The organism is Allobosea sp. AAP35, assembly GCF_001295925.1.
Classification (GTDB): domain Bacteria; phylum Pseudomonadota; class Alphaproteobacteria; order Rhizobiales; family Beijerinckiaceae; genus Allobosea.
The window spans coordinates 1-47,289 of the sequence record NZ_LJHQ01000027.1; the positions used below are offsets into that span (position 1 = coordinate 1).

Below are 47,289 nucleotides of genomic sequence, written 5' to 3' on the forward strand. Positions count from 1 at the left end.
GAGGGGCGGTCGCGGGAGCCGGGGCGCGAGGCGTCTCGACCCCGGGCGCGCTGGGTGCGCCGGGCGCACGCGGCACGCCTGGGGCGCGCTCGCGGCGCGGCCGGCCCGGCTCGTCATCGGCTGCGGGCGGCGCCTGCGCCAGTTCGAAGGTCAGGGGCAGCGTGGTCACGGGAGCGGCGAAGCCGGCCTGCGCCATTGCGACGGCGGGCAGGATGGTTCCGACCAGAAGCCAGTTTTTGGTGCGCGTCATGAATTCCGTTTTCCAGTTCATCGGACAACAGGAACGCACCGCCGGCGCTGAACCCGTCCTGAACCGAAAACGGCGAAAATCTGGCCTTGTTCCACCGAAAGGTATCGGGAGTGTTCGTCGGCAGCCGCTGCGCGCGGCGCAGCCGGCCGATTTACCAGCGCAACAGGCGCGGCGCGACAAGCGCGCCGAGGCCCGCCGCGATCACCATGGCGAGCGGATACCAGGTGGCGATGAAGGGCAGCCCGTCCTCCGGGCAGTGCAGCGCATAGGCGACCGTGGCCAGACCCGCAGCGCCCACCCCGGCCGCGATGCCGGAAAGCCGGGGCCGTACGGGTGCGCCATGCCGGGCCAGGGCGAGCAGCGCAGCGAAGGGGAGCATGGCGTAAAGCGTCACGGAGACCAGGCAGGCAGCCCAGCTCCGGCCCAGCACGAGCCGCGCCCAGTCGCTGGGGGCGCTGCCTGCCACGGTCGCGAGCGCCCAGGCGAATATGGCGGCCAGCGGCACAAGCACCAGCGCAAGCGCGCCCGAGGCCGCGCGGCCGGGCCGCAGGCTGCGCTGGAAGGCGACCAGCGCGAAGCCGGCGACGGAGCCACCGAGCGCGAATTTCGCGAGCACGGGCGGCGTCATCCAGACCCCGGCGAAATCGGCCCGCAGCCCGAGCATCAGCACGAGGACCACCGCCGTCAGCACCAGCCCCGCGAGCGCGACCAGACCCGTGGCGCGAGTCAGACGGGCGGTATCGACGGGCCTGGCATCGGTCGCCAGCACGGCGACGAGATCATCGGTTTTCATGGCAGGCTCGAACGGACAGGGGCGGTGGACATGATGAGGAGTTCGAAACAGGGCCGCAAAAGGTTACGCGGCTTATCGTGGCGGCTGTCAGGGCGGCCGCGTGCCGCGCCGGGTGAGGATCTTCGCCATGGCCTTGAGGCCGCGATGCAGCGCGACCTTCGCCGCCGTCTCGGTCATGCCCGCCGCCTGCGCCGCCTCGGCGAGGCTGCCGCCCTGAAGCTTGACGCGGTCGATCAGGCTGCGCGTCCGCTCGGGCAAACCCGCGAGCGCGCGCTCGATGTCGAGCTTGGCGTCGATCGCCGGCCCGGCCGGCGCGACCGGAATCGGCGCCTCTTCGTCGATTTGGAGATGCCCGCGATGGCGGCCGGAGCGGCGCATATGGTCGATCAGCTTGTAGCGCGCGATCGCATGCGCCCAGGCCGAAACGGGAATCGCCGGGTCGTAGCTGTGGCGCGACAGGTGCAGCGCCAGCAAGGTTTCCTGCAGCACGTCCTCGGCCTCATCGGCACTGGCGAGGCCGGCCCGTGCCAGATGTCCACGCAGATAGCCGCGCAGCCGCCCGCCGATCAGGTCGAGGAAGCGGCGATAGGCTTGCGCATCGCCCTCCAGCGCGGCGAGGAAGGCGGGGCGCAACACGGCTTCGAGATCGTCGAGCGACAAGGGACGCAGCTTCCCGCGAGTCAGGGTTCAAGCCCTCTGGCATGGCTTCCCGCCGCTCACAAGCCGGCGAGCGCGTCTCGCAGGGACAGGCGAACGCGGCTAGCCTTCGCACACTGGCGAGAACGCACCCAGCGAAGAACGCAACGGCAGGGGATGGCCGATATGGTCGGTTCGATGATGCGGCTTGTGGTGACGGCTCTGCTGCTCGCGGTCTGGCCGCCGGGGGCGGGGGCAAAGCCGCGCGACGTCTGCCCGCCGCCGCAGGGCTGCGTGGTCGCAGACGGCCGCTACCGCCTGGTCCTGCCCGATCCGCGTCCGGGCGAGGACGGCAGGCACGGCGCGATCATGTTCTTTCATGGCTGGCAGGGCTCGGCCGATGAGACGGTGGACGATGCCGGGCTGCAGGCGCTGGCCTCGCGCCTCGGCGTCGCGCTGATCGCGCCCGACGGCGCCGGCAAGACCTGGTCCTATCCCGGATCGCCCGGCCGCCACCGCGACGAATTCGTCTTCGTTGCGCAGGTCCTCGACGATGTCGCGCGGCGTTTCCCGGTCGATTCCGCGCGCATCATGGCCAGCGGCTTCTCGCAGGGGGGCTCGATGGTCTGGTATCTCGCCTGCCGCATGCCGCAGCGGTTCAAGGCTTTTGCCCCGGTCGCGGGTGCGTTCTGGGAGCCACTGCCGGCCGCCTGCGCCTCGCCACGTCCCCCGCTCGTCCATATGCATGGCACGGCCGACATGACCGTGCCGCTCGCCGGCCGCGCCCTGCGCGGGGGCTTCCGCCAGGGCGACGTCTTCAGAAGCATCGCCATCCTCGCGCCGACGGCTCCGGCCGTGACGGTGGCCGACATCCCGACGGTGACATCGGGCCTCGCCTGCCGCACGCTCGCCGCGCCCGGCGAAGCCCCGCTCGAACTCTGCCTGCACGAGGGCGGGCATGGGGTCGATCCGGCCTGGATCGAGCGGGCCTGGCTGCGGACGATGGGGCAGGCGCGACCGGCAACGGATCACCTTTCCGTGAAACGGTAACCTTTTGAGCCGGCGGCGCGATTGTCTTTGCCGAGGCTGCCGCGCCCGGCCACGGAGACCGCCTGCATGACTATCCAGACGCCCCTGCCAGCGAATCTCGTCGCAGAGCCCACCGGCGCCGACGTGATCGCGTCCCGGTTGAAGGTCGCGGGCGCGACCCATGCCTTCGGGATCCCCGGCGGCGAGGTCCTGGCACTGGTCGACGCGCTGGGCCGGGCCGGCATCCGCTTCGAGCTCGCCCGGCACGAGAACGCCGCCGGCTTCATGGCCGAAGGGCTCTGGCATGTCACCGGAGCCTTGCCCGTGCTGGTCGCGACGCTGGGCCCAGGCGTCAGCAATGCCGTGACGGCGGTTGCCCACGCCCAGCAGGATCGCGTGCCGCTCATCTTCATCACCGGCTGCGTCGATCAGGCTTTGGCCGAGAGCTATACCCATCAGGTCTTCGATCATCAGGCCCTGCTGCGCCCGATCGTGAAGGCGAGTTTCCGCGCGGCGCCCGGCACCGAGGCGCTCGTCATCGACAAGGCACTGGCCATCGCGCGGGCCGGCCGGCCGGGACCCGTCCATATCGATCTGCCGATCGCGGTCGCCGAGGGGCGTCGCGAGCCGGTCATGATGCCGATGGCCGCCGCTGTGGCGACGTCCCTGCCGGCTGATCTCGAGCGCGCCCGGGCCATGCTCACGGCTTCGCGCCGGCCGCTCGTCCTTGCGGGGCTCGATCTCGTGAACGAAGGCGCGGCCGATGCGCTCGAACGCTTCCTCGACTGCACCGGTGCGCCGCTGCTGACCACATACAAGGGCAAGGGTCTGATCCGCGAGGACGATCCCCGCGTCATCGGTGGCGTCGGCCTGTCGCCCAAGGCCGATGCGCTGGTACGCCCCCTGATCGAGGCCGCCGACCTGATCGTGCTCGCCGGCTATGACCCGATCGAGATGCGCCAGGGCTGGCGCCATCCCTGGCCGGCGGACAAGCCAGTGATCGACATCGTCGCGCAGGCTCTGCCGCACGGCATGCACCCTGCGACGCTGCTGCTCGAAAGCCATGTCGGCCTGACGCTGGAGCGTCTGGCGGAGGGCCTGGCACCGCCCGAGACCTGGCCGGATGGCGAGCCTGCGAAGGTTCGCGCTGCTCTGCGGGCCGCCTTCGCCGCGCCGACCGCCTGGGGCCCGCACGCCGTGTTCGAGACGCTGCGCATGGCCGCCCCGCCTGAAACCGTCGCCACAGCCGATTCCGGCGCGCATCGTATCTTGCTCTCGCAGATCTGGTCCTGCGACGGCCCGCGCCGCCTGCTGCAGTCCACGGGTCTGTGCACCATGGGCTGTGCCCTGCCGCTGGCGACCGGCGCGGCTTTGGGGAGCGGGCAGCCGACGCTCTGCTTCGTCGGCGATGCCGGCCTCGAAATGGTGCTCGGCGAACTGGCTACCCTGCGCGATCTCGCGCTGCCGGTGATCATCGTCGTCCTGGTCGATGAGAGCCTTGGGCTGATCGCACTCAAGCAGAAGCAGATGGGGCTGGCACGCGCCGGCGTCGATTTCGGCGCCAGCGATTTCGCGGCCGTGGCGCGGGCAATGGGTGGCCATGGCGCGACGATCGCGGACGCCGCGACGCTGGCGCAAGAGGCGAAGGGCGCCTTTGCACGGCCGGGTTACAGCGTGCTCGCCTGCCGCATCGATGCGGCCGCCTATGAAGGGGCGTTCTGATGGGCGAGCCGGCCCCGCAGGTGAAACGGCCGCGCGACGAGCGTCTCGACGTCTTTCGCGGGCTGACCATGCTGATCATCTTCATCGCGCATGTGCCGGCCAATAGCTGGAACGCCTGGATACCGGCGCGCTTTGGCTTCTCCTCGGGGGCCGAACTCTTCGTCTTCTGTTCGGGCTTCGCCAGCGCGCTCGCCTTTGGCAGCACCTTCGTCCGACGCGGCTGGTGGCTCGGCACGGCGCGAATCCTGTACCGGCTCTGGCAGGTCTACTGGGCCCATGTCGCGCTGGTCGTGGGGCTCGTGGCGCTGGCGGCGCTGATCGACGCCTTTTTGGGCCGCGCCGATCTGGCGGCGCAGTTCGGCCCCCTGATCGCCGATCCGGAGCGCGCCTTGCTTGGGTTGGTAACGCTGACCTGGCAGCCCGACTATCTCGACATCCTGCCGATGTATCTCGTCATCCTGGCGCTGATCCCGGTGGCATTGGCATTGCGCGCCCTGCACCCGGCGCTGCCCTTCCTGATGTCGGCGCTGCTCTATGCGCTCGTCTGGACGCAAGGGCTCAATCTCACGGGCAATCCCTGGAACGGCGCCGGCTGGTTTCTCAACCCCTTCGCCTGGCAGGTGATCTTCTTCATCGGCTTCTTCATCGCGATGAAATGGCTGCCGGTACCACCTTTGCGCGAGCGGCGGTTGGTTCTCACAGCGGCGCTTTTCGTCGCCATCAGCGTGCCGTTCACCTTTTGGGGGATCGTCGAGCACTGGCCGGCCGGGAAGGAGCTTCGCGATTTCGTCCTGCCGGGCGAGTGGGAAAAGAGCCAGCTCCACCCCTTGCGCATCCTGCACTTCCTGGCGCTGGCCTATCTTGTGCTGAGTGCGATCGAGCCCTGGCGAGCCAGGCTCGACAGCGGCCTCGGGCATCTCCTGATCCTGATCGGGCGCCAATCGCTGGCGACGTTCCTGGCGAGCATCGTCCTGTCGCGTCTCGCCGCGACGGCGGCGGACATGCTCGGGCGCGACGAGATCACGGTCGCCCTGCTGAATCTCGTCGGCTTTGCCGCGATCCTCGGCGTCGCCTGCGTCGTCGGCTGGTTCAAGCGGGCGCCATGGGCCGGCGCGCCTCCTGCGCCCTCGCGGGTCGAGGTCGAGCAACCTCTCGCCGCCAGATCACGGCTGCGTGAAGCGAGTTGAACGACGGTTGATCGCGCGCCTGCGAATTCCCTCAGGAGCGTCGGGAAGCCGATGCTGTCGACGACGAAACGGAGCGCCGCCCCATGTTCCACGATCTCTCCGGTGACAGGATCAGCGTCGCCAATGACGCGGCCAGGCTCGCCTGGAACGATACGCTCGAAGCCATGCTGGCCCATGCCGCTGCGACGCCCGAGCATCTCGCCCGCACGCTTGCCGCCGATCCCGGTTTCGCGCTGGCCCATGCCGCCAAGGGCCTGATGCTGCTCTCGCTGGCCCGTCCCGAACTGATCGCCGCCGCGCGCGACTGCCTCGCGCTGGCCAGGCGCGCGATCGCGGACCGCCCCATCACGCCGCGGGAGGAGAGCGTCGCCGAGGCGCTGGGCCTCTGGCTGGCAAACCACCCGCGTCAGGCGGCGCAGCGGCTCGAAACGTTGCTGATCGAGCATCCCCATGACGTGCTGGCGCTCAAGCTCTCGCACGGGATTCGCTTCATGCTGGGCGACCAGGGTGAGATGCTGTCCTGCCTGCGCCGCGTCATGCCGCGCTTTTCCGGCAGCCATCCGCTCGCCGGTTATGTCTCCGGCTGCTACGCCTTCGCGCTGGAGGAGCGCGGCTTCTACCCCGAGGCCGAAGCCGCCGGACGACGCGCCGTCGAGTTGGCGCCGCGCGATGCCTGGGGTCGGCATGCGGTCGCCCATGTGCTGGAGATGACGGGCCGCGTCGACGAGGGCGTCGCTTGGCTCGGCGATGGTCGCAACTGGGCCCATGCCAACAACTTCCGCTTTCACATCACCTGGCACCTGGCGCTGTTCCGGCTGGAGCGTGGCGAGACCGCCGAGGTGCTGCGGCTTTATGACGAAGGCATCCGCGCCGAACAGACCGACGACTACCGCGACATCGCCAATGGCGCGGCGCTGCTGGCGCGACTGGACTATGCCGGCGTCGAGGTCGGCACTCGCTGGGAGGAGCTTGCCGCCAAGGCGCAGGCGCGTGTCGGCGATGGCACGCTCGTCTTCGCCGATCTGCATTATGCGCTCGCGCTGCTCGGTGCGGGGCACGAGGGCGCCGCATCCGACATCGCCCGCAGCCTCGCCGACGACAGCCTGGGCCATGCCAGCAGCGAGCGGCGCGAGGCGGCCCGCAGCGGCTCGCTCGCCGCCTTCGGACTGATCGCCTTTCATGAGCGCGACTATGCGGAAGCCGCCCGCCTGCTCGGCGCCGCGCGCGGCGGGCTCGTCGCCATCGGTGGCAGCCACGCCCAGCGCGACCTGTTCGAACAGGCCTATATCGAGAGCCTGATCCGCTCGGGCGCGCATGATCGCGCCGCCCATGTGCTGCGCGAACGCCTGGCCCGGCGCGGCGGCCACAATCTCTTCGCCAGCCGCCGCCTCGCCCGGCTCGCCACGAGCCGCGCCGGCCTCACGGCTGCGCTCGCCATCGCTGCCACACCGCTTGCCATCGCCCACTGACCCTCCCGGAGTCCCCGCCATGACCACGCACACCATGTCGCGCGCCTTCGCGCTTCCCACCGGACGCACGGTCGCCCATCTCGTGCTGGGCGGACTGGCCGGGCTCGGCTTCTGGGAGCTGTTCGCGGCCGTGCCGACGGCCTGGTTTGCCGAATATCCGCTCGAGCCGCCGGAACTGGTGAAGTCGCTCTTCTCCCACCAGCTCGGAATCACGCTCTCGACGCCGGTGGCCAAGCTGCTGCATTTCGCCACCGGTTTCCTGTTCTACCCGCTCGGCTATTGGGTTTTGACGCGCTGGGTGAAGAGCTTCGGCATGCCCGCCGATGGCTGGATCTGGGGCGTGATCACCTATTTCATCGCGCTTGGCTTCTTCGCGCCGCTTGCCGGCCAGCACTTCCTGCTCAGCGACGTGCCGCGCCTCTCCCTGATGAGCCTCATCGGCCACGCCATTTACGGCTATATCGGCGCGCTGGTCTTCGAGCATCTCGAAGCGCGGGAGGCCGGACGATGATCGAGAGCCTGCTGTTCAGTCGTCGCGGCCTGTTCGCGCTTGTCGCGGCGGCCACCTTGTCAGACGCCGCCCTGGCGCAGGCTTCGGCCGGGAAGCCCGTCAACACGCTGGGTTCGCGCGAGGGCGTTGCGATCGGCGGCTATGACCCGGTCGCCTATTTTCGCGAAGGCGGGCCCCGCAAGGGCTCGCCCGATCACGCAGTGATGCAGGGCGGCGCAACGTGGCATTTCGCCAGCGCGCAGAACAAGGCGCTCTTTACGGCCGATCCGGAGCGCTACAAGCCGGCCTATGGCGGTTTTTGCGCTTACGGGACCTCGCGCGGCTATCTCGTCAAGATCGAGCCCGAGGCCTGGTCGATCGTCGATGGCAGGCTCTACCTCAACTACGATCTCGGCGTGCGGGAGACCTGGGCCCGCGACACGCCGAAATATCTCGCCCGGTCGGAAAAGAACTGGCCGCGGCTGACGGTGCGAGACATCCAGTAGCCGTCGATCAATCGGCGGTCAGGGCCTCGACGGCTCGTCGGATGAATGGCGCGGCGAAAACGACGACGGGCAGCATCATCGTCCAGGACAAGGCCCAGGCCGATAGCCAGCGCGACAACGCCGGCCCCGCATCAGGGCCTGCCAGAACGGCAACGCCTGAGGCGACGGCCGAGGTCAGCCCTGCCTGGATGACGCCAAAGGCGACATGAGAGTAACGCCGCGGGATGGCCAAGACTTGTGCGCTCCGGCTTGGATCTGCCGGATACAAGCCACTTCCGTGCCAACACGTCCGTGCCGAGCCGTTTTCGCCGAGCACCCTCGCGGTGCGAAGGTTCCGAGAGCTTCAGATCGACCGGGTGACGCCGCCATCGACGCGGATGTTCTGCCCGGTGATGTAGCCGGCATCGGGCGAGAGCAGGAAGGCGATCGTCCCGGCGATCTCGTCGCTGGTGCCGTAACGTTGCATCGGCACGCGCTGGCGACGCTCCTCGGTCGCCGGCAGGCTGTCGATCCAGCCCGGCTGGACATTGTTCATCCGGATGTTGTCAGGCGCGTACTTGTCGACGAAGATCTTGGTGAAGGCGGCGAGCCCTGCCCGCGCCATCGCCGAAGTCGGGAACATCGCGTCGGGCTCGAAGGCCCAGGCGGTCGAGATGTTGACGATGGCGCCTGATTTCTGCGCCTGCATGATCGGCGTCACCAGCCGGATCGCCCGCACCGCGCTCAGAAAATAAACGTCGAGCCCGCGATGCCAGTCCTCGTCGGGAATGTCGAGGATAGGCGCCCTGGGCCCATGGCCGGCGCTGTTGACCAGCGCATCGACGCGGCCCCAGCGCTCGACCGTCAGATCGACCAGCCGCTGGACGTCGTCGGCCGACAGGTTCGAGCCGGTGACGCCGAGCCCGCCAAGCTCCTTCGCCAGCGCCTCGCCCTTGCCGGATGAGGACAGGATCGCGACCTCATAGCCGTCCTTGGCGAGGCGTCGCGCGGTCGCCGCGCCCATGCCGCTGCCGCCGGCCGTCACGATCGCCACTTTCCTGGTCATGTCCTGCTCCCGCTGCGCGTCGATGTGCGTGCGTCTCTAGCGGCTCGCGGCAGCGACGGAAACCGGGCCCTGCGTCGCCCCCGCCGCGATCAACGCATCGATCAGCCGGTGGACCTTGAGCGCCTCCACGCCGGTGACGCGCGGAGGTCTGCCCTGGCGCACCGCCTCGACGAAATCCGCCATCACCGCGCGGTGGTGGTCATGGGTAAACGCCATCGGGTCGGCGCCCGTGCCGCCCGCGCCGGCCTCGGCGGCGACGTTGACGCGCCGCCCGTCATGCCAGGCGATCTCCAGCGCGGTGCCGCTGAGCGAGGCGGTGGCGTTGCGGCAGATCAGTTCGATGCGTTCGGGAAAGCCGGGATAGGCTGCGGTCGTGGCGTCGATCGTGCCGAAGGCGCCATTGGCAAAGCGAGCGACGGCGCAGACCATGTCCTCGGTTTCCATCCGGTGGACCGCGCTCGTCAGGGCGTGTCCGGTCACGTCCACGATCGGCCCAGCCAGGCTCAGCATGAGGTCGAGCGTGTGAATCCCTTGCGAGATCAGCACGCCGCCGCCGTCGCGAGCAAAGCTGCCGCGGCCCGGCTCGTCGTAATAGCTCTGCGGACGCCACAGCCGGATCACGGTCGAGCAGCCGATCATGGTGCCCATGTCGCCCGAGGCGAGATGGCCAGCCAGCGTTTCCGCCGCCGGCTTGAAGCGGTGCTGCAGCACGATGCCCAGCGTCACCCCCGCCGCGTCGCAGATCGCGACGAGGTCCTGCGCCCGCGCGGTCGTGATCTCGACCGGCTTTTCCAGCAGCACATGCTTGCCTGCCTGCGCGCAGCGGCGGGCGATGTCGAGATGGGTATTGGCGGGGGTCAGGACCAGCACCGCCTCGACGCTTGTGTCGTCGAGGATGGTCTCCAGGCTGTCGCAGAGCGGGAAGGGAAAGCTCTCGCCAAAGCGCGCACGCCGCTCCGCGCTGGGGCTGAAAGCGTGGACCACCTCGACCCGGTCAGCGAGATCGACGAGGCCACGCGCATGCGGCGTAACCGCCATGCCGAGCCCGACGATCCCGATACGCAGGCGCTCCATCATCCCGTTGTCTTCCGACGGGCCGCTCAGGCCGCCACGGCCTCGATCGTCTTCTTCTCCCACTCCTCGCCCCAGATCATTACGGCATGTCCGGGCGAGACCTCGCGGAACTGGCGGATCGGCGGGACATAATCGGGGGCGCGCACCGGGCTCTTGATCTCGTCGTTGGAGACCGGGTTCTTTTCGTGCCGCCGTGTCGGATCGGCGATCGGCACGGCGGCCAGCAGGCGCTTGGTATAGGGGTGCTGCGGATTGCCGAAGATCGCCTCGCGCGGACCGAGCTCGACGATCTCGCCGAGATACATCACCGCGACGCGATGGCTGACGCGCTCGACCACGGCCATGTCGTGCGAGATGAAGAGATAGGCCAGCCCCATCCGGGCCTGCAGCTCCAGCATCAGGTTGACCACCTGCGCCTTGACCGAGACGTCGAGCGCCGAGACCGCCTCGTCGGCCACGATCAGCCGGGGCTCGACGGCAAGCGCGCGCGCGATGCAGATGCGCTGGCGCTGGCCACCCGAGAACTCATGCGGAAAACGGTTGGCCATGTCGGGCTGCAGGCCGACGCGGCGCAGAAGCTCGGCGATCTGGTCGCGCGCCTCCGAGCGGGTCGCGAGCTTGTTGATCAGCAGCGGTTCGGCAATCGCCGCGCCGACATTCATGCGCGGGTTGAGCGAGGCGAACGGGTCCTGGAAGATCATCTGCATGCGCTTGCGCTGCTCGCGCAGATCATTGGCATTGAGCTTCAGCACATCGACGCCGTCGAGCAGGACCGAGCCCGAGAGCGGCTCGATCAGCCGCATCACCGAGCGCCCCGTGGTCGACTTGCCGCAACCGGATTCGCCGACCAGCGCCAGCGTCTCGCCCGCCTGGACGCTGAACGAGACGTTCTCGACAGCATGGACGCGGCCCTTCACCGCGCCGAACAGGCCCGAGCGCATTTCGAACCGCGTGGTCAGATTGGAGACCTCGAGCACAGGCCGTTCGGCCGATTTGACGGTGTCGGGCGTCTCTTCGGGGATGTCGGACTCGCCCGTCGCGCGGTCGACGACCGGGAAGCGCATCGGGCGCGTGCGGCCGTCCATCGAGCCGAGCTTGGGCACGGCTGACAGAAGCGAGCGGGTATAGGGATGCTTGGCACGCGCGAAAATGTCCTCGGTCGCGCCGGTCTCCACCGCCTGGCCGTTATACATCACCACCGTGCGGTCGGCGATTTCGGCAACCACGCCCATGTCGTGGGTGATGAAGAGCACCGACATGCCCTCCTCCTCCTGCAACTCCTTGATCAGCTGCAGGATCTGCGCCTGGATCGTCACGTCGAGCGCGGTCGTCGGCTCGTCGGCAATCAGGAGCTTGGGCTTGCAGGCCAGCGCCATCGCGATCATCACGCGCTGGCGCATGCCGCCCGAGAAGCGATGCGGATACTCATGGAAGCGCGACTTCGCGGCGGGAATGCGGACCTTCTCCAGAAGCCGAACCGTCTCGGCCTCGGCCTCGGAGCGCGACATGTCGCGGTGCAGGATCAGCGCCTCGGCGATCTGGAAGCCGATCGTCAGAACCGGGTTGAGCGAGGTCATCGGCTCCTGGAAGATCATCGCGACGTCGTTGCCGCGGATCTTGCGCATCTGCGGCTCCGGCAGCGTCAGCAATTCCTGGCCGGAGAGCTTGATCGAGCCTTCGATCTTGCTCGAGCCGGGGGGCGTCAGCCGCATGATCGAGAGCGCGGTGACGCTCTTGCCCGAACCCGACTCGCCGACGACCGCCAGCGTTTCCTTCGGCGCGATGTCGAAGGAGACGCTGCGGACGACCTGCTTCCAGGCACCCTCGACCCGGAAGGAGGTGCTGAGGTTGCTGACGGACAGGATGGGAGTGGTCATGCGAATGCCTTCCGGAAGTTAAAGGTCAGATGACGCGACGCGGATCGAGGGCGTCGCGCAGTCCGTCGCCGATGAAGTTGATCGAGAGCACGGTCAGGAAGATCGCCGCTCCAGGGAAAAGGGCCCAGTGGGGTGCCGAATCGAGATGGTCCTTCGCATCGAACAGCAGGCGCCCCCAGGTCGGGATATCGGGCGGGAAGCCCAGGCCCAGAAAGGACAGCGTCGATTCGGCGATGATCGCGGAGGACACCTCGATCGTCGCCGCCACGATGACCGGCCCGATCGCGTTGGGCAGGATGTGGTGGACCATCTGGCGAAATTTGGTCGCGCCCTGGGCCCTGGCGGCCTCGACGAACTCCTTCTCGCGCAACGACATGAACTGCGCACGCACAAGCCGTGCCACGGGCATCCATTTCAGCCCGCCGATGACGACGACGATCAGGACGAAGACACCGCCCTCGACGCCGAAGGCCGCCTTGAGCTGCTCGCGGAAGAAATAGATCACCAGCAGCAGGAGCGGCAGTTGCGGCAGCGACAGGAACAGATCCGTCACCCACATCAGGAAGTTGTCGACCGCGCCGCGCGACATGCCGGCGATCGCGCCGATCAGGATGCCGAAGAAGGTCGCGACGAACATCGCCGCAAGCCCGACCGCCAGCGAAATCCGCCCGCCATAGATCATCCGGGCGAGCAGATCCTGCCCGAGATCGTCGGTGCCGAACGGGTGCTGCCAGGAAGGCGTCTGCAACTGCGCCGAGAAGTCGATGTCGTTGATCGCCACCGGCCACAGCCAGGGGCCGATGACGACGCCCAGGATCAGCGTGCCGAGCACGAAGCTGCTCGCCATCGCCAGCTTGTGGCGACGGAAACGCTTCCAGGTTTCGCGCCCCGGCGAGGTGCCGGCGCTCGTCTGCGCTGGGCCCGACACGGGCTCAGCTGAAGGAGATGCGAGGGTCGAGCCAGCCATAAAGGATATCCGCGATGAGATTGAACAGGACGACGAGGCAGGCGAAGACGAAGGTCACGGCCATGATGACCGGCGTGTCGTTGGCGAGAATCGCGTCGATGAGGAGCGAGCCGATGCCGGGTATCCGGAAGATCTGCTCGGTGACGATGGCGCCGCCGAAAACCGCCGGCATCTGCAGGGCGACCAGCGTGACGACCGGGATCAGCGCGTTGCGGGTGATGTGGCGCAGGGTCACGGTCTTTTCGCCCAGCCCCTTGGCGCGCGCGGTCGTGACATAATCCAGCCGGATCACATCGAGCACGGCCGAGCGGACATAGCGGGTGTAGGACGCCGCCTGGAACAGCCCGAGCACGGTGATCGGCATGATCGCCTGGCGGAACATCTCCCAGTACCAGCGCCAGCCGGTGGCCGCGAGATCCGAGCGGTAGACGAAGGGAAACCAGTCGAGCGTGACCGAGAAGATCAGGATCAGCAGCAGGCCGGTGAAGAAGGTCGGCAGCGAGAAGCCCACAAAAGCCAGCGTATTGGCGACCTGGTCGAACAGCGAATAGGGCCGCGTCGCGGCGTAGATGCCGACCGGCAAGGCGATGCACAGGGCCAGGATCTGCGACGAGCCGACGATGAACAGCGTGGTGGGGACGCGCTGCAGGATCAGCGTGTCGACATCGATGCGGCTGGCGAAGGAGAAGCCCCAGTCACCCTGCACCATGTTGGACAGCCAGCGCACATAGCGCACCATGATCGGGTCGTTGAGCCCGAAGCTGGCGCGCAGAGCCTCGCGAACCTCAGGCGGCACATTGGGGTTCGTCGCCATTTCCGAGAACGGATCGCCCGGCGCCAGGGCGAGCACGGTGAACAGGATCAGGCTGATGCCGAGCAGGCTCGGAATGGCGATCAGCAATCGCCTCAGCAGGTAAGCGCCCATGAAACAAACTCTTTATCAATGCGGTCTTGCGCCGCCGTGAGGCGCGGAACGCCGGTGACAAACACACCGGCGTGTCTGCTTTGTCAGAAATGAAAAGGGAGCGGAACCTCCCCCGCGCGGCTTTCTGGCCGCGCGGTCGGCCCGCTCCCTCAGGTCTTAGCTGCGATACCAGGCGGCGAGGTTCCAGGTATCGACATCCCAGCCGCTGTGGTCATGCATCAGGTTGGTCACCGACGCCGCGACGCGGGTGCGCGACAGAAGCGGCAGCACCACATGGGCTTCGCAGAAGATCTCGTTGACCTTGATCAGAAGCGCGGCGCGCTTGGCGGGGTCGAGTTCCTTCTGCGCCGCCAGATAGGCCGCGTCGGCTTCCTTGTCGGTGTAGCGCGAGACGTTGCGGCCCAGCCACTTGTTGTCCTTGGTGGCGACCTCCCAGGAGACGAACTGGTTGAGGAAGCGCTCCGGGTCGGGCTGGGGCTGCGTGGTCGTGTACATCTCCATGTCGACATAGAGCTTGGTGTAGGTGTCGGGGTTTGCCACGTCCGACGAGAAAAACACCGAAGCGGTAACCGACTTCAGCTCCAGGTCGATGCCGGCGCGCTGGCAGGCCTGCTTGATGATCTGCTGGGTCTTCTGGCGCGGGGCGTTGATCGAGGTCTGGAAGACGTATTTGAGCTTCTTGCCGTCCTTCTCGCGGATGCCGTCCGAGCCGCGCTTGTAGCCGGCGTCGTCGAGGATCTTGTTCGCCTTGTCGATGCTGAACTCGTATTTCAGCTTCTGCGACTTGAACTGCGCCGGCTGGTTCACGAAGCTCGCCGTGGCGACGCCGCCGCGGCCATAGATGAACTTCTGAACCGAGTCGCGGTCGATTAGCAGGTTGATCGCCTCGCGGACCTTCGGATCCGACAGCGTCGGATGCTTGGTCTTGATGCTGGAGCGCTCGCCATCGACCTCGGTCCACGGATCAGTGGTGTTGAGGATGATGAACTCGATGTCGCCGGAAGCGACGGCGCTGATCTTGCCGCGACCGCCGGTCTCCATGCGCTTGAGGACTTCGTCCTCGACCTGGAGGTTCCAGGCATAGTCGTATTCGCCGGTTTGCAACACGGCGCGGGCAGCCGAGACCGCGTCACCGCCGCCCTTTACTTCGAGTTTGTCGAAATGCGGCTGGTTGGCGACATGGTATTCGGTGTTGCGCTCGGCGGTCAGGATGTCGCCGGGCTTGAAATCGGCGAACTTGTAGGCGCCGGTGCCGACGGGCTTCAGGTTGGCCGGAGCCTCGCGCGACTTGGCGCCCTTGTACTCGCCGAAGTGATGCTTGGGGATGATCATGCCGGCGACGCCGACGAAGGGGTCGGCCCAGAACGGCGTCGGCTCCTTGAAGATCACCTTGATCGTCAGGTCGTCGACCTTCTCGACCTTGATGTCCTTGTAGGCGCCGGTGGTGTAGGCGGCGGTCGCCGGATCGGCGGCATATTCCCAGGTGAAGACGGCGTCGTCAGCGGTGAGGGGCTTGCCGTCATGCCATTTCACGCCGGGCTTGATCTTCCAGATCACTTCCTTGCCGTCGGCCGAGAGGCCGCCATTGGCCTTGCTCGGAATTTCAGCCGCGAGCTGCGGGAAGAGATTGCCGTCCTTGTCCCAGCCGGCGAGCGGCTCGTAGAAGATGCGCGAGGCGATCTGGTCCTTGGTGCCGCTGGCGAAATGCGGGTTCAGCAGCGTCGGAGCCTGCCAAAGCAGCATCTTGAGCGGCCCGCCGCCGCCGGCCTTGGTCGGCTTGTAGGGCAGGGTGGCGTTGGCCATGGCCACGCCGTTGAAGGCGAGCAGCTGGTTGGCGAAAGGCGCTGCCAGGCCGACGGCTGCCGCTTTCTTGAGGAAGGAGCGGCGCGACATGGCACCGGTCTTCACGCGGGCGATCATTGGCCCCAAATCCTGGTCGTTCATAAAGTCTCTCCGCTCGACGTATGGTGCCGGTTGTCCGGCGTCTTTGTGCCGGTTGTCCCTCTCGGTCGCGCTCAGCAAGCCATGTGCCAACGCGCACGTCAACCATGCGCCGGGCGCAGGCCAATTCGAGGTGTGGGATGGCCATGTCGCCGCGAACCGACCTCGCAGCTGCAGCATGACAGAGCTTTGAGGCGGGCATCGCGCTTTCGCAGGGAACGGCGAGGATTGTTCAGTCGGTGAAGACGACCGTCTTCTTGCCGTTCAGCACGACGCGGTCTTCGAGATGGTGCAGCACGGCACGCGCCAGCACGCGCCGCTCGATATCGCGGCCCTTGCGCACCAGATCCTCGGGCATGTCGCGATGCGAGATTCGCTCGACGTCCTGCTCGATGATCGGGCCCTCGTCCAGGTCGGGCGTGACGTAATGGGCGGTCGCGCCGATCAGCTTCACCCCGCGCTCATGGGCCTGATGATAGGGCTTGGCACCCTTGAAGCCGGGCAGGAAGGAGTGATGAATATTGATGCAGCGTCCGAGCAGCTTGGCCGAAAATCCATCGGACAGGATCTGCATGTAGCGCGCCAGGACGACGAGATCGGTCTGCGTCTCCTGCACCAGCCGCCAGATCGCTGCCTCCTGCTCCATCTTGGTCTGCCGCGTCACGGGCAGATGGTGGAAGGGCAGGTCGCCGAGATCGGTCGAGGACAGATGCTCGCGGCCATGGTTGGAGACGATGGCCGCGATCTCCATCGGCAGTTCGCCGATGCGCCAGCGATAGAGCAGGTCGCTCAGGCAGTGGTCGAATTTGGAGACCAGAAGCATGACGCGCTTTTTCGTCGCACGCTCGCGCAGGGTGAAATCCATGCCAAAGCGCAGGGCAAGATCCCCCACCGACGCCGCGATCGCCTGATGCGGAGCGCTCTCGTCGAGCCGGGCGAAAACGACGCGCATGAAGAAGCGGCTGGTCTCGACATCGTTGAATTGCTGCGCGTCGAGGATATTGCAGCCGGCTTCGAACAGCAGCGTCGAGACGGCCGCGACGATGCCCGGGCGGTCCGGACAGGAGAGGGTGAGAATGGCGGTACGCTCGGACAAGGCTTGGTCGAAGCTTGTGTGTTCGGACATGGCTGACGCCGCCGGCACGGGCGGCCCTTTGCGGGAATGACAGGGGAAAGACGGGCGAGGGGACGGCTTCTGCGCGCAACGCGCCGCGCTCAACCTCGCCGTGGAAAAGCCCGGCGCGCGATGATCTGGCAGTCACCGGCTGCCGCGTGGGCCCGCGACCCAAATCCCCTGACGAGGCTGTGCGTCATCATGAATCCGATATCGGCCAAGGCCGTTTGTAGCCAGACGCGGATGCACACCCCCAAGGCATGACTTGTCAAGACACCGAGGCGTCGGCTTGACGATCGGGGGCGAAGCATGACTGACACAACTCAGTGACACGAAGCCGCACCAGGCTGACGACAGGCAGGGACGATCCGCCCGATGACGACGAGACGAGCGACGCTGAAGGTGGGGCTGCTGGGCGCGGGACGGATCGGCCGCATCCATGGCCAGAACGTCGCGGCTCATCGCGATGCGGACCTCGTCGCCGTCGCCGACGCCATGCCCGAGGCTGCAGCCGCGCTCGCTGCTGCCACTGGAACGCGGGTCGCGAGCGCCGAAGCCATCCTGTCCGATCCCGGCATCGATGCGGTTCTGATCTGCGCCCCGACCGACACCCATGCCGATCTGATCGAGGCGGCCGTCTCGGGCGGCAAGGCGGTGTTCTGCGAGAAGCCGGTCGATCTCGACGCAGAGCGCATCCGCCGCTGCCTGGCTGTGGTCGAGCGGTCCGGCCAGCCCCTGATGATCGGCTTCAACCGCCGCTTCGATCCGAGCTTCGCCGCGCTGGAGGCGAGGCTGCGGGCGGGTGAGGCCGGCGAAATCGAGATCGTCACGGTGATCTCGCGCGATCCTTCGCCGCCGCCGGTGGACTATGTGGCGCGCTCCGGCGGGCTCTTCCGCGACATGATGATCCATGATTTCGACATGGCCCGCTTCCTCCTGGCCGAGGAGCCCATCGAGGTCTTCGCGCTCGGCTCGGCGCTGGTCGATCCGGCGATCGGAGCGGCTGGCGACGTCGACACCGCCGCCGTGCTGATGAAGACGGCTTCGGGCAGGATCGCGCAGATTTCGAATTCCCGCCGCGCCACCTATGGCTACGACCAGCGCATCGAGGTGCATGGCTCCAGGGGCATGCTGCGGGCCGGCAATATCCACGAGACGACGGTCGAAAGCGCCACGGCCGCCGGTTTCCGCGCCGATCCCGTGCAGAATTTCTTCCTCGCGCGCTATGCCGCGGCCTATCGCGCCGAACTCGATGCCTTCATCGCCACCTGCCTCGGCGGTACGGCCCCGACGCCCTCGGGGCGCGACGGCCTGAAGGCGCAGATCCTGGCCGATGCCGCAACCGCATCGGCCAAGACCGGCAAGCCGGTCGCGGTGTCGCTGACGGAGGACCTGACATGACCCCCGCAGATCTCGAACGGCGCTATTATGCGGTGCTGGGCCTCGTCAGCGAGGCCAGCCGCATGGCGCTGGGCTATTTCAACAAGAGCGACAGCCTCGGCATCACCATGAAGGGCGCGCAGGACTGGCTGACGCTGGCCGATGGCGCGGTCGAGGATTTCCTGCGCCAGCGCCTCACGGTGATGTTTCCCGGAGACGGGATCATCGGCGAGGAGGGTGGCGGGCAGGCCTCAGATGCGGTCTGGATCATCGACCCGATCGACGGCACCGCGAATTTCGCCCGCGGCGACCGCAACTGGTGCATCTCGATCGGCTTTCTTCTGAACGGCGTGCCCGTAATCGGCATCATCGCCGCCCCGGCGATGGAGGAGGTCTATGCCGCCCGACGCGGGCAGGGCGCCACCATGAACGGGCAGCCGATCAGCGTCTCCGGCGCCACCGACATCGCCCGCGCCGCTGTCGAACTCGGCTGGTCGACCCGGGTGCCGGCCGCGCGTTATCTCGCGGTGATCGAGCGCGGTTATGCAGCAGGCGCCGCGATGAAGCGCTCCGGTTCGGGCGCGCTTGGCATCTGCCACGTCGCGATCGGCCGCAGCGACGCCTATGCCGAACTCCACATCAATGCGTGGGACGTCGCGGCGGGTCTGGTCATCGCCAGCGAGGCGGGCGCGGCGGTGAATGATTTTTTTGCAGGGGACGGCATCGCGACCGGCAATCCGGTCCTGTGCTGCACGCCCGCATTGCGCGCGGAACTGGAGGCGATGACCGGGATTGCCTCCCTGTCACCCCAAGCTGAACGTCACGCATAAGCGGCCGACGGATCAGGCCGCGACGGCGACCTGCAGCATGCGCATAGCCGTGGCGAGTTCAGGCTCGTCGACGAGGTTCGCGGCATCGTCGAGGCTGAACCAGCGGCTTTCGCGCTGCCCCTGCTCCGGCCAGGTTTCGAACTGGCGCTCGACATCGAGGCGAAACAGCGTGGCTTCGCACAGGACGAAGTGGTCCGACATCCGCTTCCAATAGGTGTAGCGCCCGATCGGCTCCGACGTGATTTGCCCCACCACGCCCGCCTCTTCATAGGCCTCGCGCGCCGCCGCCTCGGCTGGCGTCAACCCCTTGATCGGCCAGCCCTTGGGCACGATCCAGCGCTGCGTCGTCCGCGACGTCACGAGCAGGACCTCCATGGCTCCGCTGCTCCGATAGCGGATCGGCATGGCGGCGACCTGTGCCCGAATGCTTCCAGGTGCGCGTTTTGTCTTCTTCATCGATCGGCGGTGCCCCTCCTCCATCTAACGAGCGGAGGGCCGATTCGTTCGACCCGCCCTGCGAAATAGATATTGCGGCTGCGGGTCGATATGGAAAGCCTATTCCGCGTGCCCTCCTGCCTCATTTAGGGGCTCGCGGTGCTCGAACAAGACAGCTGCAGCGAATCCTGCGGCCTTTTGAGCCATATGCGGCGAAGGAACGCGCCCGTCAGCCGGACACGGTTTCGACCCCGCACCACTCCGCCACGAACAGCGCCATCGACCCCGTGATCCGCTTCAGCGAGGCGAGGCTGACGCGCTCGTCGAAGGCGTGGATGTTCTCGCCCATCGGCCCGTAGCAGAGCGCCGGGATCTTGTCGTAGAGCGCATGAACGCGGGCATCGAGATAGGCCGGCGTCATGAAGGATTGCAGCGGCTTGCCGAGCGCCGCTTCATGCGCGCGGCCGAGCACGGCTTCGGCCTCGCTGCCGGGCTCCAGCACATAGCCCTCGGCCCAGAAGCCGTTGAAGGTCACCCTGGGCGGATTATTGGCCAGGAACGCATCGGCGCGCGAAGCGGCGCGAATGCAATCCTCGATCCGGCGCGCGATCTCCCGCGCCTCGACCCCGGGATAAAGCCCGACGCGACAATCGACCCGGCACCAGCACGGCACGGACGAGGCCCAGTCGCCGCCCTCGATCTTGCCGATGTTAAGGTTGATCGGATGGGCCTGATCCTCGAAATGCGCGCGGCCGACCTTCTCGGCGTTGAACTCCGCCTCGAGTCCGCGCAGCGCCGCGATCACGCGATAGGCGGCGTCGATGGCGTTCGCGCCGGCCCCCATTTCGCGCACATGCACCGGCACGCCGCGAACCTCGAACTGGAACCAGATCACGCCCGCATTGGCCCGCGCCAGCATTTCGTATTCCGGCTCGGGGATCAGCGCGGCCTGCGCACGATAGCCGCGCAGATGCGTCATCAGCGCGCCGTTCCCGGTCGATTCCTCCTCCACCACCGATTCGAGGTAGACCGTTGCCGCCGGCTGCAGGCCGATGCGCCTGAGCGCGTCGAGACAGGCGAAATTGGCGGCGTGTCCCGCTTTCATGTCGGCGCCGCCGCGGCCATAAAGCCAGTCGCCCTCGATCACGGGGTCGAAGGGCGCATGCGTCCATTGATCGACCGGGCCGGTCGGCACCACATCGACATGCCCCTGCAGGATCAGCGAACGTCCGGTTTCCGCGCGGGGATGATGGATGCCGACGACGATCGGCGCGTCCGAGTGATGTTCGGAGAACGGCGCGCCGCCGGGATGGGCCTTGATCAGCGCCTCGTCCATCTTGAAGCGGTCCATCGTGAAGCCGCGCTCCTTCAGCGCCCGGAACACGAAATCCTGGCAGGCATGCTCCTGCCCGCGCAGCGAGGGGAACCGGATCAGCTCCTGGGTGAAGGCGATCTGCTGCGCGAAGCCGGCTTCGACGGAGGCAAGGATCGCGTCGCGCAAGGCGGTGTCGAGAGGCATGGGCAAGGCTCCGTCGGGGGGTGCGTTTGGCGTCGCGGCGCCGCCGCAAGACGCATGCCGCTTCACGCGGACAGCCGGGACAAGCTGCGTCAGCAGCGTCACCGGGGCAACCGCCTTATTGGCCGAGACTGGAGAGTGCGTGGGACCGATCACCTTGCTAGGTGCGGCCGCCGCATGTGAGATGCGCGTCACTGATGTCGGGATGAGAGATGTCTTCGACCAAGCGCGACAGAGCCGATGGGGAGCGCAACGTGCTGGATCTGCGCGGCTATGTTCCCTATTTCCTGACCGCGATCTCCAACACCTGGTCACGCAGCTCCTCGCGCCTTTATCTGGAACGCTTCGGCGTCGGCGTCACGGAATGGCGGGTGATCTCACAATTGGCGATCGAGCCGCGCATCGCCGCGCAGCGCATCTGCGAGGTCATCGGCCTCGACAAGGGTGCGGTCAGCCGCAGCGTCGCGGCGCTCGTCGCGGCCGGGCATGTCACGGAGTTTGCGGATGGCCGCGATGCCCGCCGCCAGCTGCTGCAGCTGACCGCCAGCGGCCATGCCCTGCACGACCGTCTGATCACGCTCGCCATCGCGCGCGAGCAGATCATGCTGGAGGGGTTCACAGCCCAGGAGCGGACACAGCTGCTCGGCTTCCTGCACCGGCTCCAGGCCCGCCTGCCTGCGCTGCGCGATGGGCAGGAAAAGGGGAGGTTGGGCGAGGCAGAGGCGGACGAGCCCCGGATGGAAAAGCCTCGGGGGGGCGAGGTTTCGCCGCGAAGCGAAGGCCGCGACACAGACGAGCGGCGGTGATCGCGCTCACCAGCGGCGGTAGCCATAGCCGAAGCCATAGCCGCCATAGGGGCCGCTGAAATCGCGATAGGCGAAGGCACGGCGGCTGTCGGCCCGGTCGAGGTCGATCTGCTGCAGGCAGTTGGCGAAGGCATCCGTGCCGGTGCGGAAGCCGTAGCCCCGGCATTGCTCGGCATCGAGCGCGCGCCGCTCCTCGATCGTGATGCAGCCGCCCAGACCCAGGGCAAGCGCCAAGACGGCGATCGATGCGATCTTCATAATCGGTCATCCTTCAATAGCGCAGCGGTGTCATCCAAGGCTTGAAATTGCGCCGAGATTGCGAGCGGCCCCATGCCCGGAGGAGCGGCCGCGGCAACGGCGGCCTCAATCCCAAGGCGAATCCACCTTGCACCGATAACCCACGAAGCACTGCGCCGTGTCGCGGCTCGGCACATAGGCGGGCTCCAGAAAGTCGCCATGTTGGCAGAAGCCGCGGTCGCGCACGAAACGGTCGAAGGTGTGGCCGCCGGTGCCCAGCACGATCGCGCCATTGGCTGCAACGCTCTGGCGGTTGGCCGCACAGCTTCGCTCGGGCGTCGAGGGTCGCGGCTGGGCCATGGCCGCTCCGGCCGCCAGCACCAGCATCAGGGACAGGGTCACACGGGTCATGGCGGCCTCCGGCTAGGGATCACGATGGCAGTCTAACACGCCTGGGGCCACCGTCGTTCCTCCCGCGCACTGCGTCAGGCCGTTGCCGGTCCCGGGCGCGCTGCTTGACGCCGCGCCGCCCATCCGCCATCGCTCCCGCGTTTTCGCAAAAAGAACGCCGGAGCTCTCACCATGTCGCTGACCGATCTCGCCGCCACCATCGACGCCGCCTGGGAGGCCCGCGCCGAGATCGGCATCAACACCACGGGCGCGGTGCGCGAGGCGGTCGAGCAGGCGATCGAGATGCTCGATGCAGGCCAGGCCCGCGTCGCGGAAAAACAGGGCACTGAGTGGGTCGTGCATCAGTGGCTCAAGAAAGCGGTGCTGCTGTCCTTCCGCCTGACCGACAACATGATCATCGCCAACGGCCCCGGCGATGCCGTGTTCTGGGACAAGGTGCCGTCGAAATTCGCCGGCTGGGGCGAGAACCGCTTCCGCGCCGCGGGCTTCCGCGTGGTGCCGCCGGCCGCCGCGCGCAAGGGCTCGTTCCTGGCGCCAAACGTCGTGCTGATGCCCTCCTTCGTCAACATCGGCGCCTATGTCGATTCAGGCACCATGGTCGACACCTGGGCGACGGTCGGCTCCTGCGCCCAGATCGGCAAGAATGTGCATCTGTCGGGCGGTGTCGGCATTGGCGGTGTGCTCGAGCCGCTGCAGGCCAACCCGACCATCATCGAGGACAACTGCTTCATCGGCGCCCGCTCCGAGGTCGTCGAGGGCGTCATCGTCGGTGAGGGCTCTGTGCTGTCGATGGGCGTGTTCATCTCGGCCTCGACCAAGATCGTCGATCGCGCCACGGGCGTCATCCATATTGGCAAGGTGCCGCCCTATTCGGTCGTGGTGCCGGGCTCGCTGCCGGGCAAGCCCTTCCCGGACGGAACGCCCGGCCCCTCGCTCTCCTGCGCCGTCATCGTCAAGACGGTCGATGCGCAGACGCGCTCGAAGACCGGCATCAACGAATTGCTGCGGGATTGATCTGAAGCGCCCGCCCCGAGCGATGGGAGACGTTGCTCGGGGTCTTCAGAACCAAGACCATTGCGTTTGTGGCGCGCTCAGACCGCCACGGTGAACGACACCCCGGTCTTCGCCTTGATCTCGTCGAGGGTGACGCCTTCGGCGAGCTCGATCAGCGTCATGCCGCCGCCAGCCTCGTCGATGGTGAAGACGCCCAGATCGGTGATCACCATATCGACGACGCCGGCTCCGGTGAGCGGCAAGTCACAGGCCGACAGGAGCTTCGGCGATTCCGTGCCGTCCTTGTTCCTGGCCACGTGCTCCATCACCACGACGACCTTCTTGACGCCGGCGACGAGGTCCATGGCGCCGCCCATGCCCTTCACCATCTTGCCGGGGATCATCCAGTTAGCGAGGTCGCCATTCTGCGCCACCTGCATGGCCCCCAGGATGGAGAGGTCGATATGGCCGCCGCGGATCATCCCGAAGGAATCGGCGGAGGAGAAGAAGCTCGTCGTCTTGAGTTCGGTGATGGTCTGCTTGCCGGCATTGATCAGGTCCGGATCCTCGTCGCCCTCATAGGGGAACGGGCCCATGCCGAGCATGCCGTTCTCGGATTGGAGCTGCACCGACATGCCGTCGGGGATGTAGTTGGAGACCAGCGTCGGGATACCGATGCCGAGATTGACGTAAAAACCGTCCTTCAGCTCCCGGGCGGCGCGCTGTGCGATCTGTTCGCGGGTCCATGCCATGTCAAAGATTCCGATCTGTCTCTTGCGCGAATTCTGATCGTCCGGCCGTCCCGGCCGAACGGAAAGCGCGCTCAGGCCGCACGCTTGCGGACGGTGCGCTGTTCGATGCGCTTGACGCTCTGGGGCGTGTGCACGATGCGCTTCACGAAAATGCCGGGCGTGTGCATGTGGTCGGGGTCGATCTCGCCCGCCTCGACCAGATGCTCGACCTGGGCGATGGTCATGCGCGAGGCGCTCGCCATCATCGGATTGAAGTTGCGCGCGGTCTTTCGGTAGACGAGGTTGCCCTCGGTGTCGCCCTTCCAGGCATGCACCAGCGAGACATCGGCGAAGATGCCGCGCTCCAAGATGTAGCGCTCGCCGTCGAACTCACGCTCCTCCTTGCCCTCCGCCACCAGCGTGCCGACGCCGGTCTTGGTGAAGAAGGCCGGGATGCCGGCGCCGCCGGCCCGGATGCGCTCGGCCAGCGTGCCCTGGGGGGTGAATTCGAGCTCGAGCTGACCGGAAAGATAGAGCTCGGCGAAGAGCTTGTTCTCGCCGACATATGACGAGATCATCTTCCGGATCTGGCGGGTTTCGAGCAGGATGCCGAGACCCGCGCCATCGACGCCGGCATTGTTGGAGACGAAGGTCAGATCCTTCGCGCCGCTCTCGCGCACCGCCTCGATCAGCACATCAGGAATGCCGCAAAGACCGAAGCCACCGGCCATCAGGGTCATGCCGTCCTTGATGACGCCGGCGAGAGCCGCCGTCGCGTCAGGAAAAACCTTCTTCATCGCATCGCCTTCTGCCGCTGAATGGTCGTGCCGACCGTCACGCTACAGGACTAGCCGAGACGGCGGCAAGCAGGAATTGGCCGTTTGGCGATGCGCAAAGCCGGCCCGACGGGTCGGCTTTCGACAGGCCGTCAAGCGGATCAGAGCCGCGCTTAGCGACGGAAGCCACCGCCGAGAACGCCGCCGATCGCGCCGCCGACGATCGTGCCGAGGATTGCGGCGCCAGCGGCGTCGCCGTTGCTGTTGCCCCGCCCGGCGCGCTCGCGTTCCAGGTCGCGGCGGATCACCGGGTCGCGCTCATATTCCAGTCCGCGCTCCCCGTCGCGGGCAACGCCACGCGCGCTGCCCTGGCCGACGGGGTCGGTCGCCGTCGTGCGGGTGCGGGCGACGGACTTGGCCTCCTCGGCCAGCGCGCGCTGATAGGCCGGCTCGGTCTGCGCCCGCAATGCCTTGAGCTGCATCGCGGCGAGAAAGCCGGTCGCTTCCAGGCCGCGTGTCGATTGCCACTCCTTGATCGCGCTGCGCTGGCTGGGCCCGAAAGTGGCGCTGGCCTTGCCCGGCTTGAAGCCCGACAGGCTCAGCCGCCGCTGGAGTTCGCGCCGGTCCTTGGTCGACAGCTTGAGCGCGGCTTCCGTCTGAGCATTGCCGACCTCGGTCTTCATTGCCTCGTCGGCGATCGCCTGGCCGGTTTCACGCGACGACGGCAGCGCGGAGGCGGCAGCGGCCGCAGCCCCGGCACCGAGAGCAGCTGCTCCGGCGGCGCCAGGAAGAGCGGCGACGTCGACAGGCTCCGGCCGCGCGAGGCGGTTCTTGGCGAAGGCGGCGAACTGGCCCGTGGGGAACGCGTCGAGATAGGCCTTGTAATCGCCCGGCGTGTTGCCGCGCTCGGCGGTTTCCCACATCCGGATATCCATCTGGGCGCGATCGAGGCCCATCGGCGCAGGCGCGGCCGGTGTCTGCACGGCGCCGTCGATCGCCTTGATCGTCACCGACGGATCGACGGCGGCGAGCTTTAGCGTCGGGTTCAGTTTGAATTCGCCGATGATCGAGGAGTTGGTCCAGGGCTTCTGCTTCTTGTTCGTCGACTCCCAGACATCGGCGCGAACCCGGTCCATCACCGTGGTGATCGACACTTCCGGCGTCTCGATATGCTTCAGTAGCGCGGCGGTGAAGGGGCTGTTGCCATCCTTCTCGCCGTCGAGCGCGGTCGAGCGCGGGTCGGTCGCAAACGCAATCAGGATGCCGGACGCCGACTGGGTTTCGATCGCGGTCAGGCCCCGGGCCACCGAGCGGGACCTGGCGGCAAGCTGCGTCGCGAACGGGTTGTCGCGGCAGGCGTCGAGAATGAGGATGTTGACGCGCTCGTCGCGCTGCATCTGGCGCAGGATGAGCTGAACGTTGACCGCGCGAAAGTCGAGATCGGCCTCCGACTTCAACGTCGCATCGACCGGGATGAGATAGTTCTCGTCGCCCACCGCGATGCCGTGACCGGCGTAATAGACGATGCCGGCCTTGGCGCCATCGAGCTTCTGCGCGAATTCCCGGACGATGCCGGTCATCTCGTCCATCTTGAGATCGTAGCCTTCGACGACCTCGAAGCCGAGACGCTTGAGCGAGGCGGAGATGGCGGTGGCGTCGCGCTGCGGGTTCGCCAGCCGCGGCACTGCCGTGTAGGCGCTGTTGCCGATCACCAGGGCGACGCGGCGATCGGGTGCGGCCTGCGCCGGGACAACCCAGGCCAGCGCGGCCACGGTCAGCATCCCCGCCACGGCGACGCGCCGTGCAGTCATGCGGATGGCTGCGAAGCTGGGCCCGATGTCCAAACCAAAAGCAAGACGCAAGGTAACCTCCCTGAACGGTCCGCCACGACAAGATCGGCCCCGTTTCACGCCGGCGGGAGCGTGCAACGGGAGGGCACCGTCACAGGACGGCCGCAGGATCGCCAGGAAACAGGCCGAAATATTAATTCATTCTGCCGGCCGGGCAAACCCATTTCCTTGGGTCACCGTGGAGTCGACGGTTGTTTGTCGTTCGACCGAGGCTTCAGGTTCAAAATCGCCGCAGGCCGGCTTTCGGGTGCGCTTTATTCGCATGCGCCGGGGCGCGCATCCTCTGTTTGAAGGAGCGGCGGCCTGAACGAGCAGGCGTCTTGAAGACAGTCGGGCTAAAGACCGGGGAAACACCGCGTCCACGGGTAAGACGAAGGGATGAGCCAGGCTCCCCGGGGACGTTTGGCGGCCTTCCGGCGTTGACACATGCATCAGGCGCGGTGCAGCATTGCGTTCAAGGGAAACGGTCATAACAAGAAAGATAAAGATGACGATCGCAAGCGGTTGGCATGTCTGAGGATATCATTCTCTCGACCTCGGGATTGACCAAGGAATTCGGCGGCTTCTCGGCGGTTAGCGGCGTGGACCTGAAGGTCAGGCGCGGGACGATTCACGCGTTGATCGGCCCCAATGGCGCCGGCAAGACGACATGCTTCAACCTGTTGACGAAGTTTCTTGCGCCGACACGCGGCGCGATCGTCTATAATGGCCGCGACATCACCCGCGAGAAGCCTGCCGAGATCGCCCGGCTGGGCCTGGTCCGCTCGTTTCAGATCTCGGCGGTGTTTCCGCAGCTCAGCGTCAAGACCAATGTCCGCATCGCGCTGCAGCGCAAGCGCGGCGACAGCTTCGACTTCTGGCGCTCGGAAGAAGTGCTGAAGCCGCTCGACGAGGAGGCGCTGCGGCTGGTCGAGGCCGTCGGCCTGTCGGCCTTCGCCGAGTTGCCCGCGGTCGAGCTCTCCTATGGCCGCAAGCGCGCGCTGGAGATCGCCACGACGTTGGCGCTCGACCCCGAGATGATGCTGCTGGACGAGCCGATGGCGGGCATGGGCCGCGAGGATGTCGAGCGCATCGAGGCGCTGATCCGCAAGGTCTCGCAGAACCGCACCATCTTGATGGTCGAGCACAATCTCTCCGTCGTCGCCTCGCTCTGCGACCACATCACCGTGCTGGCGCGCGGACAGGTTTTGGCCGAGGGCGATTATGCCCAGGTCTCGAAGGATCCGCGCGTGATCGAAGCTTATATCGGTTCGGGGGTAGGCCATGCTCACTGAGGCCATGACGGCTCCGGCGAAGACAACCGCCGCCGCGCCGATGCTGAAGGTCCGCGGCCTGGAGGCCTGGTATGGCGAAAGCCATGTCCTGCACGGCATCGATTTCGATGTGGCGCCGGGCGAGGTGGTGACGCTGCTTGGCCGCAACGGCGCCGGCAAGACCACGACGCTGAAATCGATCATGGGCGTCATGTCCAAGCGCAAGGGCTCGGTGACGCTCGAAGGCACCGAGACGATCGGGCTGCCGTCGCGGGCGATCGCCCGTCTCGGCATCGGCTATGTGCCCGAAGAGCGCGGCATCTATGCCTCGCTCAGCGTCGAGGAGAACCTGATGCTGCCGCCGCGCGTGCGGCCGGGCGGGCTCTCGCTCGACGAGATCTTCACGCTCTTCCCCAATATCAAGGAGCGGTTGAAGAGCCAGGGCACCAAGCTCTCGGGCGGCGAGCAGCAGATGCTGGCGATCGGGCGCATCCTGCGCACGGGGGCGCATTTCCTGCTGCTCGACGAGCCGACGGAGGGGCTGGCACCTGTGATCATCGACCAGATCGGCGCGACCATCCGCAAGCTCAAGCAGGACGGCTACACGATCATCCTGGTCGAGCAGAATTTCCGCTTTGCCGCCACCGTCGCGGACCGGCATTATGTCGTCGAGCAGGGCCGCGTGATCGACATGATCGAGAACGCGCAACTCGATGCCAACATCGACAAGCTGCACGGCTATCTCGGGGTCTGATCTCGTCTGCGGTCAGTCGAGGACCCCCAATCCGATCCATATCGGACAACACGTCGAAAACGACGCCATTCCCAGGGAGAGACACATCATGAAGCTCAAGACATTCCTGACCACGACCGCCTTCGCCGCGCTGATGGCGGCTCCCGCGCTCGCCCAGCAGATCAGCATCAAGGCCGGCGTCCTCAACGACCGCTCCGGCCTCTATGCCGACCTCTCGGGTGAGGGCTCGGTGATCGCCGCGCGCATGGCGGTCGAGGACTTCAAGGCCGCCGACAAGGGCATCAAGGTCGAGATCGTCTCGGCCGACCACCAGAACAAGCCCGATGTCGGCTCCACCATCGCCCGCACCTGGTACGATCAGGACGGCGTCGATCTGATCCTCGACGTGCCGACCTCCTCGGTGGCGCTCGCGGTCAACCAGATCACCCGCGAGAAGAACAAGATCTTCCTCAACTCGGGCGCGGCGACCTCCGACCTGACAGGCAAGGCCTGCTCGCCCAACACGGTCCACTGGACCTATGACACCTATGCGCTGGCCCAGGGCACGGGCGGCGCGATGGTGAAGGCCGGCGGCGACAGCTGGTACTTCATGACCGCCGACTACGCCTTCGGCCATGCGCTGGAGCGCGACACGTCGGCGATCGTCACCAAGAATGGCGGCAAGGTCGTCGGCGCGGTACGCACGCCCTTCCCGGGCACGGATTTCTCGTCCTTCCTCCTGCAGGCCCAGGCCTCCAAGGCCAAGGTGATCGGGCTGGCGAATGCCGGCGGCGACACCATCAACTCGATCAAGCAGGCGGGCGAATTCGGCATCGTCGCCGGCGGCCAGAAGCTCGCAGGGCTGCTGGTCTTTCTTACCGACGTGCATTCGCTGGGTCTGGCGACCGCACAGGGGCTGGTGCTGACGGAGTCCTTCTACTGGGACACCAACGACCAGACGCGGACCTGGTCGGACCGTTTCGCCAAGGCCAATGGCGGCAAGAAGCCGACCATGGTGCAGGCCGGCGTCTATTCCGGCATGCTGCATTATCTCAAGGCGGTCGAGGCGGCGAAGTCGAAGGACTCGGCTGCCGTGATGGCCAAGATGAAGGAGATGCCGACCGACGATCCGCTGTTCGGCAAGGGCACCGTGCGCGCCGACGGCCGCAAGATGCACGACATGTATCTGTTCGAGGTCAAGAAGCCCGGCGAGTCGAAGGGGCCCTGGGACTATTACAAGCAGGTCTCGGTTCTGCCGGCAGAGCAGGCCTTCCGTCCGCTCGCCGAGAGCGAGTGCCCGCTCGTCAAGAAGTGAGCGGCTGAGCCACCTCACGGCGTCATCCTGGGCGACCGAAGGTCGTCCGGGATCCATCGTAGAGCACCGCGCCCTCCGATGGATCCCGGATTGCAGCTTCGCTGCATCCAGGATGACGGCGAAGCGCACAACACAGACCACCCAGAATGATCTGAGCCCCGCATGTTCGAACTCCTCGGCATTCCCCCGCAAGCGCTGTTCGGCCAGGTCCTTCTCGGCCTGATCAACGGCTCGTTTTACGCCATCCTCAGCCTCGGGCTGGCGGTGATCTTCGGGCTGCTCAACATCATCAATTTCAGCCATGGCGCGCAGTACATGATGGGCGCCTTCGTCGCCTGGATGTGCCTGACCTATCTCGGCATCAACTATTGGGCGGCACTTCTGCTGGCGCCGCTGATCGTGGGGGCCACGGGCATCGCGATCGAGCGGCTGCTGCTGAAGCGCATCGCCCATGTCGACCATCTCTACGGGCTGCTTTTGACCTTCGGCCTGGCGCTGATCATCCAGGGGCTGTTCCGCAACGCCTATGGCTCGTCGGGCCTGCCCTACCAGATCCCCGCCGAGCTGCGCGGCGGCGTCAATCTCGGCTTCATGTTCCTGCCCTGGTACCGCGGCTGGGTCGTCGTCGCCTCGCTGATCGTCTGCCTCGCGACCTGGTTCCTGATCGAGAAGACCAAGCTTGGCGCCTACCTGCGCGCCGCGACCGAGAACCCGACCCTGACCCAGGCCTTCGGCATCAACGTGCCGCTGATGGTGACGCTGACTTACGGCTTCGGCGTCGCGCTGGCGGGATTTGCCGGCGTGCTCGCCGCGCCGATCTACTCGGTGAACCCCAACATGGGTGCCGACCTGATCATCGTCGTCTTCGCGGTGGTGGTCATCGGAGGCATGGGCTCGATCCTGGGCGCCATCGTCACCGGCTTCTCGCTCGGGCTGGTCGAGGGGCTGACCAAGGTGTTCTACCCCGAGGCCTCCGCCACGGTGATCTTCATCATCATGGTGCTGGTGCTGCTGGTGCGCCCCGCCGGCCTGTTCGGACGGGCCGCGTGATGGCCGCCCGCCGCGAGACGAGGATTTGACCATGGCCGATATCGCTGCCACCGACGCCCCCGCTGCGCTCCTGCCGGGAGAGGCCGACCAGGCCACGCTGCGGCTACATCGCATCATCATGATCGGGATCGCGATCGCGCTCGTGATCGCGCCCTTCGTGGCCTATCCGGTCTTCGTCATGAAGGTTTTGTGCTTTGCGCTGTTTGCGCTCGCCTTCAACCTGCTGCTCGGCTATGGCGGCCTGCTGTCTTTCGGCCATGCCGCCTATTTCGGCATGGCGAGCTATGTCTGCGCCTTCACCGCCAAGAACTGGGGCCTGACGCCGGAGCTGGCGATCCTGCTCGGCACGGCGGTCTCCGGCGGGCTCGGTCTCGTCTTCGGCGCGCTGGCAATCCGGCGGCAGGGCATCTATTTCGCCATGATCACGCTGGCGCTGGCGCAGATGGTCTACTTCTTCTCGCTGCAGGCGCCGCGCTTCACCGGCGGCGAGGACGGCATCCAGGCCGTGCCGCGCGGGCGCTTGTTCGGCATGATCGACCTGTCCGACGACCGCACGCTGTACTGGCTGGTGGCGGCGATCTTCATGGCCGGGTTGCTGGCGATCTACCGCATCATCCACTCGCCTTTCGGCCAGGTCTGCAAGGCGATCCGGGACAACGAACCGCGCGCGATCTCGCTCGGCTACCGCGCCAACCAGTACAAGCTCGCCGTCTTCGTGCTCTCGGCCATGCTGGCGGGGCTCGCGGGTTCGACCAAGGCGATCGTCTTCCAGCTGGCCTCGCTGACCGACGTGCACTGGTCGATGTCGGGCGAGGTCGTGCTGATGACTCTGGTCGGGGGGCTCGGCACGGTGTTTGGGCCGATCGCGGGCGCGCTCGTCATCGTGTCCATGCAGAACTACCTGGCATCGCTGGGCGCCTGGGTTACCGTAGTCCAGGGCGTGATCTTCGTGATCTGCGTGATGACCTTCCGCGAAGGCCTCGTCGGCGTGATCTCGAAATGGATCAAGAAGCCGCTGTAGCCGACCGCGTTTATGCTCTGAAACACCACCGTCATCCCGGGCGGCCGAAGGTCGTCCCGGGGTCCATCATAGGGCACCGTCGCGCCCTATGATGGATCCCGGAGCTGCGCGGCTATGCCGATTGTCCGGGATGACGGCGTGTTGTCCGTACCTCACGACAAACTACTTCACCAGCTTCAGCACCTCGCGAAACCGCGGATGCTGCGCGCTCTTCAGCCATTCGAAGATCACCATCTCGGTGGTGACGATCTCGGCGCCGTGGCGCTCGAGCCGGCGCAGGGCGGCCTCCTTCGATTCAGGCTGGCGTGACCCGCTGGCGTCCGCGACCACCGCGACCCGGCGGCGATGGGTAAGCAGGGAGAGCGCCGTCTGGCCGAGGCAGACATGGACCTCGCAGCCGCAGATCACGATCTGCCCGTCGCCTGCCAGCGCCTCCAGAAAAGCGCCCTCGGCACAGGCGTCGAAGCTCATCTTGGTGACGACGGGGCCTGCGCCCACCAGCTTCGGCACCGTGCCCCCCAGCCCCGCCGGGTTCTGCTCGGTCATCACGATCGGCACGCCGAGCAGGCCGGCCGCCGCCACCAGCCGCTGCGCATTGGCGACGAGGCGCGCGCCGTCATGGATCGCCGGCATCAGCCGGGCCTGGAAATCGATGATGACGAGGGTCGAATCGCAGGCGCTGAGCAGGGGCATGGGCCTCATCCGGTTGGCGCCATCATAGCGGGCCCCCGACGCACCGAAACCCCGGCCGGCTGATCGCCGCGGGGTTTTGGGAAAGCTCACTCAATCGCGTGTGTTTGTTACGTGGTGCCATCACCGCGTCATCCTGGGCGTTCGCGCAGCGAAGGCCCGGGATCCGTCATAAGGCAGGACAGCGCCCTATGATGGATCCCCGTCTGCGCGCCTTCGCCGCTGGCCCAGGATGGCGGTTGTGGTTGCGAGCCAGAATGACCTGAGCTCAGCCCTGCGCTGCGTCCGGAACCGGGATCTCTTCATCGATCTCGTGATGGCCGACCGCGCGTTCGAGGCCGTCGGGGCCACGGACGCGGTATTGCTCTTCCTTGTTGTCGCGCGGCGGCATCAGCCGGGTGATCTCGAACGGGCCGGGACGGACCTGGTTGTGAAAACCGGCGGTCAGATTGACCATATCGCCGGGCTTGTAGGGGGGGCGCGCCATCGTCTCAGCCTCTTCCGGTCATGTCGGCCGCCGTGAGGCGGTGGTAGCTCGTCTTGTGGCGGCCATAGGCGCTGGTCGCGGCCTTGAGGATCGCGTCGCGATGGCTGTCGAAAACCGCCAGCATCTGTGCTTCGTCATCGCCGGCCGCCGCGCCGAGCTTTCGCAAGGCGTCGATGTCGATCTGGAAGGCGATCTCAAGCGAGGCATCCGACCCCCAGAAGCTGATGCAGGAGCGCCCGGCATCGAAGCGGCGGACGGGGTTGGGAAAGTTCAGGGCCATGAGAACCTCTTCCTGGTTTTTGGCTGCGATTCAGGAGGCCAGGAAGGCAGGCTGCGCAAGAGCAGCCGGCAGATTTCCCGGAACCGAGACATTTGCAGGGCTCGAGGCATGTCCCGGTGGCGAGACATGGATCGGGATCCCGGCAGGGAGGCCCGTAGGCAGCGGCCCTGCATCGCCGCGCAGGCGCGTATCGATCATGTCGAGGATCTCGTCATCGACCAGCGAATCGAATTTGCGCGCGAACAGGCAGGCACTCGCCAGCAGTTCCGGCGCATCGTCGGCGGTGTAGGTGCGCGGGCGCAGCTTGATGTCGCCATCGGGCACCCAGTCGATCAGGCGCTGGTCGTCGCTGACGATCTCGCCATGCTCGGCCGTGTTCATGATCACGGTCTGGAAGAAGCCCTCATCGGCAATGAAGGTGTTGCGATAGAAGGCCTTGTAGCGCCGTGCCTTGGGATCATGGCACACGAACTCGCAGAAGCGCCGGCTGACGATCATCCACTGGTTGCCGATATAGGGCGAGACGCCTGTCATGAAGGCACGCGGAAACGGCGTCCTGACGATGCGCTTTTCGAACTCGATGACGTAGCGGCCGATCCGCTGCATCGTCTCGGGCCGCGCCTTGCGCTGGTCCAGGACCTTGATGAATTCCTTGCCGCGGTTGGCCCTGAGGAAGCCGGAGATCTCCTCCTGACTCTTGAGCGGGTAATCCTGCCCGCTGAGATTGATGAAGAACTCCCAGTCGGCGCCCATTTCCAGCAGCTGCGCCATGCCACGCAATTCGGCATCGACGAGACTGTAGCCGCCCCAGAGCGCATGATGGCCCTTCAGGATCGCGCTATTGGGAAATCCGAGCAGGAAATTCCGGATGTCGTCTTCCAGTTCGGGACCCGAATTCTTGTCGACATGGATCAGGTAGTGATTGGCGGGATTGTAGATCGCCTCGAACATGCGCTTGAACTGCGCGGGATACCGATGGACCAGAACGAGATAAGCGATCAACGCGATTTTCCTTAGGTGATCGGCAACATCGCCACACCCGACGAGCGCGACAATGCCGCCGCCTTCGCCTTCGCCGTCGAGGCGCGTGTGATCCCGTGGGACCAGGCTGCCGCGCAAGCGCATGCGATCCGCCCATGAAAGGGCGGCAGCGATACCGATAGTGTCTCGATGCCGGTCGAATCCGAACCCATCAACCGCAAGGCGGCTTGCTCTCGACGACCGTGACGTGGACATGGGGTAGCGGCGCTGCGATTATAAGGCCGAGGCGGAAATAAGACCGCCTTGGAAACGACACTGTTGCCGGGCCGCTCCGTGTTAGCCACGGGGTGCCCGCCGCGCCGGTCGGCTGCGGAGAAGCGACATGATCACGATCGAAACCCATGGTGCACAGATTCCCGCGCTGGGATTTGGGACCTTCCGGATGGAGGCCGGCGATGTGCTGCGGATGGTGCCCGCCGCGCTCGCTCTGGGCTTTCGCCATGTCGACACCGCCCAGATCTATCGCAACGAGGCAGCTGTGGGGGAGGCGATCGCCGGCAGCGGCGTCGCACGCGGCGAGGTCTTCCTGACCACCAAGGTCTGGATCGACAATTTTGCGCCCGACCGGTTCCTGGCCTCGGTCGATGAAAGCCTCGCCAAGCTGAAAACCGACCATGTCGATCTCCTGCTGCTGCACTGGCCCAATGGCAGCGTGCCGCTCGCCGACCAGATTGGCGCGCTGAACGCCGTGCGGGAGGCCGGGAAAACGCGCCATATCGGCGTCAGCAACTACACCATCGCCCTGCTCGCGCAGGCGCGGGCGCTGAGCGCGGCGCCGCTCGTCACCAACCAGGTCGAGTACCATCCCTATCTCAACCAGAGCCGGCTCATGAGCGCGATGCGCGAGGCGGGGATGGCGCTCACCGCCTATTACGCGATGGCCGACGGCAAGGTGTTCGCCGACAAGCTCCTGGCGGAGATCGCCGCCCGGCACCGGCGCAGCGTCGCGCAGATTGTGCTGCGCTGGCTGGTCCAGCAGGAGGCCGTCGTGGCGCTGTCGAAGACGGTGAGCGAGGACCGCGCCCGCGACAATGCGGCGATCTTCGACTTCGCCCTCGACGCAGCCGAGATGGCGGCGATCCACGCGCTTTCGGTGCCGGACGGGCGCGTTCTCAAGCCCGAGGGGCTCTCGCCGGAATGGGATGTCGCCTGAGGCCGGGCGGGCGAACCGCTTGGGAAATCGGTTCCATGTCGCAAAGCATGGCCGCCAGACCGCCTTCGCCTGCTGAGCCTCTGGTGCATGGCTTGAGCGAGTTTTAGACTGTGGCCTGATCAGGATGCACGGATGGGCGCGAGACTTCATGGATAAGCGGGTCGAGGCGACCACCCATCAAGCGGCGAGCGTCATGGCGCCCCTGAGCCATGAGGACATCCGGAGCATCCTGCTCGGCATCATGCTGGCGATGTTCCTGGCGGCGCTGGACCAGACCATCGTCGCCACCGCGATGCCGACGATCGGCCGCGAACTCGGCGATGTCGCGCATCTGCCCTGGGTGGTGACGTCTTATCTGCTGGCCGCCACGGCGGTGACGCCGCTCTATGGCAAGCTCGCCGACATCCATGGCCGGCGGGTCGTGCTGCTGTCGGGGATCGTTGTCTTCATGCTGGGCTCGATCGCCTGCGCGCTTGCACCCTCGCTCTGGCTTCTGGTGGTCGCGCGCTTCATCCAGGGGCTGGGCGGCGGCGGGCTGATCGCGCTGGCGCAGACCATCGTCGCCGACATGGTCCAGCCCAAGGAGCGCGGCCGTTACCAGGTCTATATCGCCTCGGTGTTCATGGCCTCCTCGCTGCTCGGCCCCGTGCTCGGCGGCGTCATCGCCGAGCGGTTGCACTGGTCGGTGATCTTCTGGATCAACCTGCCGCTCGGGGCCGTCGCCTATATGATGACGAGTTCCTCGCTGAAGCGCCTGCCGCGCCATGAACGACCCCACAAGCTCGACCTGCTCGGCGCCTTGCTGATCACGGCGGCGACGATGACGCTGCTGCTGGCGCTGTCCTGGGGCGGCATGCTCTACCCTTGGCTCTCCGCGCCCATCGGTGGGCTCGTCCTGCTCTCGCTTGTTCTCTGGCTGGCCTTCGCCTGGCGATTGCGCAGCGCCGAGGAGCCGCTGATCCCGCTCGACATCCTGGCCAACCCGGTGGTGCGGATGGGCACGATCGCGGCGGGCTTCGGCATGGGCACCTTCATCGGGTTGACGATCTATCTGCCGGTCTATTTCGAGACTGTCGCGGGCTTGAGCGCCGCCTCCTCGGGGCTGGGCCTGCTGCCGTTGACGGTCGGCACCGTCATCGGCGCCACCGTGTCGGGACGGGCGATGACGCGGCTGACGCATTACCGGCGCGTGCCGGTCGCGGGCCTCGTCGTCGCGCTGATCGGTATGGCGGTGCTGACGCTTTATGCCGGCGCGATGCCGCTGGTCCCCTTCTGCCTGCTGCTCGGCCTGGTCAGCCTGGGGCTCGGCACGATGCTGCCGGTCGCCACCGTCTCGATCCAGAACGCCGTGCTGCCGCACCAGCTCGGCACGGCGACGGGCACGGCCAATTTCTTCCGGCAGATCGGCGGGGCGTTGATCGTGGCCCTGTTCGGGGCGATCATTCTCGGCGGCATCGGCGCTTCCGGTGCCGGCCTGTCGCATGAGACGCTGTCGCTTGGCGGTGTTGACCGCGCGACGATGATTCTTCTGTTTCAATATGTCTTCGCAGCGACGTTTGCGGGCTTTGCCTGCGCGCTGATCTTTCTGCTGCGGATGAAGGAACTGCCCCTGCGCAGCGGCACGGCGCAGGCCGCCAAGGCCATGACGGGCGATTGACGAAAGGTCAGGACGTTCGGCCAGATCTGCTCTCGCCTCGCCACAGGGCCGTCACAGGACGGGTCCACATCTCGGCCTCTAGGCCGCAGCAGGAGAGCCCCATGTCCGATCTCGTCGTCATCGTCTATCCGACCGAAGCCCGCGCCGAGGAGATGCGCCAGAAGGTCTTCTCCCTGCAGAAGGAATACCTGATCGAGATTGGCGATGCCGCCATCGCGGTGATGCATGAAGACGGCAAGGTGAAGCTCAACCAGCTGCTCAACACGACCGCGATGGGCGCGGCCTCGGGCTCGTTCTGGGGTCTGCTGATCGGCGCGATCTTCCTGATGCCGCTGGCCGGCGTGGCGCTGGGCGCAGCCTCGGGCGCGCTCGGCGGGGCGCTGACCGATTACGGCATCAATGACGACTTCATGAAGGAGCTCGCCGCCAGCCTGCAGCCGGGCAATGCGGCGCTGTTCGTGCTGGTCAAGCGCGTCACCGGCGACAAGGTGCTGGAGGCGATCAAGGGCAGCGGCGGCACCGTGCTCAAGACCTCGCTCGACCATACCCGCGAGCAGGCGCTGCGCGACGCGCTGGCGGGGGTGAGCGCGGCGGCGCCCGATGCGGGAGCCTCGACGCCTGTCGGTTGAAAACCGGGATTGAGGTGGAGGCGCGGCGCGTTACCGCCCGCGCTCCCACCCCGCCTGGACCAGCTCCGGCACCTCGCTCTGCGCCTCCGGCCAGCCGACGCAGAGCCAGGCGATCAGCTTCCACTCGGGTGGCGCGCCCAGCGCCTCCCGGACGATCTCCGGCTCGAGGATCGAGACCCAGCCGACACCGACGCCGGCAACCCGCGCCGCCAGCCAGAACTGCGTGATCGCGGCGACGACCGAATAGTCGAGCATCTCCGGCATCGTCTGGCGGCCGAGGCCCTGGCCCTGCGCCGTGCCGTGATCGCAGAACACCGCGATCTGCTCGGGCGCCTCGCGCATCCCTTCGAGCTTCAGCGTCGCATAGAGCTGCGCCCGCTCACCCTCGTAAGCGGCCAGTGCATCGGCATTGCAGCGTTGAAAACTTGTCAGCGCCGCCTTGCGCTGGGCTTCGTCACTGACGCGAACCCAGCGCCAGGGCTGCGAATAGCCCACAGAAGGCGAGAGTTCCGCCTGCGCCAGCAGCCGCTCGACCAGCCCATCGGGCAGGCCGTCGCGCCGGAAGCGCCGGACATCGCGCCGCCAGGCCAGGAGTTCGGCGAACTGCGCCGCGAAGGCGTCGTCGAAGCGGGGAGGGTGGCCTGGCTGGTCCATGCTCACCCCGCCATCGCGATCGCATGGAAGAAAGAGCCGGTGACATGGCCGCGCTGGCTGCCGGCGGGCGCGGGCGCCGAGCCATGCGGGTCGGTCACCATCGCCAGCGGCGGGTCCTCGCCCTGGGTGACGATCGTCGCATAGTGGAATTCATGGCCGGTCAGCGCGCTTCCAGCCCGCCCGAGCGGCCCACCGGCTTCCAGAATCGCGCGGCGATAGCCGAGGGTCATCTTTCGCTTGGCAAAGGAGGTCTCGACCGAGAGCAGCCCCGCCATGGCATGCGAAACGCCCTCGGCATCGATCAGCGCGCGCCCCAGCACCATGTAGCCGCCGCATTCGCCATGCACCGGCCGGCTCTGCGCAAAATGGCGCAGCCCCGCCAGGAACCGCGTCGCCCCGGCGATCCGGCCGGCATGCAACTCGGGATAGCCGCCGGGCAGCCAGCAGGCGTCACAATCGTCCGGCGGCGGCTCGTCCGCCAGCGGCGAGAACGGCACGAGCTCCGCGCCCGCCGCCCGCCAGCCCGCCTCGACATGCGGATAGACGAAGCTGAAGGCGGCATCCCGCGCGATCGCGATGCGCCGGCCGGGAGCAGACAGGGATGGAGCCGCCAGTGGCGAAGCCGGCAAAATAGTCGCCTGCGCCACCGCCAGCAGCGCGTCGAGATCGACCACCGCCGCCACCGCGTCGGCCAGCGCCTCGAGCCGTGCCTCGAGATCGGCGGTTTCGCCCGCCTGCACCAGCCCGAGATGGCGCTCGGGCAGGATCAGGCTGGCCTCGCGCGGCAGCGCGCCGAGAACGAGTAGGTCGATCTTTTCCATCCCCTGCGCCACCAGCCGGCGATGGCGTTCGCTGGCGACCTTGTTGAGGATGACGCCAGCGATGGTGATGCGCGGATCGTAAAGCTTGCAGCCGAGCGCGATCGCCGCCGCCGACTGCGCCTGGCCGGAAACGTCGATCACCAGCACGATCGGCCAGCCCAGCAGGGCCGCGATGTCGGCGCTCGCGCCGGTGTGGCCGTCGGGCCCCGGCACGGCATCGAACAGCCCCATCGAGCCCTCCGCGATGACGAGGTCGGCGCCATCGGCCGCATCGCCGGCGATCGCGCGCAGCAGGCCGTCTTGCATGGCGAAGGAATCGAGATTGGCGCTCGGCGCACCGGTCGCGGCGGCATGGAAGGCCGGGTCGATATAGTCGGGCCCGCATTTCAGCCCGCGCACCACGAGCCCGCGCCGGGTCATCGCCCGCTGCAGCCCGAGCGTGATCGTGGTCTTGCCCGAGCCGGAACGCGGCGCGGCGATGATCAGGCCGGGCGCGGTCATGGGCAGCCTCCGGAAGCGCCGACCTGTTCCCTTCCCCTCGCTTGCGGTGGGGAAGGGTTAGGGATGGGGGGGCGTGCAGGATGGGCCTTGGCCGTTGAGCCAAGCGGAACCCCCCACCATCCCGGCCCTCCCCACCGCAAGCGGGGGGAGGGAGAAGATGCCGCCACCCTCATACCCCGCCTCCCGGCCGGAACCGGCGATCATAGCCGGCCGAATACAGGGCGCTCTCGCCGAAATCCTCGGCCGCCAGCGCCGGGCCGACGAGGATCAGTGCGGTCCGCTCCAGCCCGGATTCGCTCACCTGCGCCGCGATCGTCGCCAGTGTACCGCGCAGCACGCGCTCATCGGGCCAGGAGGCGCGGAATACGACCGCGACGGGGCATTCTGCCCCATAAGACGGCGAAAGCTCCGCTACGACCTGCTCGATCACATGGATCGAGAGATGGATCGCCAGCGTCGCGCCCGAGGCGGCGAAGGTCGCCAGCCGCTCGCGCTCCGGCATGGCGGACGCCCGCCCCGAAGTCCGCGTCAGCACCAGCGATTGCGCCAGACCCGGCAAAGTCAACTCGCGCTTCAGCGCGGCTGCGGCGGCGGCAAAGGCCGGCACGCCCGGCGTCACGCTGTAGGGGATGGCGAGCGCATCGAGCCGGCGCATCTGCTCGCCAGCGGCGCTCCAGATCGAGAGGTCCCCCGAATGCAATCGCGCGACGTCCTGCCCTGCGTCATGGGCGGCTTTTATCTCCGCGATGATCGCGTCGAGATCGAGCGGGGCGGTATCGACGATGCGGGCGCCCGGCGGGCACCAGTCGAGCATCGCCCTGGGGATCAGCGAGCCCGCATAGAGGCAGACTGGGCAGGCCGCGATCAGGTCGCGCCCACGCAGGGTAATGAGATCGGGCGCGCCGGGGCCGGCGCCGATGAAATGGATGGTCATGGCGTCGCCGGCATGGGTAGCAATAAATCTGTCTTTCCGGGGCAGGCCGTAGGCCTGAACCCGGAACCCACGACGGGGTGAGGACTGAGCCAACGCAACGCTGAAGGGCGGATCCCGGTCGTGGGTTCCGGGTCCTTCGCTTCGCGAAGCCCCGGAAAGACAAGGGTGGTCGCGTCCCTCACGATACACTCCGCGCCAGCGCGCAGGTGACGCGGGCGGTGGCGATGCGCGGCTGGATCAGCACCCCGCCCGGCCCGGCAGCGGCGAGCGCGGCGGCTTCGGCGACCGAGCCGACGCCGTAGAGCGAGGCGATCCGCGTCGAGCGCGTGGCGCAGGCTGCCTCGAAACCCTTCAGCGCCTCGTCTGGCACGGCGACGAGTTCGGCCTGGCGGCTGGCTGCGGCGGCGTTCAGCCCGGGCTCCCCCATCCGGCTCGACAATGTCGCGAGACGCGGCGTGCTCTCGCCGGACAGCCCGGCGATCGCCAGCGCCTCGTCGAGGCAGGCGAGGATATCGGCTTCGCTGGTGGCCGCGCGCAGGCCCAGCCCGGCGACGAGGCGGCCGGTCATGGCTCAGACCTCGGTGACACCCTCACCGTCATTCCGGGCAAGCGAAGCGCAGACCCGGAATCCATCCTAGGGCACCGACTGCACTCTAGGATGGATTCCGGAGCGGCGCCGCGGAGCCTGTCCTTGGGCCGGCCAAAGGGCGGACCCGAGGGCGGCTTGTCCGGAATGACGGCGTGGGTGGGGGAGGGCGGTCTCACGGCTTCTCGACCCGCCACTGCGTCACTGGCATGGCCGGCCGCCAGCCATGGAGCCCGCCGACGGGGACGAGCCGGTCGATCGCGATGCGCCGCAGCGAGCCGCCATGCAGCGCATGCAGCGCCGCGAGCCGCGCCTCGCCCTCCAGGGTGACGACGTTCGCCACGAGGCGTCCGCCTGGTTTGAGCGCTGCCCAGGCACCCTCGAACAGCCCCGCGACGGTCAAGCCGCCGCCGATGAAGACGGCATCGGGCTCAGGCTGGCCGCCATAACTGGCCGGAGCTTGGCCTGTCACCGTGACCGAAAGCCCGCCGAGTTCCAGGCTGTTGCGGGTGATCCGCTCGATGCGCTCCGCCTTGGACTCAAAAGCGATGGCAGCGTTGCGCGGATGGCGCTGGCACCATTCGACGCTGATCGAGCCCGAACCGGCGCCGACATCCCAGAGGAGTTCGCCCGCGCGCGGAGCGAGAGCGGAGATCGTGATCGCGCGGACCTCCGCTTTGGTGATCTGCCCGTCATGGGCGAACCACGCCTCGTCGAGCCCCGGCGTCAGCGGCAGCACGCGCGAGTCGTGCCCGGCTTCGACCGTAACCGCGATCATGTTGAGCGGCACGACGTCGTCGAAGGCGAAGGCGTCGGCACGGGTTTCGCGCACCCGCTCCAACGGGCCGCCCAGCGATTCCAGTACGGTGATGCGGCTCGTCCCCATGCCCCGCGCGCTCAGGAGTTCGGCGATCGCGCGCGGCGTCGTCTCGTCCCAGGACAAGGCAAGGATGCGGGCGCCCGGCTGCAGATGCGGCACGATCCGGTAGAGCGTGCGGCCATGCAGCGAGACCAGCGCGCATTCCTCCTGCGGCCAGCGCATCCGCGTGCAGGCCATGGCGAAGGAGGAGATTTGCGGAATGATCCGCATCTCCGACGCCGGGATCGCCTTGGTGAGGCCTGCGCCGATGCCGTAATGGAACGGATCGCTGGTCGCGAGCACGCAGACCTTGCGGCCGCGCTCGGCCAGGATCGCCGGCAGGGCGTTGCGGAAGGGCTGCGGCCAGGTCCGCGCCTCGCCGGGCACAGCGCCGATCAGCGCGATATGGCGCTCGCCGCCGAAGACGATCTCGGCCTCGTCGAGCGCGGCCAGTGCCTCGGGCGAGAGCCCGGCGCGACCATCCTCGCCGAGCCCGACCAGAGCGAGCCAGGGCGCGGCCGGCGTTTCGCCGCGGCTCGACAGCCCATCGTTTTCAAGCGTAACTAGCGGCATGACCGTGCTCATTCTTGGTGGAACCACTGAAGCGGCGGCGCTCGACCAGCATCTGGCCGAGCAGGCTCCCGATATCCGGGCCATCATCTCGCTTGCCGGTCATACAGTCGATCCCCGCCCGTCGAACCTGCCGGTTCGCGTCGGCGGCTTTGGCGGCATCGAGGGCCTCAGGCAGTATCTGCGCGACGAGAACATCATCGCCGTCATCGACGCCACGCATCCCTTCGCGGCGATCATGCCTTTCAACGCCGAGCATGCCTGCAAGGCGGAGGGCGTGCCCATGCTTGCGATCCGCCGTGAGCCCTGGCACGCGGAAGCCGGCGACCGCTGGCAAAATGTGCCGGATATGGAAGCCGCTGCCGAGGCGCTGGGCCCCGAGCCGCGCCGCGTCTTCCTGACGATCGGCCGGCTCGACCTGCCGGTCTTCGCGGATGCGCCGCAGCATCATTATCTCGTCCGCGCCATCGAGCCGATCGGCGACCGCCTGCCCGTGCCCCATGTCGAGGTCATCCAGCAGCGCGGGCCCTTTCGCGTGGAGGACGAGGAGGCGCTGATGCGCGAAAGAGGCATCGAGGTTCTCGTCAGCAAGAATTCCGGCGGCGATGCGACGGCAGCCAAGCTCGTTGCGGCGCGCCGTCTCGGCCTTCCCGTGATCATGGTCGAGCGTCCGCCCAAGCCCGATGTCGAGACCGTCGCCCATGTCCATCAGGTCCTGCCCTGGCTGGTGGCGGAGGGGCTCTTCGTCACCGAACGCGGCGTGTAGACCCAAGGCGCAGCTTCGCCCGGGCGCGGGATCAGCTTTGTGCTCGATGCCCCGATGGTGACCAGCGTCGCCATGTCGGCGCTCGCGGCGGCCTCGAGAGCCTCTGCCAGCGTCAGAATACGCAGGTTCTCGTCGGGCCTCCCCACGGCGCGGGCGAAGATCACCGGCGTCTGCGCCTCGCGATGGCGGGTAGCCAGTTCCAGCGCCGCACGCAACTGCCAGGGCCGCGCCTTCGAGATCGGGTTGTAGAGGCAGATCACGAAATCGGCCTTCAGCACCGCCTCGAGCCTTGCGGTCACCACCTCCCAGGGCTTGAGATTGTCCGAGAGCGAGATCGCGCAGAAATCCCCGCCGAGCGGCGCGCCGGCCCTGGCCGCCGAAGCCAGCATGGCGGTGATCCCCGGCTCGACCGTGATCGGCAGCGACAACCAGGCCGGATCGCCCGCTTCCAGGGCCTCGAACACGGCGGCCGCCATGGCAAACACGCCGGGATCACCGCCGGAGACGACCGCGACATTGCGCCCTTCGGCCGCCAGCCGCAGCGCATGGCCGGCGCGGTCGATCTCGACGCGGTTGTCGGAGGCGTGTTTGGTCTGGCCGTCGCGCTCGGGGATGCGGTCGAGATAGGGGCCGTAGCCGATGAGATCGGTGGCAGCATCGATCGCGGCCTGAGCTGCCGGCGTCAGCCAATGCGCCTCGCCGGGGCCGAGGCCCACGACGGTGAGGGAGCCAGAGCCTGCCTCAGCCATTTCCTTCACCTTCTCCATCTCCGCGCCGTCATCCCGGGCGGAGCGAAGCGAAGACCCGGGATCCATGCCGGAACCTTCTCCGGAGGCGTTCCGGAATGGATCCCGCATCGGCGCGGCTGCGCCGCTTGTCCGGGATGACGGCGGAGGGGTGGGGCCGAGGCCACGTTCGTTCACAGCCGCCGCCCCTCACCGGGAACCAGCACCATCGAGAAATAGGGCGCCTCGTCGTCGCCCTTGTCGGCGAGCCTCGCCACGACCTGCCCGGCCATCGTCGCCCGCTCGACATAGATCGCCCGGGCGATCAGCCCTGTTGCCATCAGCGCCCGGCGCACTTTCGGCAGGTTGCGGCCAAGCTTCATGATGATGGCGGCATCGGTATCGGCGAGCCGCCGGACCAACTCGGCCTCGGGCAGCGTGCCCGGCAGCACGGTCAGGATGTCGTCGCCCCAGGTGATCGGCGCGTCGGCCCGCGTCCAGGCGCCGGCCATGCCGGTGACACCCGGCACCACCTCGGTCGGGAAGCGCGGCGAGAGCCTGCGCCACAGATGCATGAAGGAGCCGTAGAAGAACGGGTCGCCGTCGCAGAGCACCGCGACCGTCCGGCCGGCCTCCATCTCGGCGGCCAGCAGCGCGGCGGACTCGTCGTAGAACTGCGCGATCGGGCCGCTATAGGCCTCGTCATCGACCGGCACCTCGATTGTCACCGGAAAGGCGAGCTCGATCTCGCGGGCGGCATCGGGCGCAACCACGGCATCGGCGGTGATGCGGGCATTCCCGCGCCGGCCGCGCTTGCAGAAATGCACCAGCCGGTCGGCGCTGAGGATGATGTCGCGGGCGCGCACGGTCATGTAGTCGGGGTCGCCGGGGCCCAGGCCGACGCCGAACAGCAGAGTTGTCGCCGGTTCAAGGCTCACCGGCTCACTCCTTCTCTTGCGCGAGCGCGTTGACGGCAGCTGCCGCCATCGCCGAGCCGCCGCGCCGTCCGTGCACGACGAGGAAGGGCACGCCCTCATGCTGCGTCAGCGCCTGCTTCGATTCCGCCGCGCCGACGAAGCCGACAGGGATGCCGATCACGGCGGCAGGCTTTGGCGCACCGGCATCGAGCATTTCCAGCAGCCGGAACAGCGCGGTCGGGGCATTGCCGATGACGACGAGTGCGCCGGCCAGATGCGGCCGCCACAGCTCCATGGCGGCAGCCGAGCGCGTCGTGCCCATCTCGGCGGCGAGCGGCGCGGTGCGCGGATCATCCAGCGTGCAGATCACCGGATTGCGCGCCGGCAGCCGCGATGGCGTGACCCCATTGGCGACCATCTTCGCGTCGCACAGGATCGGCGCGCCCGCCTTCAGCGCGGCCTCGGCGGCATCAGCGAAATCCGGGGACATCTCCACGTCCGTCGGCAGGTCGGTCATGCCGCAGGCATGGATCATCCGCACCACGACATGGGCGGCGCGGCCGGCAAAGCGCGACAGATCGGCCTCCGCCCGGATGATCGCGAAGGAGCGCTCATAGATCGCGCTCCCGTCGCGGATATAGTCGTAGGTCGCCGTCACAATGCTGGTCCTGAAAGCCCGCCCGCTGCGATCAGGCGGGTGTGGATGTCGTGTCCGGGCTGCAATCGCGTCAGCAGGTCGGAAAGGTCAAGGGTGCCGACGGCGCTGTCCCGCGCAGTGCCGCCGATGACGACGCGATAACGCCCGGCCTGCCCGACCAGCGTCAGATCGCTGGCACCGGGCCGCGCGCAGGATTTGACGCAAGCAGAGACATGCAGTGTCAGGCCAGTCGCAAGCAGCGGTGCGAGCGTCCTGGCGAGCGTCGCCGCATCCGCCATGGCCGGGACCTCGCCGCGTTGGCAGGCGGGCGCGCCGGCGCAGGCCTGTACCGACAGACGCGGATCGTCGTCACGCGTGATCAGGCCATCCGTCGCCGCGCCTGCGAGCAGGGTCATGCCCGCCGCCTCGGACAGCCCGCGGAAGGCGATCCCGCGCCAGGGCGAAAGGCGGATCTCAGGGCAACCGAGCGTTTCGGCTGTCCGCGCGAGACGGTCGAGCGTCGCCGCATCGGCCCGTCCGAAGGGCAGCCCGACCAGCGCGGCATGGCTGTCACCGAGCGCAAACAGCCCGGCCCGCCGGGGCTCAGGGCGCGCTGCCGGCGCCTCGGCCACGGGAAGGTCGCAGAGCGCCGCCAGCTCGCCGACCGCGAGATCGCTCATGCGGCGGATGGTGTTGGGCGCCTGCGCCCGCTTCGCGGCGAAGCGCGACATGGCCTGTGCGACGGCGGCCCCCACCTCAGGGACGGCGAGGGGGCCGAACCAGAGCCGGTCGGCCAGCGCGATCACCACACGCCCCGGCGCGGTCGCGACGATGCGGAGATCGCCCACGACGGCTTCGAGCGACGATTTACCGCCGCCATCGACGACGATGGAGAATTTCGCCGGCAGCCCGGTGATGGCCCGCCCGCGCGTCTCGATTTCGGCCGCGAGGGACAAAGCGTCGATCAGGTCGCCACCGTGACTCCCTCCCCCCGCTTGCGGTGGGGAGGGCTGGGGTGGG

Annotated in this window: 50 protein-coding genes and 1 pseudogene; 20 read left to right on the forward strand and 31 right to left on the reverse strand. The window is 67.4% G+C overall.

Annotated elements, in window-relative coordinates:
• From IP69_RS10765 to IP69_RS21830, 3 genes and pseudogenes are all read right to left on the reverse strand, one after another.
• Positions 1-250: pseudogene (locus IP69_RS10765) on the reverse strand (hypothetical protein); the annotation flags it as partial.
• Between the two features lie 151 nt (positions 251-401).
• Positions 402-1,043: a DUF1109 domain-containing protein gene (locus IP69_RS10770; protein WP_054142830.1), complete on the reverse strand. Its 642-nt coding sequence runs from the start codon at positions 1,041-1,043 to the stop codon at positions 402-404.
• A gap of 87 nt (positions 1,044-1,130) precedes the next feature.
• A complete protein-coding gene (locus tag IP69_RS21830) occupies positions 1,131-1,703 on the reverse strand; it encodes a sigma-70 family RNA polymerase sigma factor (protein WP_054142831.1) in 573 nt (190 codons plus the stop codon).
• A gap of 162 nt (positions 1,704-1,865) precedes the next feature.
• On the opposite strand from IP69_RS21830, the gene IP69_RS21395 reads away from it, so the two are divergent.
• From IP69_RS21395 to IP69_RS10805, 6 genes are all read left to right on the forward strand, one after another.
• Positions 1,866-2,729 carry an alpha/beta fold hydrolase gene (locus tag IP69_RS21395; RefSeq protein WP_054142832.1) on the forward strand — a complete coding sequence of 288 codons (864 nt, stop codon included), beginning with the start codon at positions 1,866-1,868 and terminating at the stop codon, positions 2,727-2,729.
• 66 nt (positions 2,730-2,795) lie between these two features.
• Positions 2,796-4,430 (forward strand): thiamine pyrophosphate-binding protein, encoded by a 1,635-nt coding sequence (locus tag IP69_RS10785; RefSeq protein ID WP_054142871.1) that lies wholly within the window; start codon positions 2,796-2,798, stop codon positions 4,428-4,430.
• A complete protein-coding gene (locus tag IP69_RS10790; RefSeq protein ID WP_054142833.1) occupies positions 4,430-5,617 on the forward strand; it encodes an OpgC domain-containing protein in 1,188 nt (395 codons plus the stop codon). Before IP69_RS10785 ends, IP69_RS10790 begins: the two co-directional genes overlap by 1 nt.
• Before the next feature lie 83 nt (positions 5,618-5,700).
• Positions 5,701-7,086 (forward strand): tetratricopeptide repeat protein, encoded by a 1,386-nt coding sequence (locus IP69_RS10795; RefSeq protein WP_054142834.1) that lies wholly within the window; start codon positions 5,701-5,703, stop codon positions 7,084-7,086.
• 19 nt (positions 7,087-7,105) lie between these two features.
• Positions 7,106-7,597 (forward strand): hypothetical protein, encoded by a 492-nt coding sequence (locus IP69_RS10800; RefSeq protein WP_054142835.1) that lies wholly within the window; start codon positions 7,106-7,108, stop codon positions 7,595-7,597.
• A complete protein-coding gene (locus IP69_RS10805) occupies positions 7,594-8,082 on the forward strand; it encodes a YHS domain-containing (seleno)protein (protein WP_197279815.1) in 489 nt (162 codons plus the stop codon). Before IP69_RS10800 ends, IP69_RS10805 begins: the two co-directional genes overlap by 4 nt.
• Positions 8,083-8,089: 7 nt before the next feature.
• Here the strand turns inward: IP69_RS10805 and IP69_RS10810 are convergent, their stop codons facing one another.
• The 8 genes from IP69_RS10810 to purU form a co-directional block, all read right to left on the reverse strand.
• Complete coding sequence (locus tag IP69_RS10810; protein ID WP_054142836.1) at positions 8,090-8,314, reverse strand: DUF2798 domain-containing protein; 225 nt, start codon at positions 8,312-8,314, stop codon at positions 8,090-8,092.
• Between the two features lie 111 nt (positions 8,315-8,425).
• Positions 8,426-9,127 (reverse strand): SDR family oxidoreductase, encoded by a 702-nt coding sequence (locus IP69_RS10815; RefSeq protein ID WP_054142837.1) that lies wholly within the window; start codon positions 9,125-9,127, stop codon positions 8,426-8,428.
• Between the two features lie 36 nt (positions 9,128-9,163).
• Positions 9,164-10,201 (reverse strand): Gfo/Idh/MocA family oxidoreductase, encoded by a 1,038-nt coding sequence (locus IP69_RS10820; protein WP_054142873.1) that lies wholly within the window; start codon positions 10,199-10,201, stop codon positions 9,164-9,166.
• Between the two features lie 26 nt (positions 10,202-10,227).
• Positions 10,228-12,078, reverse strand: a complete 1,851-nt coding sequence (locus tag IP69_RS10825; protein ID WP_156323400.1) for an ABC transporter ATP-binding protein — start codon at positions 12,076-12,078, stop codon at positions 10,228-10,230.
• Positions 12,079-12,103: 25 nt separating this feature from the next.
• On the reverse strand, positions 12,104-13,045 hold the full coding sequence (locus IP69_RS10830) for an ABC transporter permease (protein ID WP_054142838.1): 942 nt from the start codon (positions 13,043-13,045) through the stop codon (positions 12,104-12,106).
• The gene (locus IP69_RS10835; protein WP_054142839.1) at positions 13,011-13,970 is read right to left on the reverse strand and encodes an ABC transporter permease; all 960 of its coding nucleotides are present in this window, start codon (positions 13,968-13,970) and stop codon (positions 13,011-13,013) included. The genes IP69_RS10830 and IP69_RS10835 overlap by 35 nt, the downstream gene beginning before the upstream one ends.
• A gap of 156 nt (positions 13,971-14,126) precedes the next feature.
• Entirely contained in the window at positions 14,127-15,914 is a 1,788-nt protein-coding gene (locus IP69_RS10840) for a peptide ABC transporter substrate-binding protein (protein WP_054142840.1), read from the reverse strand.
• A 229-nt stretch (positions 15,915-16,143) separates the two neighbouring features.
• Positions 16,144-17,007: a formyltetrahydrofolate deformylase gene (gene purU / locus IP69_RS10845; protein WP_197279819.1), complete on the reverse strand. Its 864-nt coding sequence runs from the start codon at positions 17,005-17,007 to the stop codon at positions 16,144-16,146.
• A gap of 393 nt (positions 17,008-17,400) precedes the next feature.
• Here purU and iolG point away from each other — a divergent pair, with 393 nt between their 5' ends.
• Entirely contained in the window at positions 17,401-18,426 is a 1,026-nt protein-coding gene (iolG, locus tag IP69_RS10850) for an inositol 2-dehydrogenase (RefSeq protein WP_054142842.1), read from the forward strand.
• On the forward strand, positions 18,423-19,235 hold the full coding sequence (locus IP69_RS10855; RefSeq protein ID WP_054142843.1) for an inositol monophosphatase family protein: 813 nt from the start codon (positions 18,423-18,425) through the stop codon (positions 19,233-19,235). The genes iolG and IP69_RS10855 overlap by 4 nt, the downstream gene beginning before the upstream one ends.
• Before the next feature lie 12 nt (positions 19,236-19,247).
• Here the strand turns inward: IP69_RS10855 and IP69_RS10860 are convergent, their stop codons facing one another.
• Together IP69_RS10860 and IP69_RS10865 are read right to left on the reverse strand one after the other, a co-directional pair.
• Entirely contained in the window at positions 19,248-19,715 is a 468-nt protein-coding gene (locus IP69_RS10860; RefSeq protein WP_349236293.1) for an NUDIX hydrolase, read from the reverse strand.
• Between the two features lie 184 nt (positions 19,716-19,899).
• Positions 19,900-21,189 carry an ArgE/DapE family deacylase gene (locus tag IP69_RS10865; protein ID WP_054142844.1) on the reverse strand — a complete coding sequence of 430 codons (1,290 nt, stop codon included), beginning with the start codon at positions 21,187-21,189 and terminating at the stop codon, positions 19,900-19,902.
• Positions 21,190-21,398: 209 nt separating this feature from the next.
• Here IP69_RS10865 and IP69_RS10870 point away from each other — a divergent pair, with 209 nt between their 5' ends.
• Positions 21,399-21,992, forward strand: a complete 594-nt coding sequence (locus IP69_RS10870; protein WP_054142845.1) for a MarR family winged helix-turn-helix transcriptional regulator — start codon at positions 21,399-21,401, stop codon at positions 21,990-21,992.
• A gap of 6 nt (positions 21,993-21,998) precedes the next feature.
• On the opposite strand, the gene IP69_RS10875 is transcribed toward IP69_RS10870, so the two are convergent.
• Both IP69_RS10875 and IP69_RS10880 read right to left on the reverse strand, forming a co-directional pair.
• Positions 21,999-22,250 carry a hypothetical protein gene (locus IP69_RS10875; protein WP_054142846.1) on the reverse strand — a complete coding sequence of 84 codons (252 nt, stop codon included), beginning with the start codon at positions 22,248-22,250 and terminating at the stop codon, positions 21,999-22,001.
• A 105-nt stretch (positions 22,251-22,355) separates the two neighbouring features.
• Positions 22,356-22,640: a hypothetical protein gene (locus IP69_RS10880; RefSeq protein WP_054142847.1), complete on the reverse strand. Its 285-nt coding sequence runs from the start codon at positions 22,638-22,640 to the stop codon at positions 22,356-22,358.
• Between the two features lie 171 nt (positions 22,641-22,811).
• On the opposite strand from IP69_RS10880, the gene dapD reads away from it, so the two are divergent.
• Entirely contained in the window at positions 22,812-23,654 is an 843-nt protein-coding gene (gene dapD / locus IP69_RS10885; protein ID WP_054142848.1) for a 2,3,4,5-tetrahydropyridine-2,6-dicarboxylate N-succinyltransferase, read from the forward strand.
• Between the two features lie 77 nt (positions 23,655-23,731).
• Here the strand turns inward: dapD and IP69_RS10890 are convergent, their stop codons facing one another.
• From IP69_RS10890 to IP69_RS10900, 3 genes are all read right to left on the reverse strand, one after another.
• Positions 23,732-24,385 (reverse strand): 3-oxoacid CoA-transferase subunit B, encoded by a 654-nt coding sequence (locus tag IP69_RS10890; RefSeq protein WP_054142849.1) that lies wholly within the window; start codon positions 24,383-24,385, stop codon positions 23,732-23,734.
• A 71-nt stretch (positions 24,386-24,456) separates the two neighbouring features.
• Positions 24,457-25,161: a CoA transferase subunit A gene (locus tag IP69_RS10895; RefSeq protein ID WP_054142850.1), complete on the reverse strand. Its 705-nt coding sequence runs from the start codon at positions 25,159-25,161 to the stop codon at positions 24,457-24,459.
• A 152-nt stretch (positions 25,162-25,313) separates the two neighbouring features.
• Complete coding sequence (locus tag IP69_RS10900) at positions 25,314-26,951, reverse strand: caspase family protein (RefSeq protein ID WP_156323402.1); 1,638 nt, start codon at positions 26,949-26,951, stop codon at positions 25,314-25,316.
• 548 nt (positions 26,952-27,499) lie between these two features.
• On the opposite strand from IP69_RS10900, the gene IP69_RS10905 reads away from it, so the two are divergent.
• The 5 genes from IP69_RS10905 (at position 27,500) to IP69_RS10925 (ending at position 32,362) form a co-directional block, all read left to right on the forward strand.
• Positions 27,500-28,264 carry an ABC transporter ATP-binding protein gene (locus IP69_RS10905; RefSeq protein ID WP_054142852.1) on the forward strand — a complete coding sequence of 255 codons (765 nt, stop codon included), beginning with the start codon at positions 27,500-27,502 and terminating at the stop codon, positions 28,262-28,264.
• Entirely contained in the window at positions 28,254-28,997 is a 744-nt protein-coding gene (locus IP69_RS10910) for an ABC transporter ATP-binding protein (protein ID WP_054142853.1), read from the forward strand. The genes IP69_RS10905 and IP69_RS10910 overlap by 11 nt, the downstream gene beginning before the upstream one ends.
• 88 nt (positions 28,998-29,085) lie before the next feature.
• Positions 29,086-30,291 (forward strand): ABC transporter substrate-binding protein, encoded by a 1,206-nt coding sequence (locus IP69_RS10915; RefSeq protein ID WP_054142854.1) that lies wholly within the window; start codon positions 29,086-29,088, stop codon positions 30,289-30,291.
• 162 nt (positions 30,292-30,453) lie between these two features.
• A complete protein-coding gene (locus IP69_RS10920) occupies positions 30,454-31,341 on the forward strand; it encodes a branched-chain amino acid ABC transporter permease (protein ID WP_054142855.1) in 888 nt (295 codons plus the stop codon).
• 31 nt (positions 31,342-31,372) lie between these two features.
• A complete protein-coding gene (locus IP69_RS10925; RefSeq protein ID WP_054142856.1) occupies positions 31,373-32,362 on the forward strand; it encodes a branched-chain amino acid ABC transporter permease in 990 nt (329 codons plus the stop codon).
• Between the two features lie 162 nt (positions 32,363-32,524).
• On the opposite strand, the gene IP69_RS10930 is transcribed toward IP69_RS10925, so the two are convergent.
• From IP69_RS10930 to IP69_RS10945, 4 genes are all read right to left on the reverse strand, one after another.
• Entirely contained in the window at positions 32,525-33,055 is a 531-nt protein-coding gene (locus IP69_RS10930; RefSeq protein ID WP_054142857.1) for an isochorismatase family protein, read from the reverse strand.
• Positions 33,056-33,320: 265 nt separating this feature from the next.
• The gene (locus tag IP69_RS10935) at positions 33,321-33,539 is read right to left on the reverse strand and encodes a hypothetical protein (RefSeq protein ID WP_054142858.1); all 219 of its coding nucleotides are present in this window, start codon (positions 33,537-33,539) and stop codon (positions 33,321-33,323) included.
• 4 nt (positions 33,540-33,543) lie between these two features.
• On the reverse strand, positions 33,544-33,819 hold the full coding sequence (locus IP69_RS10940) for a DUF1488 domain-containing protein (RefSeq protein ID WP_082359220.1): 276 nt from the start codon (positions 33,817-33,819) through the stop codon (positions 33,544-33,546).
• A 30-nt stretch (positions 33,820-33,849) separates the two neighbouring features.
• Complete coding sequence (locus IP69_RS10945) at positions 33,850-34,821, reverse strand: beta-1,6-N-acetylglucosaminyltransferase (RefSeq protein ID WP_197279817.1); 972 nt, start codon at positions 34,819-34,821, stop codon at positions 33,850-33,852.
• 15 nt (positions 34,822-34,836) lie between these two features.
• Here IP69_RS10945 and IP69_RS22500 point away from each other — a divergent pair, with 15 nt between their 5' ends.
• From IP69_RS22500 to IP69_RS10960, 4 genes are all read left to right on the forward strand, one after another.
• Positions 34,837-34,959 (forward strand): hypothetical protein, encoded by a 123-nt coding sequence (locus tag IP69_RS22500; protein WP_282568234.1) that lies wholly within the window; start codon positions 34,837-34,839, stop codon positions 34,957-34,959.
• Between the two features lie 223 nt (positions 34,960-35,182).
• Complete coding sequence (locus IP69_RS10950; RefSeq protein ID WP_054142859.1) at positions 35,183-36,013, forward strand: aldo/keto reductase; 831 nt, start codon at positions 35,183-35,185, stop codon at positions 36,011-36,013.
• A 148-nt stretch (positions 36,014-36,161) separates the two neighbouring features.
• Positions 36,162-37,670, forward strand: coding sequence for an MDR family MFS transporter (locus IP69_RS10955; RefSeq protein ID WP_054142860.1), 1,509 nt, complete (start codon positions 36,162-36,164; stop codon positions 37,668-37,670).
• A gap of 101 nt (positions 37,671-37,771) precedes the next feature.
• Entirely contained in the window at positions 37,772-38,299 is a 528-nt protein-coding gene (locus tag IP69_RS10960; protein ID WP_054142861.1) for a DUF1269 domain-containing protein, read from the forward strand.
• A gap of 30 nt (positions 38,300-38,329) precedes the next feature.
• On the opposite strand, the gene bluB is transcribed toward IP69_RS10960, so the two are convergent.
• The 5 genes from bluB to cbiE all read right to left on the reverse strand — a co-directional run bounded on the left by bluB (position 38,330) and on the right by cbiE (position 43,227).
• Entirely contained in the window at positions 38,330-38,953 is a 624-nt protein-coding gene (bluB, locus tag IP69_RS10965; RefSeq protein ID WP_054142862.1) for a 5,6-dimethylbenzimidazole synthase, read from the reverse strand.
• 2 nt (positions 38,954-38,955) lie between these two features.
• Entirely contained in the window at positions 38,956-40,275 is a 1,320-nt protein-coding gene (locus IP69_RS10970; RefSeq protein ID WP_054142863.1) for a cobyrinate a,c-diamide synthase, read from the reverse strand.
• A 169-nt stretch (positions 40,276-40,444) separates the two neighbouring features.
• The gene (gene cobM / locus IP69_RS10975) at positions 40,445-41,209 is read right to left on the reverse strand and encodes a precorrin-4 C(11)-methyltransferase (RefSeq protein WP_054142864.1); all 765 of its coding nucleotides are present in this window, start codon (positions 41,207-41,209) and stop codon (positions 40,445-40,447) included.
• A 178-nt stretch (positions 41,210-41,387) separates the two neighbouring features.
• Entirely contained in the window at positions 41,388-41,777 is a 390-nt protein-coding gene (locus tag IP69_RS10980) for a cobalamin biosynthesis protein (RefSeq protein WP_054142865.1), read from the reverse strand.
• A gap of 193 nt (positions 41,778-41,970) precedes the next feature.
• Entirely contained in the window at positions 41,971-43,227 is a 1,257-nt protein-coding gene (gene cbiE / locus IP69_RS10985; RefSeq protein ID WP_156323403.1) for a precorrin-6y C5,15-methyltransferase (decarboxylating) subunit CbiE, read from the reverse strand.
• Between cbiE and IP69_RS10990 the strand changes: the two genes are divergently transcribed.
• Positions 43,226-43,990 (forward strand): cobalt-precorrin-6A reductase, encoded by a 765-nt coding sequence (locus IP69_RS10990; RefSeq protein WP_054142866.1) that lies wholly within the window; start codon positions 43,226-43,228, stop codon positions 43,988-43,990. The genes cbiE and IP69_RS10990 overlap by 2 nt on opposite strands.
• On the opposite strand, the gene cobJ is transcribed toward IP69_RS10990, so the two are convergent.
• From cobJ to IP69_RS11010, 4 genes are all read right to left on the reverse strand, one after another.
• Positions 43,933-44,739, reverse strand: coding sequence for a precorrin-3B C(17)-methyltransferase (gene cobJ / locus IP69_RS10995; protein ID WP_082359224.1), 807 nt, complete (start codon positions 44,737-44,739; stop codon positions 43,933-43,935). The two genes, IP69_RS10990 and cobJ, sit on opposite strands and share 58 nt — an antisense overlap.
• Before the next feature lie 170 nt (positions 44,740-44,909).
• The gene (locus tag IP69_RS11000) at positions 44,910-45,653 is read right to left on the reverse strand and encodes a precorrin-2 C(20)-methyltransferase (protein WP_054142868.1); all 744 of its coding nucleotides are present in this window, start codon (positions 45,651-45,653) and stop codon (positions 44,910-44,912) included.
• A gap of 4 nt (positions 45,654-45,657) precedes the next feature.
• Positions 45,658-46,290, reverse strand: a complete 633-nt coding sequence (locus tag IP69_RS11005) for a precorrin-8X methylmutase (protein ID WP_054142869.1) — start codon at positions 46,288-46,290, stop codon at positions 45,658-45,660.
• Positions 46,287-47,289: hypothetical protein (locus tag IP69_RS11010; protein ID WP_210165946.1), on the reverse strand; the 1,003-nt coding region annotated here is incomplete at its 5' end. The genes IP69_RS11005 and IP69_RS11010, both read right to left, overlap by 4 nt.

What these genes read in the sequence shown, in the direction of transcription:
- IP69_RS10770 (WP_054142830.1), bottom strand. Translation starts at nt 1,043, where the DNA reads ATGAAAACCGATGATCTCGTCGCCGTGCTGGCGACCGATGCCAGGCCC.
- IP69_RS21395 (WP_054142832.1), top strand. Translation starts at nt 1,866, where the DNA reads ATGGTCGGTTCGATGATGCGGCTTGTGGTGACGGCTCTGCTGCTCGCG.
- IP69_RS10785 (WP_054142871.1), top strand. Translation starts at nt 2,796, where the DNA reads ATGACTATCCAGACGCCCCTGCCAGCGAATCTCGTCGCAGAGCCCACC.
- IP69_RS10790 (WP_054142833.1), top strand. Translation starts at nt 4,430, where the DNA reads ATGGGCGAGCCGGCCCCGCAGGTGAAACGGCCGCGCGACGAGCGTCTC.
- IP69_RS10795 (WP_054142834.1), top strand. Translation starts at nt 5,701, where the DNA reads ATGTTCCACGATCTCTCCGGTGACAGGATCAGCGTCGCCAATGACGCG.
- IP69_RS10800 (WP_054142835.1), top strand. Translation starts at nt 7,106, where the DNA reads ATGACCACGCACACCATGTCGCGCGCCTTCGCGCTTCCCACCGGACGC.
- IP69_RS10805 (WP_197279815.1), top strand. Translation starts at nt 7,594, where the DNA reads ATGATCGAGAGCCTGCTGTTCAGTCGTCGCGGCCTGTTCGCGCTTGTC.
- IP69_RS10815 (WP_054142837.1), bottom strand. Translation starts at nt 9,127, where the DNA reads ATGACCAGGAAAGTGGCGATCGTGACGGCCGGCGGCAGCGGCATGGGC.
- IP69_RS10820 (WP_054142873.1), bottom strand. Translation starts at nt 10,201, where the DNA reads ATGGAGCGCCTGCGTATCGGGATCGTCGGGCTCGGCATGGCGGTTACG.
- IP69_RS10825 (WP_156323400.1), bottom strand. Translation starts at nt 12,078, where the DNA reads ATGACCACTCCCATCCTGTCCGTCAGCAACCTCAGCACCTCCTTCCGG.
- IP69_RS10830 (WP_054142838.1), bottom strand. Translation starts at nt 13,045, where the DNA reads ATGGCTGGCTCGACCCTCGCATCTCCTTCAGCTGAGCCCGTGTCGGGC.
- IP69_RS10835 (WP_054142839.1), bottom strand. Translation starts at nt 13,970, where the DNA reads ATGGGCGCTTACCTGCTGAGGCGATTGCTGATCGCCATTCCGAGCCTG.
- IP69_RS10840 (WP_054142840.1), bottom strand. Translation starts at nt 15,914, where the DNA reads ATGAACGACCAGGATTTGGGGCCAATGATCGCCCGCGTGAAGACCGGT.
- iolG (WP_054142842.1), top strand. Translation starts at nt 17,401, where the DNA reads ATGACGACGAGACGAGCGACGCTGAAGGTGGGGCTGCTGGGCGCGGGA.
- IP69_RS10855 (WP_054142843.1), top strand. Translation starts at nt 18,423, where the DNA reads ATGACCCCCGCAGATCTCGAACGGCGCTATTATGCGGTGCTGGGCCTC.
- IP69_RS10860 (WP_349236293.1), bottom strand. Translation starts at nt 19,715, where the DNA reads ATGGAGGAGGGGCACCGCCGATCGATGAAGAAGACAAAACGCGCACCT.
- IP69_RS10865 (WP_054142844.1), bottom strand. Translation starts at nt 21,189, where the DNA reads ATGCCTCTCGACACCGCCTTGCGCGACGCGATCCTTGCCTCCGTCGAA.
- IP69_RS10870 (WP_054142845.1), top strand. Translation starts at nt 21,399, where the DNA reads ATGTCTTCGACCAAGCGCGACAGAGCCGATGGGGAGCGCAACGTGCTG.
- IP69_RS10875 (WP_054142846.1), bottom strand. Translation starts at nt 22,250, where the DNA reads ATGAAGATCGCATCGATCGCCGTCTTGGCGCTTGCCCTGGGTCTGGGC.
- IP69_RS10880 (WP_054142847.1), bottom strand. Translation starts at nt 22,640, where the DNA reads ATGACCCGTGTGACCCTGTCCCTGATGCTGGTGCTGGCGGCCGGAGCG.
- dapD (WP_054142848.1), top strand. Translation starts at nt 22,812, where the DNA reads ATGTCGCTGACCGATCTCGCCGCCACCATCGACGCCGCCTGGGAGGCC.
- IP69_RS10890 (WP_054142849.1), bottom strand. Translation starts at nt 24,385, where the DNA reads ATGGCATGGACCCGCGAACAGATCGCACAGCGCGCCGCCCGGGAGCTG.
- IP69_RS10895 (WP_054142850.1), bottom strand. Translation starts at nt 25,161, where the DNA reads ATGAAGAAGGTTTTTCCTGACGCGACGGCGGCTCTCGCCGGCGTCATC.
- IP69_RS10900 (WP_156323402.1), bottom strand. Translation starts at nt 26,951, where the DNA reads ATGACTGCACGGCGCGTCGCCGTGGCGGGGATGCTGACCGTGGCCGCG.
- IP69_RS10905 (WP_054142852.1), top strand. Translation starts at nt 27,500, where the DNA reads ATGTCTGAGGATATCATTCTCTCGACCTCGGGATTGACCAAGGAATTC.
- IP69_RS10910 (WP_054142853.1), top strand. Translation starts at nt 28,254, where the DNA reads ATGCTCACTGAGGCCATGACGGCTCCGGCGAAGACAACCGCCGCCGCG.
- IP69_RS10915 (WP_054142854.1), top strand. Translation starts at nt 29,086, where the DNA reads ATGAAGCTCAAGACATTCCTGACCACGACCGCCTTCGCCGCGCTGATG.
- IP69_RS10920 (WP_054142855.1), top strand. Translation starts at nt 30,454, where the DNA reads ATGTTCGAACTCCTCGGCATTCCCCCGCAAGCGCTGTTCGGCCAGGTC.
- IP69_RS10925 (WP_054142856.1), top strand. Translation starts at nt 31,373, where the DNA reads ATGGCCGATATCGCTGCCACCGACGCCCCCGCTGCGCTCCTGCCGGGA.
- IP69_RS10930 (WP_054142857.1), bottom strand. Translation starts at nt 33,055, where the DNA reads ATGCCCCTGCTCAGCGCCTGCGATTCGACCCTCGTCATCATCGATTTC.
- IP69_RS10935 (WP_054142858.1), bottom strand. Translation starts at nt 33,539, where the DNA reads ATGGCGCGCCCCCCCTACAAGCCCGGCGATATGGTCAATCTGACCGCC.
- IP69_RS10940 (WP_082359220.1), bottom strand. Translation starts at nt 33,819, where the DNA reads ATGGCCCTGAACTTTCCCAACCCCGTCCGCCGCTTCGATGCCGGGCGC.
- IP69_RS10950 (WP_054142859.1), top strand. Translation starts at nt 35,183, where the DNA reads ATGATCACGATCGAAACCCATGGTGCACAGATTCCCGCGCTGGGATTT.
- IP69_RS10955 (WP_054142860.1), top strand. Translation starts at nt 36,162, where the DNA reads ATGGATAAGCGGGTCGAGGCGACCACCCATCAAGCGGCGAGCGTCATG.
- IP69_RS10960 (WP_054142861.1), top strand. Translation starts at nt 37,772, where the DNA reads ATGTCCGATCTCGTCGTCATCGTCTATCCGACCGAAGCCCGCGCCGAG.
- bluB (WP_054142862.1), bottom strand. Translation starts at nt 38,953, where the DNA reads ATGGACCAGCCAGGCCACCCTCCCCGCTTCGACGACGCCTTCGCGGCG.
- IP69_RS10970 (WP_054142863.1), bottom strand. Translation starts at nt 40,275, where the DNA reads ATGACCGCGCCCGGCCTGATCATCGCCGCGCCGCGTTCCGGCTCGGGC.
- cobM (WP_054142864.1), bottom strand. Translation starts at nt 41,209, where the DNA reads ATGACCATCCATTTCATCGGCGCCGGCCCCGGCGCGCCCGATCTCATT.
- IP69_RS10980 (WP_054142865.1), bottom strand. Translation starts at nt 41,777, where the DNA reads ATGACCGGCCGCCTCGTCGCCGGGCTGGGCCTGCGCGCGGCCACCAGC.
- IP69_RS10990 (WP_054142866.1), top strand. Translation starts at nt 43,226, where the DNA reads ATGACCGTGCTCATTCTTGGTGGAACCACTGAAGCGGCGGCGCTCGAC.
- cbiE (WP_156323403.1), bottom strand. Translation starts at nt 43,227, where the DNA reads ATGCCGCTAGTTACGCTTGAAAACGATGGGCTGTCGAGCCGCGGCGAA.
- cobJ (WP_082359224.1), bottom strand. Translation starts at nt 44,739, where the DNA reads ATGGCTGAGGCAGGCTCTGGCTCCCTCACCGTCGTGGGCCTCGGCCCC.